Below are 46,389 nucleotides of genomic sequence, written 5' to 3' on the forward strand. Positions count from 1 at the left end.
CAAAGTCATTAAGAGAAATGCCTTTGGTTTCAGGAACTTTGAAAACTTTAAAAAACGGATTTTGATTGCATTGAACATAAAGAAAGAGAGGACGAAGTTCGTCCTCTCTAGGTGTTAGCTTTTCATCTACCCACTACAGTTGACAAAGAGCCTTTATTTACTGGCTAGTTTTTGCCCAGCCTCTAGGTGTTAGCTTTTCATCTACCCACTACAGTTGACAAAGAGCCCATAAGAAAAGCGAGTTTCACTAAGAAACCCGCTCTTTTATTATCCAATTTTTGTAATATTGGTTGCTTGAAGACCACGTTGGCCTTGCTCCACTTCAAAATTCACTTTTTGACCATCTTCCAAAGATTTGAAACCATTAGACTGAATTTCAGAAAAGTGTGCAAATACATCTGGTCCACTTTCTTGTGAAATAAAACCAAATCCTTTTTCTGCATTAAACCATTTGACTGTACCTTGTACCATTTTTGTTACCTCTTTTTATTTATTTGTAAAACGAATCAAGAGAAAAACAAAAGATGAAACTGATACTTAAACTCTAAACTTATTTACATTATCTATTTTAACAGGATAATCATCATTTGTCAACAATAAAGTTTGATCATTTGATAAACTTCATCATTTCACTTCCACGGATTATAAAATCTCCCCTGATTTGCAATAAAGAGGGTAATGGTAATGCCTATGAGGAAGAAAATGATAATTAAGACGATGTAATCCATTTGTTTCAGAGGCTGGTAGGTGTACCAGGTTCTCTTTTTATTTTTTCCAAAGCGCCGTAATTCCATCGCAGTTGATATGGTATCAATTCGTTCCAAAGAACTGAAAATCAATGGGATTACAAGTGATAAATTCCCTTTTATCCGATCCACTAATCTCCCTTTTTTAGACAACTCTAGACCCCGTGCCTCTTGTGACATCCGAATCGTATAAAATTCTTCTTGGATATCTGGAATATACCGCATAGTCAGATTTACTGCATAAGCGACTTTATATGAAACCCCAATTTTATTCAAACTTGATGCAAACTGACTGGGATGAGTGGTCATTAAAAAAATCAAAGCAACAGGAACAGTACAAAAATATTTCAATAACAAATTGAGCAGATAAAATAGTTGCTGGCTCGTAATAGAATAAGTCCCAATCCCCGACCACAAAACGGTCTCTGCTCCATATAAAGTCACGCCATAAGTTGGGGCAAATAGATACACCATCAATGCGTTCAGCAAGGCAAATACTGTTGTAAAGAAGAGAACAAAGGAAACATCCCGATAACGAATGCCCGATAATTTAAACAGGCTGAGGGAAAACACGGCAATGCATAAAATAAGACGAGTATCGTAGGTAACCATCGCAACGACGGAAAATGCTAGAAAGAACAATAATTTACTGACTGCTGAAAGATTGTAGATAAAACCTTGTCCATTACGATAACCAATTAATGACTGGCGATTCATCAGTTCCTCCTCTCTTCTTGCATATAACACATCGTCAACTCTAAAGGATTCACTCTAAGACGTTCTGCCAAATGGAATATAGAGGTTTCTTTCAAACTGGCCTGTTCTATCACAGCAACATCTGATAATATTTCTGCTGGACTAGCATCTTCAATAATCTGCCCATCCACCACTACAACTGCTCTGTCTGAATAATCCAGCATGAGTTGCATATCATGGGTAATCATGACAATGGTATGCCCTTTAGCATTTAATTGGTCCAAAAAATCCATCATTTCTCGATAATGTCGCTGATCCTGCCCAGCTGTCGGCTCGTCCAGGAGAATGATTTCCGGATTGAGAACCAAGATAGAAGCAATCGTCACCCTTTTTTTCTGACCATAGGAAAGTGCCGATATAGGCCATTTACGGAAAGGGTATAAGCCACAAACTTCTAATATATTGAGAACGCGCTGTTCAACTACTTCCTCATCTACTCCTCGCAAACGGAGGCCAAGTGCCACCTCATCAAAAATCATATTTTGACTTATCATCTGATTAGGATTTTGAAGAACATATCCAATACGCTCCGCACGCTCTTTAATAGAATCATCCTGAATAGATTGACCTTTCCAAAGAAGTTCTCCCTCTGGCCGAATAAAGCCACAAAGTGCCTTAGCTAAGGTAGATTTGCCAGCACCATTCTTTCCGACAATTGCCAACCGCTCACCCTTATGAATGGTAAGGTTAATATCTTTTAACACCTGCTTCTCTGGATAGGAAAAATGTAGATGGTTTGTTTCTAATAATACTTCCTCTGACTCACTTTCAAAATGCAAAGCTGGTAGTTGACCAACAGTCAAGGATGCTACATCAACCTCCCATACTGAAGCAAGATGCTCTGCGTCTTCAATTGGATAACCCAACGCTCGAAGAGTAGAAATATAGAGAGGTTCACGTATCCCATTTTCTTGTAACAAGGAAGTCTTCAATAATTGATCTGGGTTTCCGTTAAATAAAATTTGACCATCATTTATCAATACCACCCGATCCACATGACAGTACAAGACATCTTCTAAACGATGTTCAATAATAATCGTTGTGGTGCCTTCTTGTCGATGCAGTCGGTCAATCAAATCAATCGTATCCTGACCTGATTTAGGATCTAAATTAGCAAGTGGTTCATCAAACAATAAAATAGGGCTCTCATCTATTAACACTCCAGCTAAACTGACACATTGCTTTTGACCTCCAGATAAATCTTGTGGCCGATGGGCCAATAAGTCTGTAAGTGACAATTTTTCTGCCCAATCCCCTATTTTTTGATGCATGATCTGTTGACTTTCCATATCATTTTCTAGGGCAAAAGCAAGATCTTCTGCAACCGACAAACCAACAAACTGTCCATCTGTATCTTGAAGTACTGTTGATACTAGTAAAGATTTATCATAAACTGATAAATCAAAAGCCTCCTGACCATCCAAAATCAGGCTCCCACTGTGTTCTCCCTTATAAATGTTGGGAATAATGCCATTGAGACACTGCCCTAACGTTGACTTTCCGGAGCCAGAAGGTCCAATGATTAAGACTTTCTCCCCTTGATAAATGGATAGTTGAATATCCTTTAAAGTTGGCTCCTGCTGTGCCTGATATTTAAATGTAAAATCTTTAAATTCAATGATTTTTTTCATAGAACCATTATAACGTAAATTGGCTTTGAAAAAAAGGAAGAATCACTAGATTCCACCTTTGTGAAGATGTTCTGTCAATATTTCTCAATCAGAAATGTCATTTATAATAAAAATTGCACTGATTTCTCAATGCAATTTATTTTTTAAGCATTTACAGGCGCCAAACTCTCCCCGATTGCTTCCAATCGTTCTGCCCATTCCTGTCGTGTCAAACCATTTTCAACAATGTAGCGGTTACGCTCATGAGCACGACATTCAGCTGAACAGCCACGAACATACTTGTGCTCATTTTCTTCCGATGTCAAAATACGACGGTTACAGAATGGATTGCCACAGTTGACATAGCGCTCACATGGTGTGCCATCGAACCAGTCCTTACCAACGACAACTGGGTTAACATGGTTAACATCAACCATAATACGCTCGTCAAAGACGTACATCTTACCATCCCACAATTCGCCACGAACTTCTGGGTCTTTACCATAGGTTGCGATACCACCGTGAAGCTGACCGACATCCTTGTAACCTTCACGAACCATCCAGCCCGAGAATTTCTCACAGCGAACACCACCAGTACAGTATACAACTACGCGCTTATCCATGAATTTCTCTTTGTTATCACGGACCCATTGTGGCAATTCACGGAAGTTGCGGATGTCTGGGCGGATCGCACCACGGAAATGCCCAAGGTCGTACTCGTAGTCATTACGCGTATCCAAAACAACTGTATCTTCATCCAAGAGAGCTTCTTTGAACTCTTTTGGTGACAAGTAGGCACCTGTTGTTACAAGTGGATCTATATCGTTGTCAAAGCCGTTGTCTTCCAAACCAAGGTGAACAATTTCTTTTTTATAACGAACAAACATTTTCTTGAAAGCTTGCTCATTTTCTTCGTCAATCTTAAACCACAAATCGCTGAACAATGGGTTTGCATGAACGTAGTCCATGTATTTTTGTGTTGTTTCATAATCACCAGAAACAGCACCGTTGATTCCCTCATCGGCAATCAAGATACGTCCTTTGAGTCCGATAGACTTACAGAAAGCTAGATGCTCAGCAGCATAGGCTTCCGCATTTTCAATTGGGACATATTTATAATAAAGTAATACACGAATGTCTTTTGACATAATTTCTCCTTCTCAATCTTTGCAATAGATGATAAAACTCTGTCATTTCTAATAAATGACTCTCTAAGATTATATCGTGTACCAGTCAATATTACAAAAATCTGAACTGAAACCTGTTTTGATACAACAAAAAACTATATTGATATTTCACAACGAAAAAATGAACTGTTTTGTAACAGCTCATCCTATTTTATTAGTCTTTTGATAGGCTACCAGATTTTACTTGTGTTCTCGCATACACAATCAATAAAATCGTACCTGCAATAGCAACAGTAACACTATTTGCAATGCCCGCAACTAAACCTTGTACAAAAACTTTATTAGCAGGTTCGCTATAAATAACGATGTCTAGTACTGGAGCAATGATACCCCAAGAAACAATGTTTGCCACAATCTGGAAGACATTGAACACAAGGATGTCTTTGCCTTCAAAAATTCCTTCTTGGATACGAAGACGACTTTTTGCTACACCCACAACAAGCCCAAATACACCTGAAGCTAAAATCCAAGACCACCATGGACCGTACTGAATAGAGTCTTTAAGAGCATGACCAATAAATCCAACAAAGAATCCAACAACAGGACCAAAAAGAATGGATAGAAGAGCCTGAACAGCATATTGAAGCTGGATGCTCGTATTTGGTACAAAGGTTGGAATATTGATTACCAAGCCAATTACAACAAAAAGAGCAGCACCAATACCAGTTGCAACAACAGTTTTAATCGAATTATTTTTCATTATAAGTCTCCTTGTAAAATAAAGTAATTAATTGACAAGACGTCTAATTTCAATATGCCAGTTCTGACCGACACCGACATTATAAGCTTTGGCGAACGATCCTTGATTAATTGCAAGTCCAACACGATAAAGTGAGTTGATATAGAGCAAGGGTTGACCTATGCGCACATCCGCAAATGATTTTCCATATGTTACCTGATTCTGGTAGACAAGCATATCATTATTGTAAATCGTTACCTCGAAGCGATCTCCAAATTCTGGTAAAAGAGTATAAAACTCTTCACGAGTGACTGATGTCCAAAGAGATCCAAATCTAACATCAAGAATATCAATAGCACCTTTGACAAAATCAGAGCCGACTTCTGTTTCTACAGTTGGGATCTCGACAATATGTTCCACACTAAGTTCTGGTCCAACTTCTTCAAAACTAATATGCCCTGACGCTAATTTCGCACCCGTATAAGCATAAACATCTCGTCCATGGAACGTATAAGAATGCTCGGTATTCGCACGACGATTAGCGACTTCTGAGATTTCCCTAACAGCTTTTATCCCAACATGTTTCTTAATAAAAGATAGGGTTCCATTATCTGGTGTGACAATATACTGATTTTTATTAGTTAGGGCAACAACGCTTTTTCTCTTGGAGCCCACACCTGGATCAACAACCGAAACAAAAGTTGTTCCCTCCGGCCAGTATTCCACTGTCTGGAAGAGACGATATGAGCCCTCAAAAATATTGTAGGGGGTAATATAGTGCGTCAGATTGTGAACAACAAGATCTCTTGATTCTTGAAGTGCTACACCAATCATAGCTGATACCGCACCATCAACTAATCCAAAATCTGATTGTAAAACAAGTAAGTTATTTGACATTTTTCCTCCTTATATTACTACCGTTCTATCATAACAGAAAACCCATAACCGTTCAAATAGATATTTTTAAAGACCTGTTATAGTCTATCTTTATATCAAATACCTAATTCTATCAATTTTTCTCAAATTCACAAAGAATACTGCCTACCGTCAGTTCCAATCTACAACCTTCTAATAAAGGGCTCTATAATTTCTGTAGTGGGTAACTCCACTGTGGAAATTATGGAGCCTTTTTGAGTATATACAAAAAGTCCCATATGACCTATAATGAAAAGCGACGAAACCATCATTAGAAAGACTCATATGGAACAATTTGATTTTATCACAAACTTACTAGGAATTAAAGACCCTAATATCACTATCTTGGATTATGTAGACGCTGGAACACATAAAGAAGTCTTCGCTAAACTGGATTATCCAGCTCCTAAATGCCACAGCTGTCATGGTCAGATGGCTAAATATGACCTCCAGAAAGAATCTAAAATCCCTTATCTAGAATGTGCTGGATATAAGACATTGATTCGGTTAAGGAAACGTCGTTTCCGCTGTCAGAATTGCAGGAAAATAGCTGTCACAGAAACTTCCCTAGTCAAGAAGAATCATCAAATACCAGCTATTGTCAACCACAAAATTGCCCAAAAACTGTTTGAGAAGCTATCTAAGACAACCATTGCGGAAAGCTTAGCAGTATCCACCTCTACGGTCATTCGTAAACTAAAAGAATTTCAGTTCAAGACAGACCTGAACTGTCTTTCAACCAATATGAGCTGGGATGAATATAGCTTCAAGAAGGGGAAAATGAGCTTCATCGCTCAAGATTTCGACTCCCTAAATGTCATCGCCATTCTCGACGGAAGAACCCAAGCAACCATCCGAAACCACTTTCTACGCTATCCTAGAAAGGTTAGAAATCGGGTCAAAGTGATTACCATGGATATGTTTAGTCCCTATTATCAACTTGCTAACCCCTTCGCTCTTCTATTTCTGAGCTCAGGCTGAAACAGTCTATTCCCAGACTGTTTCACTCCCCAATGCAAAAATTGTACTCGATCGCTTTCATATCGTGCAACACCTTAGTCGTGCTATGAACCGTGTCCGTATTCAAATTATGAATCAATTCGACAGAAAATCGCAGGAATACCGAGCCTTGAAACGTTACTGGAAATTGATACAACAAGATAGCCGTAAACTCAGCGATAAACGATTTTATCGCCCTATGTTTCGAATGCATTTGACTAACAAGGAAATCCTAGAAAAACTCCTATCCTACTCAGATGAACTCAGACAGCACTATGAACTCTATCAGCTTCTCTTATTTCATTTCCAAGAGAAGAACTCAGACCATTTCTTTGACCTCATCGAACAGGAAATAGCCATCGTTAATCCTATTTTCCAGACGGTATTGAAGACATTTTTAAAGGATAAAGACAAGGTTGTAAACGCCATGGAATTGCCTTATTCCAACGCCAAACTGGAAGCTACCAATAATCTCATCAAAGTCATTAAGAGAAATGCCTTTGGTTTCAGGAACTTTGAAAACTTTAAAAAACGGATTTTGATTGCATTGAACAGTGAAAAGGGCTGGGGAGAGCCCTTTTCAGCTTATCTCCTAAAAACAAGAAAGAGATAAAGAAAGAGAGGACGAAGTTCGTCCTCTCTAGGTGTTAGCTTTTCATCTACCCACTACAGTTGACAAAGAGCCTAAAAATGACTGTCCCCCGGACAGTCATTTTTATTAGAAGCCATCCACATTCGTGTAGATTTTTTGTACATCTTCGTCGTCTTCGAGGGCGCCGTAGAGTTTTTCAAATGTTGCGAGATCATCACCTTCAAGTGATACCTCTGATTGTGGGATCATTTCAAGTTCAGTCACGTTAAACTCTTGGATTCCAGATTCTTTAAGTGCAACGATGGCCTTGTGCAAATCAGTTGGTGCTGTATAGACAGTGATTGCTCCGTCTTCTGCTTCTACATCATCGACTTCAACATCTGCTTCAAGAAGCAATTCGAAGATGGCATCTGCATCTTCACCAGCAAAAACTACAACACCTTTTTTATCAAACATGAATGATACTGAACCAGATGCACCCATGTTCCCACCGTTTTTACCAAAGGCAGAGCGAACATTAGCAGCTGTACGGTTTACATTTGAAGTAAGTGTATCAACAATTAACATTGAACCATTTGGTCCAAAACCTTCGTAACGCCCTTCCACGAAGGTTTCGTCAGTATTCCCTTTTGCCTTGTCGATGGCTTTATCAATAATATGTTTTGGAACCTGCGCTTGCTTAGCACGGTCGATAACGAATTTCAGCTCTGAGTTTGTTTCTGGATCTGGGTCACCCTTTTTCGCTGCTACATAGATTTCAACACCAAATTTGGCGTAAACTTTTGAGTTAGCACCGTCTTTTGCGGTTTTCTTGGCTACAATATTGGCCCATTTACGTCCCATGGGGAACCTCCTACATTTTATAAAATCGCTTTATTATACCACAAATAACAAGGATTGAGAAGATTTTTAAAATTGAAAGACAAGCTCAAAATGAACTTGTCTCTCAATTCTTATAATTCTACAATTGCAACTTGACTATCTTTACTTACTTGTCCAAGGTTTACAAGACTGACAGATTTAATTTCTGCAGAATTTGTAAAGGCTACTACAATTGTTGTTTCACGGTCAGCTGAACGGATAGCATCCAAATCTGCTACAAGGAGTAAGTCACCAGCTTGAACATGTTGTCCATCTGCCACCTTTGTTGAGAATGGTGCCCCATTAAGTGCAACAGTGTCTAATCCAACGTGTACCAAAACTTCTACACCCTGGTCTGACAAAATGCCGACAGCATGTTTTGTAGGGAAAACACTGGTTACAGTACCAGAAACTGGTGCGTAGACATTGCCATTTACAGGCTCAACTGCATACCCATCACCCATCATTTTTTGTGCAAAAACAGGGTCTTTCACTTCAGTAATAGATACAGCTTGTCCATCTGCTACTGAGTAAACAGCTTCAGTGATTCCTTTGAACTTAGTTTCAGATGTCACTGTATTAGTAGAAACCACTTCTGTACGAGGAATTGCAACACCAGATTCTAATAAATCCTGAATGTCTGATTTGAGAACATCTGCTTTTGGTCCATAGACAGCTTGAACACCTGAATCTTTGATAATTAAGCCCATAGCACCAGCCTGTTTCCAAGCATTCTCATCTCCGACTTGTGCAACATCCTTCACAGTAACACGAAGACGAGTCATACAAGCATCAACATCTTCAATATTATCACGGCCACCAAGTAGGTTGATAATTTGCACCACTTGTGAATTTGCATCCGCAGTATCTACATTTGAGTTAGAAACTACATCTGTTGTCTCAGTATCATAGTTACCATTACGTCCTGCTGTTGCTAGATTAAATTTCTTAATCATAAAGTTAGCAATGAAGTACATAAGAACAGCAAAGAGTACTGATACCCAGATAAAGTTTACAAGGTCCATACCGAGGCCGGCTTTAATAGCCATTGGTGTACGAGTAAGGAATTCAATATTACCAAAAGAATGCACACGTAAATTAACAACATCGGCCATCGCAAAAGCAGCACCTTGTACGACTGCATAGACTAGATAAAGAGGCATAGCCGCAAACATGAACATGAATTCAATTGGTTCTGTTACACCTGTCAAGAATACAGCTAAAGCAGATGAAATAAACATCCCTTTATACTTATGTTTCTTGTCTTCGTCAACATTACGATACATCGCGTAAGTTAAGCCCATCAAAATCCCTGAAGAACCAATCATTTGACCAACTTTGAAACGAGCTGGTGTGATGCTTGCAAGAAGATCATTGTATTTAGTCATATCGCCAGCATCTTTTAGATTAATCAAGTCTGTAACCCAAGCCAACCAAAGTGGATCTTGTCCAAATACTTGTGTACCCGCTTGTGCACCTGTCAAGATGTCATAAGTACCACCTAGTGATGTATAGTTCATCGGAATAGTCAACATATGGTGAAGACCAAATGGAAGAAGCAAACGTTCCAAGGTACCATAAACGAATGGTGCTAAGATTGGTGCTGTATCCTGTGAACTTGCAATCCATTTACCGAAGCTGTTGATTCCTGTTTGAACAACTGGCCAGAAAATCGCTAAACAGAGTGCCACCAAAATTGAACGATAAATAACAACAAATGGTACAAAACGTTTTCCATTAAAGAATGTTAATGCATCTGGTAATTTACGATAGTTGTAGTATTTATTATATGCTGTAGCACCCACAAAACCAGCAATAATACCAACGAAAACACCCATATTAAGAGCTGGTTGTCCTAAGATGTTTACAAAGTAACCTGAAACAGGAATCTCAGTACCAAAAACAGTTGTTACTGTTGCAGCAGCATCAGCGAGCATATCCGTTTTCACACCGAAAAAGTGACCTGTAATCAAGTTAATTAATATGAAGGCTAGACCTGCCGAGAATGCACCGCCAGCTTTTTCTTTAGCCCAGCTACCACCGATTGCTAAAGCAAAAAGCAAGTGTAAATTCCCAATAATACCCCAACCAATTTGGGCAATAATATTCCCAATACGAATCAATATTTCTGACTCAGGACTGATCAATGGGATAGAGTTCCCAATAGAAACCATGAGGCCTGCTGCAGGCATAACTGCAATCACGACCATCAAACACTTACCGAATTTTTGCCAAAATTCGAAACTAAGAAATTTTTTCATTTTTTCTCCTTTATTTTTCGGCCTTACGCCATTTATACACTAAATTCAACTTCCACACCAAAATGGTCTGAAATGATAGGACGGTTATGTCCGTTAAAGATAACCTTATTTGTAAAAACTGTTTTTTCTTGGTTGAAAAAAACATAGTCTAACCGTTTCTCTTGGCTATGACCTGCCCAACCATCAATTGCTTTTTCAGCAGTTATTCCTTTATCCTTTTCTAGCGCTAACTCGTAGGTATCATGGAGCCCAAGATTCTTGATTGCATCGTAGGCATCCCGGTCTGAGATTGCATCAGTATTAAAATCTCCCATCAGAATTTTAAACCGCTGATGACCCGTACGTTCGACAATTGTTCGAATATTGTCCAGCTGATCTTCTTCTTCACTACCTGGTAAATTAATATGACACGAATAGATATCAATTAACTGGTCTTGATAGAAAATTGTCAACCCCACAATTTTTCGAGATAAGATAGAATGAATACTTTTATTTTGACTGCAATAAAATGAATCAACCTCATAGACAGGGAGCTTCGTCAAAAAGGCAATCCCTTCCTCATAACGATCATAGCCAATGTGAGAATGACTCCAATGATAGGAATAATCAAACTGCCCAAGATTTCTTAATTTTTCTAATAAAATCAAGCCATAATTATCCATCTTCAATTCTCTTGTGACGAATTTAGAAGCTATAAGCTGATTAACCTCCTGAAGAGCAATGACATCATAAGCCTTTTCGGCAATTGTTTGAGCTAAAATATCTAGTTTTTCATCCTGATTTTCTTCTAACCAAGCATGGACATTTACTGTCAGTAATTTCATGACTCTCCTTTCCTAGATAACACGTAACCGTTTTCTTTATATCCATAGTATAGCGTAAACGTTTGCATTAGTCAATAACTTTTCCGTAATATTTTAAACTTTTACGTAAAATTTAATAAAGGTAGTAAAAATACAGCTGTATTTCCCTATTCTAAGCCTTTTATGGTACACTAATGAATAGAAAGATGGAAATACAATGAGTAAATATAAGAAAGTTTATCAAGATATCAAGAAAAAGATAGAGGATCAAGTCTGGTCAACAGGACAAGCATTACCAACTGAGAATGAATTGATGGAGATCTACTCTTACTCTAAAGACACCATTCGAAAGGCTCTGTCCCTTCTTGAAATGGATGGCTACATTCAAAAAAAACAAGGGAAATCTTCAATTGTAATCGAACACGGGTTAATGAAGGAACAGTATCTTTCTGAAATTAAGACCGCTGGAGAATTGAACAAACGTTCTAAATACCAGATTCAAACAGAACTTACCTCACTATATATCGTTCAAGGGCAAGATGATTTAATGTCTACCTTTGAAGTTGATGATAAAGTAGATTTTTATAGAGTGAGTCGGGTAAGAACGATAGATGGTGAGCGTTTGGAATATGAAATTTCCTATTTTGATCGTAGAGTCGTCCCTTATCTCAGTAAAGAAATTGCTGAAAGCTCTATCTATCGCTATTTAGAGCAAGAATTAAAGTTAACAATCTCTCATTCTCGGCGGGAAATTTCTTTCCGCTTTGCGAATGAAGAAGAAAAGCAATTAATGGACCTAGCCGACTATGAGATGGTGGTCGTGGTTACCAGCGTTACCTATCTCTCAAACGGTCAAGCCTTTCAATATGGAACAATTAGCTACCGTCCAGACAAAGTCAGCTTTGTCTCAATGGCAAAACGGTAAAAGGAACTAGCATTCTAGCTCCTTTTTTTGTGCAATTATTAAAAACTAGTCAGTACTTTCTTTTCATTAATATAATATAAGGAGGGCTCAGAAGTAGTTTTGAAAATCAAAGCTGTCAGGTCCAAACCAGTTTGATTTTCATATCAAGGAATAGGTTGATCTGATAAATAGTTGGAGTGGTTCAATCAACTTTCCTTTTTGCTAATTTAAATTAGTAGCTGTGCCAAATTTCTTCGTTGTACTGTGCAATCGTACGGTCTGAAGAGAAAAATCCAGCTTTAGCAATGTTATGAACAACTTTCTTGTTCCATGAATCTTGATCTTCGTAATCTGCAAAGACTTGTTCTTTTACTTCGATGTACTCAGCCAAGTCAATCAAGGTCATGAACCAGTCTTTCGAAATCAATTCATGGTGCAAGCGTGCAAGACGTTCCTCGTTACCAAGCGCCTTCACTTCATCGCTAACGATAAAGTCAACTGCACGTTTAATATTTTCATCGCCATTGTAGTAGTCAGCTGAAACATAGCCTCCTTTGTCATAAAGATCAATAATTGTATCAGAGTCTTTACCAAATATGTAAATATTTTCACTACCTACAAGTTCTGCGATTTCAACGTTTGCACCGTCCATGGTACCAAGTGTCAATGCACCATTCAACATGAATTTCATGTTACCAGTACCTGACGCTTCTTTAGAAGCCAATGAGATTTGTTCTGAAATATCAGTTGCAGGGATCAATTTTTCAGCTACAGTTACATTGTAGTTTTCAACCAAATGAACATTGAGGTATTTATTTACTTCTGGATCATTATTGATCAACTCTGACAAGCAAAGAATCAAATGAATGATGTCTTGAGCGATAATATAAGCTGGAGCTGCTTTACCACCAAAGATAACAGTGATTTTACGTTTTGGAAGGTTACCATTCTTGATTTCAAGGTATTTATGGATAACATACAAGGCATTCATTTGTTGGCGTTTGTACTCGTGGAAACGTTTGATTTGTGTATCAATAATAGAATTTTCATCCAGTTCGATACCTTTGTTGTCTTTAAGGTAACGTTTCAGAGCCAATTTATTATTGAATTTGATTTCAGCCAACTTAGCATGAACTTCCTTGTCATCAGCAAATGCAAGCAATTTTTCAAGTTTAGTAGCATCTGTTAAGTACTCATCACCAATCAATTCTTTGATGTAATCAGCCAGATCCTGGTTCGCAAATTCCAACCAACGACGGAAAGTGATACCGTTTGTTTTATTGTTGAATTTTTCTGGGTAAAGCTCGTAGAAAGCTTTCAATTCAGAGTTTTTAAGAATTTCTGTATGGAGCGCAGCTACACCATTCACTGAGTTAGAGAAGTGGATATCCATGTGAGCCATGTGTACACGACCTGATTCATCAATGATTTGGACTGCTGGGTCTTTGATTTCTGCACGAATAAGGGCATCCAATTCTTTGATGATACCAACCAAGTGTGGCACCACTTCTTCAAGGAACTCAAGTGGCCATTTTTCAAGTGCTTCCGCCAAGATAGTGTGGTTTGTGTAACCAGTCATATTCTTAACAATCGCAACAGCTTCCGCAAATTCAATACCATGTTTTTCAGTCAAAAGACGAATCAACTCAGGAATCACCATTGAAGGGTGAGTGTCATTGATTTGAACATACGCGTATTCAGCCAAATCATGCAAGTTTGAACCACGTTCAATAGCTTCATCAATCAAAAGCTGAGCCGCATTTGATACCATAAAGTATTGTTGGTAGATACGGAGTAATTCACCGTTCTTATCAGAATCATCTGGATACAAGAAGAGTGTCAAGTTTTCTTTAATATTAGTCTTGTCAAATGAAATACCATCTGTAATCAAGTTGTAATTCACTGACTCAATATCAAATAAGTTAAGGTAATTCTTAGTTTCTTTTTTATAGCCAAGAACGTCAAGACGGTCCAATTTTGATTTCAAAGTGAAGTTTTTGAATGGAACATCATAGCTGATAGTTGTTGGAATCAACCAAGAATCATTTTCAATCCAGAAGTTTGGTTCTGCTTCTTGCTCATTTTTCTTAAATACTTGACGGAAAAGACCACAGTGATAGTTAAGACCCACACCTTCACCGTTGATAGCAAGTGTTGACATAGAGTCAATAAAACATGCAGCCAAACGACCAAGTCCACCGTTACCTAGTGATGGTTCTGGTTCAATGTCTTCAACTTGAGCCAATGACTTACCAGCCGCTGCCAATTCTGCTTGAATGTCTTTGTACACACCCAAGTTAATCAAGTTGTTTGACAAGAGTTTACCGATAAGGAACTCAGCTGAGATATAGTAAACCTTACGTTTTCCTGTATTTTTTGGTTTTGTAGCTGCAGCTTCTTTTACGTAGTTTAACAATTGAAGATAGATTTCTTCATATGTTAAATCAGCTAATTTTTTCGAAGTATTTGTTTCTGCAAATGTTGTAAATTTAGTCATGTTGTTCATTTCCTCTTTGATATAGTAATGTCATTTTTGTCAAGAAGTCTTTACGTTCTTGCGTTAAATCTTCTGCTTTCATACGCCATTTCCAGTTTCCACCGATAGTAGATGGCGTATTCATTCGACTTTCTTCACCCAAATCTAGGATATCTTGCATGGTTGCAATAGCAGTGTCACTTACTGTTGCAAATAACATGCGGAGCATTGCTTGACTAACTTTTTCAATCGGTTTACGATTGCTGTAAGCATCTACATATTCTTGTTGCTCCGGTTCAAGATTATTGTACCAACCATTGACAACCTCATTATCATGAGTTCCAGTGTAGGCAACCGAATTAGGAATGCAACGATGCGGTGCATCAATACTCTTACCTGTTACGTCATAGAAACCAAATTGTAAGATTTTCATCCCTGGATAGCCACAATCTGCAAGCAATTTGCGAGCTTTGGCGTCAATATTTCCAAGGTCTTCCGCGATAATTGGAAGGTCTCCAAGTGTCTCTTTAACAGCTTTGAATAAACTGTAGCCAGGACCTGGTTCCCAAGTACCTACTTTTGCCACCTCAGCCTTACCATCGACTTGCCAGAAGTCTGAGAAACCTTTGAAGTGGTCAATTCGAAGGACATCATACAGCTTAAAGCTTTCATGAATTCTATAAATCCACCAGTTATAGCCAGTTTTTTCATGTTCTGGCCAATCGTAAATAGGATTTCCCCATAATTGACCATCCGCTGAGAAGTTATCAGCAGGTACACCAGCTACATAAAGTGGCTTGCGTTCACTATCCAATTTGAATAGTTGAGGTTTTGTCCACACTTCAACGCTATCCGCGGAAACATAGATAGGCATATCTCCGATGATTTTGATGTGGTGTTTGTTCGCATATTCTTTCAACTGTTTCCATTGGCTGAAGAAGAAATACTGTGTGACTTTGTAGTAGTCAATTTGATTGGCTAACTCTAAGCGATATTTATCAAGTGCTTCTTCATTTCGAGCGACCACCTTTTTATCTTCCCATTCTTGGAGCGCTTTATTGCCAAAGTATTCTTTGATAGCCATAAATTCAGCATAATCTGTTAACCAAGATGAGTTGGCTTTTTCAAACTCTAGAAAAGCAGCTTTTTTCTTATCATCTTGTAAAAATGCTTGAACAGCTTTTTCCAAAATTGGACGACGTGCTTGATAAATTAGTGCATAATCTACTTTTTCAGGATTGTCCCCGAAATTGACATCTTGGAAATCTTCTGGTGCCAACAACCCCTCTTCTACCAAAAGGTCGAAGTCTATCAAGTGTGTATTTCCTGCAATTGCAGAGAAAGACTGGTACGGAGAATCTCCGTAGCTTGTGGTTGTTAGTGGTAAAATCTGCCAATAAGTTTGCTTTGTTTCTACCAAGAAATCAACAAAATCATAGGCTGATTGTCCAAAAGTACCAATACCAAACTTACCTGGAAGTGAGGTAATATGCATTAATATTCCACTGGTACGATTTGTCATAAAAACGTTTTCCTTTCTGTCGGTTACGTATATTAGTTTAACGCAAACGTTTGCATCTGTCAAGTATTTTATAAGAAAAGTTTCTAATCATCAAAAAAGTGCCTGTTTTATCGCATTTGTTAGCGAGTAACAAAAAAAGAAAATTGGAATTTTTAATGCCAATTTTCTCTGTTTTTTATATTTTTTAAGCTAAGCTTTGCTCTTTCTCTTTGATTTGGATGGTTCCATTTACCACATCAGCTTCTAAATTTTTAGCATCAAGGTTATCCAAGTGGAAGTCTGTGACTTTGTCACGGATTTGTTGTTCAACCACACGACGGAGTGGACGAGCACCCATAACTTCATCATAGCCTTCTTCTGTCATATAGGCTTTAGCAGCTTCGCTAACTGACAACTCAATGCCTTTCTTAGAAAGAGTCTTGTTAACTTCATTCAACATAAGATCGACAATCTTAGAAAGGTCTTCCTTATCTAAGTGTGAGAACTCAATAACTGCGTCGAAACGATTAAGGAATTCCGGACGGAAGTAAGGTTTCAAACGATCCATGAGTTCTGGTTTATCATCATCTTCTGTCCAGTTAGATTCGTAACCGAAGCCAGCGTTTGAAGTTGCGATAATGACTGTGTTCTTGAAGTTTATAGTATTACCTTGACCATCAGTCAAACGGCCATCATCCAAAACTTGGAGGAGAAGGGTGATAACTTGAGGGTCTGCCTTTTCAATTTCATCAAGAAGGATGATTGAATAAGGGTTACGACGAACACGTTCTGTCAAGGTATTGCTATTATCATCATAACCAACATAACCAGCTGTTGTACCGATCAATTTAGAAACGGCTGTGCGGTCGCTGTATTCTGACATGTCCAAACGGATGATAGCATCTTTGGTACCGAACAAATCAAGGGCCAATTGTTTAGCCAACTCAGTTTTACCAACACCAGTAGGTCCTACAAAGAGGAAGCTACCGATTGGACGGTTACCATCGTCAAATCCTGCACGATTACGACGGATGGAACGTGCCACTGCTTCAACGGCCTTATCTTGACCGATAACCTTAGCTTGCAAACGGTTACCCATATCTTTCAAACGTTCGATATCCGTTGCACCCATTTGAGATACTGGAATACCAGTCATACGTTCTACGGATTCAGCCACATCGTTTACAGTCGCAGTCACCTTGCGATCTTTTGCATGGTTAGCAATTTTCTTTTCAAGTTTTTCAATACGAATCTTAGAATTTAGAGCTGCTTCGAAATCTTCTTTAGCAACTGCAGCTTCTTGTTTAGCTTTTTCTTCTTCGATTTCACGTTCAACAGCATTGACATCAGTTACTGGATGTTGTGCTGCCAAGTGAGCTGCTGTCACGTCCAAAAGGTCAATAGCCTTATCTGGCAAGCTACGTTGTGGAATGTATTGTACTGAAAAATCAACCGCTGCTTTCAAGACTTCATCTGGCAAGATAACATTGTGGTGTTTTTCATAAAGATCACGAATACCTTGAAGAATCTTGAAGGTATCTTCAGGAGAGGGAGCATTGACCTTAACTTCGTTGAAACGACGAGCAAGGGCAGCATTCTTCAAGATAGTGTTACGGTATTCATCTTGAGTTGTTGCACCAATCACTGTTATTTCACCACGTGAAAGAGCAGGTTTCAAGATATCAGCCAGACCTTTAGAACCTTGACCATCGCCAGTGCTTCCGGCACCAAGAATTTGATGAATTTCATCGAAGAAGAGGATAATGTTTCCAGCTTCTTTGACTTCATTTACCAAGTTTTGAATGTTTTCTTCAAAGCTACCACGGTATTGAGTACCAGCTTCCAAGCCCGAAATGTCAATGGAGATGATTTCTTTGTCCTTGATAGCAGCTGGGACATCACCATTAACGATGGCTTGTGCCAAACCTTCAACTACAGCTGTTTTACCAACCCCAGCATCACCGACAAGGACTGGGTTATTCTTAGTACGACGAGCCAAGATTTCGGCAGTTTCTTGAATTTCTTTGTTACGTCCGATAACAGGATCCAATTTACCTTCGCGAGCCTCTTGAGTCAAATTGCGACCTAATTTTGCTAGTATCCCATCTGATTTTATCTGACCTTTAGATGGTGCTTGTGCCACTTCTTCGGTCTGTGGCAGGCGACCGGTCTGACGGTACATAGCAAATTCCTCCGGTGTCACTTCACGCCCATTGATAGAATAACGGCGGCGCTCTGAACTGTAACCACCCATGTTGGCCATGAGTTGATTGAAAATATCGTCCATATTGTTAAAGTTATTGAAATTGTTGTTCATAGTAGTTACCTCGTTTCTGTTTTATTTATTTTTGACTCTTACTGACCTTTGTTTTAGAAAGATTGACTTAGTCTTTCAGTTTGCTTTTAGTACTAGCTCTAAAGGTTTGGGGAACCTTTGGAGGTGGGAAATAGTGCGAACAAAGTTCGAATCAAAAGCTACAGGCAGCTTCAATAGTCCAGTGAACTATTGAAGGTTGGAATTCGCACTTACGATAGTAAGTAACATTCGTAAAGTACGGCAAAGCGAGTTCAAACAATCCAGTGGAGTGTTTGAAGCTGGAAATAGGGAAATGGAGTTTCCTCGTACGTCAAAGTAATAAAAGATAAACTAAATGACGCTAATAGGGTGTTATCCTGTCTTTCATAACAACCTCCTTATAGGTTTGCTCTTTACTGACCAATGATTCAAAATATAAATCATTACTTTTTGACTTTTTGATCTTTACTGACCTTTTGATTAAATATTCCGCAAGGCATTTACCTTACGAATCTTATTATACACAATTAGTCAGCAAAGGTCAATAGATTTGTTAACATTTTTCAAACTTTTTAAAAAGTTAGATAACAATCCCTTCCAAATGATCTAGTTCATGCTGAACAATCTGGGCTTGGAAGTCGGTTAGTTTTAGTCTCCGCTTTTTCCAAGAAGCATCAAAAAACTCTACTTCAATTTCCTGATAGCGAGTGGTCGTGCGAGTACCTACTAGCGACAGGCAGCCTTCCTCTGTCTGATAGGGCTTGGCCTTGCTGATGAGGACGGGATTGTACATGACCAGATTGGCGAAGCCCATGTTGACGATGATTATCCGCTTTTTGACGCCAATCATGTTGGCCGCCATACCCACGCAGGCATGAGCGTTGGCTACCAAAGTATCCTGTAAATCTTGACCTACCTGCACATCTAGCTGAGTCGCAGGCTCAGACTTCTTCTGCAGGAAGAAAATATCTTTCATAATAGGTTGAATCATGGGGTGCCTCCTTACACTCTAGGTACATCTAGTATACCAAAAAAGCCTAGTTCTCACTAGACTTTCCTTATTTATTCTTGGCAATAAATCGCAATGGCTTGACTGACAAAGGCTACTGTGCCTGGTCCACCTGCTCGGTCGATATTGGCTGAAAATCGCTCATCTTCAACATACATGAAACCCAGATTTTGCAAAATTTCCTTTGTGCAGGTGTAGAAATGTTCCGTGATATAGGCCCGCAAATTCGCTACCTGAGCCTGCACCTCAGGGTGACTGACTTCTAAGAACCTGTATTTTCCAAAAGCTTCAAAAATAGCATGCATCTCTTGGGCAAACACCCGATCCTTACTGGCATCGTAACCTTCTTCAAACTCAGCATGGGCCGCGGTCTGTCCCCAACGTTCCTTGGCCTCCACCTTATAAGCTTTTAGTTGACTGCTGTCAAATGCATGAAAGTCCATGACTTCTCCTCCTTTTTCTGTGAGCAATCTGGCGTGATTGATGATGCGGTCCAGACGTTCCCTTTTGAGCTCTAAAAGGGTGATATGATCCCGCAAGACCTGCTGACGATTGATTTCCGTCACGTCCAGAAGCTGCTGAATGTTTTTGAGAGGAAATTCCAACTCACGAAATAATAAAATTTCTTGCAGACGAGCCAAATTTTCTTGATTATAGTAGCGATAACCATTTTCAGCCACAAATGCTGGTTTGAGCAAACCAATCTGGTCATAGTGGTGCAAGGTCCTCACCGTCAATCCTGTCAACTGACTGACCTGCTTAACTGTCCAATTTTCGTTCATAGAAATCTCCTCTCTATACCCAGTATAAGGGATAACGTAAGGTGAGAGTCAAGGGAAAAATGAATTTTTTATCCCTTCTTTGTAATTTCATTCATATAGCCAGCCGTAATAATTCCTGCAGGTAGAGCAACAATCGCAATTCCAATTATCAAAGAAAACATTGTAATGATTTTTCCTAGCATTGTTGTTGCAAATACATCACCATAGCCAACAGTAGTTAATGATATGGTCGCCCAATAAATTGCATCAAAAAATGTTTCAAAAGTATCAGGCTCCACCGAAAAAATCAATAAAGCAGTAAAGAAAATATAACCAACAGCTAGGCTTGCTACTAGCAATAATGACTCTTTTTGATTTTGCAAAACGTTCGTCAAAATCTGAATGTTTTTTGAATAGCGGATAACTTTGAAAACTCGAAGTACTCGCCCCATTCGTACTATTTTCAATAATCGAAGACTGTTATTAAAGTATAAAAAAATCGGTAAAATGGACAATAAGTCCACTATGGCTAATAGGCTAAATGGGTAGAACAGAAATGATAGTTTTCCTTTTTGCAATTTGAAATCAGCTGTTAGTATTCTAAAAAGATAATCCAAGCAAAAAATAGCAGTCGAAATATAATCCATTAACAAATGAAAAGAATTCGTATGCTTAGACATCAAAGGAGTCAAACTAACCACTATTGCAAATAACATTATTAAGTTATAGCAACGTGACAATAAACTATCGTTATCATTTTCTAGAATACAAAATAATTTTTCCCTCATCTCACTCCACCTTCACCGGCACGCGCCCGTAGGTTTGCTCTGCTATTGCGTCAGCTCCCAGTTGATAGACCGCATCCGCCTGCTGGGTCAGGATGTCCCAGGGCTCTTTGCCGATCCGCGTCACCAGTTCCACCCGCTCCTTGACGGTCTTGAGATAGGCCTGGCCTCGAGCCGAGAAGCCAAGGACATGGACCGCATCTGGCAAAGGAGTTTCCACCGCATTGACCAGGATGTAGGTCAGCACCCGCCGCACCCTCGCCTTGGTGTAGCGCTTGGTCGCAACGGCATCCACTAACTCCTCCACGGTCGCTACACTCCCAATGGCAGAGCGGATACGACTGGCTAGTTCTTCGTTGACCTGAAAGACCTGACTGAGATCTCGGTGGGTCACAATCTGGTAGCGGAGCAGCGGAAAATAATTTCTCCAGCTTACCTTGGTCGCCTCTTCAAAGAGACTGGCAGATGGCAAAAAGGCTCGCACTAAGTCCAGCTGGTCAGCACCCTTGCGAATAGCCGTCGCCGATGCGTAAGTCGTTTCCGTCTCTTCCGAGTGAAAACCAGCCCCCTGCCGCTGAACCGGATCAAGCTGAATACCTGTTCCCACCACTGCCTTAGCGTAAGCCAAACCCAGAATATGGTTGGGCGTATCACCTGTGAAGGTAAGATCTGCAAATTCCTGCCACATGGCCTGGGTCTTCTGTGGATAAGAGAGATTGTCTGGCAAGTTTTTCACAAAATTTTCCATTTCTTCGGACTTATCCACATAAATGTCTGCGATTTTCTGATAATCCAGCATTTCTTCCGTACCGAAAACCAGTTTTTCCACACCTAGCCTGTGTAAAATGCTGATTGCTCCCTTTGCAAAATAGTCAGCCGACTGAACCGACACCAAAAAGGGCATCTCGACAACAAGATCTGCCCCGTGTTCCAAAGCCATCTGAGCCCGTGTCCACTTATCCACAATGGCTGGCTCACCCCGTTGCATAAAATTGCCAGACATAACCACAATTTTCAATCCTTCCGCTTGTTCCAACAGGTATTTATGTCCCGTGTGAAAAGGATTGTATTCTGCAATAATCCCTGAAATCATGCCTTAACCGCCTTGAAAAACCACCGCTGGCTAGTTTCTGTCGGAGCTTCATCTTCAAAGTCCGCAAAGACTTCCACAGATGCAAAACCAGCTTGTTTCAATAATTCCACATAGGTTTCAATCGGATAGGTCCGCTCTTCATGAACTTCATCCCGACGGATAAACCGGTCTTCATGACTGTCCTCATCTTTGACAAAGAAAGTCAATTCATGAACAATGGAATGCTCATGCTCCCCTTCATAGGTGTCCCAGACAAAGGCAAAATCCTCATAATTTTCATGGTAGCTATAGCCTGCAAACACTTCCTCCATTTGATAAATGGAGTGAACGTCAAAAAGGAAAGTACCACCTTGATTGAGAACTGAGTGAACTCCTTCAAAGACCCGCAAAACAGCTTCTTGATCAGCCATGTAGCAAAGACTATCTGAGTAACAAGTCACCGCATCGAAATCTCCAATACCTTCCAGAGCCATCATATCTGCTTGAGCCAGTTCCATCATGACACCAGCAGCTTCTGCTTTTTTCTGGGCCAACTCCAGCATTTCATAGGACAAGTCCAGACCAGTCACTTCATAACCCTTTTGAGCAAAACGAACAGCCTGAATCCCTGTCCCACAGGCCAATTCTAAAATTGTCTTGGTCTCTTGAGGCAGGTGTCGCAAGCTAAAATCTGTCCATTTATCATACAAGCTGTCATCCATGATTTCATCATAGACCGCCGCAAATGTTTCATAAGTTGCCATATTTTCCTTTCATAAAAAGCAGCCAATCGACTGCTTCATTAACTCACACTGTGTTCAAAAAGTCTGTCACTTCTAATTACATAATAGTGAACTCATTTTGGTCACTTTCGAGTTGTTTGGTAACCAGCTGAAACAGTTCCCCAAACTGTTTCACTCCCACCCCCGCACGGCTCCAACAGTCAGAGTAGTGACTGTTGGAGGTTGGAAATGAAGTGAACTCGTTCGCATCAGCCGTATAGGTCAGATTTGGAGTGGGAAGCACGAACAAAGCTGCCAATCAACCACTGCGCTGAGATGTTGACTAAAGTTTAAAATAGTACACCCAAATCAAAATCTATCTTCACACTTTTTCCAGAAGTCCATCACTTCTACTCAAATAAACTTAAACTCTCTATGGTCACTTTCGAGTTTCAATGTGACCAGCTGGAGCGCTTCCTTACTTTATTATAAGTCAGGTACGGATAGCCCACCGGACTTTTCGTATCCACCGAACTGTTTCACTATTCCTCGTCTAAAAAGTCTGCGACTTCCAAGAAGCTACCTTCGTGCCATAATTTTTCAAGGTTGTAGAGGTCTCGCATTTCTTCAGAAAAAATATGCATCACAACGCTACCGAGATCCAAAAGGACCCAGCCACCAGTGCTATCACCTTCGACACGGCCACCTTTAACACCAGCTTCTGCAACCTTTTCACGGATATTTTCCGCAATAGCATCCAACTGGCGACTATTCATTGAACTGGCAATTACAAAATAATCTGTCAAGCTAGTCACACCCTGAACATCAACCACAACAAGGTCTTCAGCTCGCTTGTCATCAGCAGCCTGAACCACAACTTTTACTAAATCTAGTTCTTTCATTTTATCCTCTAATAATATTTTCTAATGTATCTACCTGGGCAAAATTCCATGACCAGATGTTTTGGTAGTGGCCAATCAAGTCTTTGGCATCCAATTTCCCTGTATAACCTGTCGTCGTTCCGTCCTGAATCACAGCTACCTTGTAGCCTAGTTCAAAGACTACTTTAATCGTCGTATCAACACAAAAATTGGTCGCCATCCTCATAATGATGAGCTTGTTTATCTTTTGTTTATGGAAGTAAGAATGAAGCTCTGTCTCATTGAAAGCACTATTGAATGTTTTATCGAAAATCATTTCATTTTCTAAGGGTGCAACCAAAGGATGAATTTCCCAATCATGCGTACCTTTGACCAATTCTTGATCGTGATGGCGAATATAAATCACCTCAACACCTGACTGTCGAACCTGTGCAAGACTATCTTGCCAAAGCTGGAGCCTTTCTTCAATAGCATATGGCTACCCTCCACTACCAAATTCTGAACATCAATGACGAAAAGTGCTGACTGCATCTTGCCTTCCTAACTCTCCGACATAAGCATTATACGTTTCCAAAGTCTGGGGATAGATGGGAATCCCCTTCTTAGCTAAGTAAGAAATAGTTTGGGCAGTTTCAAAAGCTACTGCCTTGTCCAAAGACTCTTTTGCAATCCGTCGTGCCTCGTCCACTCCAGGAAAATCCCGATTGGGTTCGATGTAGTCCGCTACATAGAGCACCTTATCCAGCAAGGACATTTCTCGCGCACCAACTGTATGCCGTTGAATGGCTTGTAAAATCTCCTCATCTTCCAAACCAAAATCTTCTGCGATTTTATAGACTCCTACTACACCGTGCCAGATATTATTATCCCAGTTGAGCAAGTCCTTATCCAATTCATACTTAGCAATCAAGTCCAGAAAGACTTTGTCTTCCACTTCCTTGGCATAGTCATGCAAGAGTGCTGCCAGACTAGCTTTTTTCGGGTCACAGCCATATTGGTCAGCCAATTCAAGAGCCGCCTCTTCCACACCCAAAACATGTTGAAATCGTTTTGGTTTCATAGCGGCACTTATTTTTTCTAACAAGGCTTCACGATTGAAGTCTAAATCTGAATTGATCATTGATAAAGCCCCTTTTCCTCAATATAATCTAACACCTCGTGTGGGACCATAAAGTTTGGTACTCGACCCTGTTTAATAAAATCACGCACCATGCTTGAAGAAATATCCATGAGCGGGACATCTACCCAGATAACCGGGTAGGAAGTCCCAGCTTTATAGCGTGGACGTTGTACGCCAACAAACTGAACCATAGTAGCGAGTTCATCAATCTTATGCCATTTTGGAAGATAATCCACCATATCCGCACCAATGATAAAATAATAATCTGTGTCTGGATTTTTTTCCCTCAACAATTTCATAGTGTCATAGGTATAGCTGACACCTCGGCGCTCCAATTCAATGGTTTCAATACCCAAGCCCTCAATACCTGCAATAGCCATCTTGAGCATGGAATAGCGATGATACTCATCAATTGTTTCTTTTTTATCTACATGTGGTGGAATAAATTCAGGCATCAGCAACACTTCATCCAGTTGCAATTGCTGGCGCACCTGATCAGCTACAATCAAATGAGCATTGTGGACAGGGTTGAAATTCCCACCTAGAATTCCAACTTGTTTACGATTGGTTTCTTTCTTTTCAACCTCTAATTCAACCTTGGTAAAGGGTGTTAAGAGTTCAATAGCCATAGGCTCTCCTTCTTAGATTTCTTTAACCTTTTTAGAAATTTTTCTGTTCTCTTTCTTGCTAGATTGTTTAAATAAAATTAAGATACGACCAATTTTTTGAACTGTATCGACCCCAATTTCATCTTCCAGTATCTCTGCGACCTCGTGAATATTTTCGTCTGTATTTTGTAATAAGGTAACCTTTATCAACTCACGTGCATCAAGCGCTTGACGAACACTGGTTTTAATTTGGTCATTGAGACCATTTTTCCCAATCTGAATAATGGGTTTGAGACTGTGTGCCTGACTGTTCAAATAGGCACGTTGTTTTGAAGTTAATGACATAATTTCTCTTTTCTTTATTAAACTAAGCAGAACTAGTCTACTAGCACTTTCTGAATCACTTGGGGAGACTCTTTCAACTTGTAGATACCAGTGTAGGGAAACTCCAGATAGCTTCTTAGTATTCCCACATAGGCAAATACTGTGGTTTCACCTTCTGCCATGACAAAAGCAGTCCGCACATGGGGTGAGCATCTTGAACACTATCTTGATGGGTCTTTTTTGCATTTCCTAGTTCTGCCAAAAAGACTGCTATTTCTTCTGACTAATCGATTTTGACTACTTCTTGACCTTGGACCAAACGAATTTCCCGGACCTCACTGACTTTGGGAAGATTTGGTTCTTACCCTGACCAAAACCAATAGGCCCGTACGTACAAACCGACAACGGCCAGCATACCAAATACTTTTTTCATTAGAGAATCTTTTTTAAGCGCTCATTAAATAATCGCCTTACGGATGACCACATCCACACCCATGGGTGCCCAAGCGGCAATCTTGGCTTTTTCATTGACCCGAATCCAACCAAGACCTGAGAAGACCACATCCGTCTTTTCATTAATGGTAAATTCATGGCGGACCAACTCTGGAAACTCTTTTAGTTCCTTACTAGTTGGCGGAACTAACAAAGTTCCCGCATGTTTCTGGTAAAAATCACTAGCACCCTGTAACTTGGTCCGATGGAGTTGAAGTTCATTGTCAAAAAACGCTGTGAAACCTTGGCGTTCGCCAGACACAAAGTCAAATCGTCCAAGACCTGCCAAGAACAAGGTTTGTTCTGGATTGAGCTGGTAGGTCTTTGGCTTGATTTCCTTCCGAGGGCTGATATATTTGAGATTTTTAGCCGTCAGGTAATGTGCCATCTGATGACGATGAATAATTCCTGGCGTATCGTAAATGAAAGAACCATCATCCAGAGGAATCTCAATCTTATCTAAAGTTGTCCCTGGGAATCGTGAAGTTGTGATAACATCCTTGTCCCCTGTGATTTCTTGGATAATAGCATTGATCAAGGTTGATTTGCCGACGTTGGTCACGCCGACTACATAGACATCCCGACCTTTGCGGTATTGTTCTATCTTTTCAATCAAATCCTTGATAGCCTGCTTGTTTTGGGCAGAAGTCAGGACCACATCGACTGGTCGCATCCCGATTTCATGCGCCCGTTCGGTCAACCATTGAGTGACCTTGCCTGTCTTGACTGACTTGGGTAAAATGTCCTGCTTATTGCCGACCAAAAGCACATCATTTCCTGAAATAAAGCGAGGCAAACCAGGAATGATTGAACCATTAAAATCAAATATATCAATGACATTGACCACCAAGGCATCACTTTCTCCCACACTATGGAGAAGTTTCAAGAAATCATCATCGGAGATATTGACATCGGAGATTTCATTGTAATGACGCAAACGGAAACAACGTTGGCAGTATAATTGACCAGTTTCTAAACCTTTTTCTAGGGCTGATTGAGGAGTAAATCCTGCAACATCTTTATCTGTCGTTTGAATTTGAGCACCACAACCAATACAAAATAATTCTTCCACTTACATCTCCCTCCTATAGTCTATCGCTCCGTAAGTAGCGATGATTTTTTTCATTGTCCGTCGTTCACGCCAACGGTTAATCTGTGTATTAATAGAATCTGTCTGAATCAAGGGCTTGACTAATACCGACTTAAGTCCAACTCGCTTAGCCGCACGAATGTCTGTCATCAGCTGATCGCCAATCATGACCACTTCATGTGGCTGGACATTAAAGCGTTTCAGTGCACGGTTAATCCCAAAGGTGAACGGTTTGAGAGCGAAGGCTTCAAATTCAATCCCAAATTTTTCAACTGCCCGTTTGACACGCTCATATTTATTGTTGGAAACAACTACTACAGGAATTCCCGCATCACGTAAGTCATGTAACCATTGACGCATTTCTGGCGTTCCATCAGGATTATTCCAGGCAATTAAAGTATTATCCAAGTCAACAAGCACAACCTTAATTCCATGTTTTTTCAAGCTATCAACTGTCACATCATAAGCCTTTTCCAAGGCAAAATCTGGCATATAATTCTCTAAACTCACTATCGTCTCCAAAGGTTTTTATCAGACAATTATACCATTTTTTTTAGAAAAATGCGAACCGATAATAGAAAACACTCGGATAAACCGAGTGCTCTCTGAATGGAATCATCTTGGTATCTCAATTAAATCTGACCTTTTTCCAAAATCCAATCCTTTGGAATAAAAATCATATTGGCATATGGGTCAGTAACCAGTCAATGTCAAAAGTAAATTCTGAAAAAGCAAAACCAATCTGCTCTATTCCTGACTCATCCTCATCTAACCCTAAAATAGTCAATGCATGTCCGTAATCCGCATGGCTATCATCAAACAATCGCCATATGAGAGCACGATAGATTAATTTTTTAGCATCATAGAGACTGTATTGTTCTCGGTATTCCGAAAATGACTGACAATCTTTCCCTTTCGGCTCCACACCTGTCGTTTTTGCAATTACAATTAGACTGTCATAATTATGATATCGCAAAGTACTATTCAATGATTGAGCTAAGCGAACGGCATAATCCAATGCTAAATCACTCACTTCAATAGCCACAGTTCCTAATTCTTTACGCAGGGGATTCAAGAGAGACGCAGCATATTGAGCCAATTCTTCACTAGTGTCCTTATCTACATTTCCAATATTTGGCAAGATAATATTTCGATCTTCTTCATTTCCTTTATAAATATTAAGCGTAATCCTTGTTCACCAAGCCTTTCCAATTCAGCATCGAAACCGGATTTTCTCTCTTCGGCATATTCTAAAAGTTTTTCATAATACCCTTCTGGCAATACTATCTTGTCCAATATTTCTTGAAGTCTAGCTGTTCCCATGATATCCTCCTGCTACTTTATACTGCTATTCTAGGAAGTTTACTTTTTTTGTAAACATTTCCAACTCGGAAATCTACCTGGTTATTTTCACATAAAAAAACTATTGTCAAGCGCTATCAATAAAAGATATGTTCGTTTGATAAATATGTATTCTCGTAGAAAAGTTCTCGAGTCCCTTCATTACCAGTTTCTAGGCTAAATACAGGACTTTAACAACCAAAAATGAAAACAGCCGACTGTGTCGACTGCTTTCATGGAGATTATATGAAAAAGAATAAAAATATTGTATCTTCCAATGCTTAAACAAACCTTAACTTAAAATACTTCTAAAAGACGCACGATTATTATCCTATAATTTTTATTAGGTTCAATGCACCTTACCAAAATAATCTCGTTCCATGTATTTGATTGATTGGTAATGCTTCTAATAAAGTTGGAACATTTTCTGTAGTTAATCCACCGCCAACAAGAATTTCAATTTTTCCATCCGCATAGGCTTGAATGTCTCGTAACCAATCGATATTCTGCAATGCTGAACCTGTCAGACTTCCACGCGTCAAAATCCGTGTTACTTCGTGACTTGCCAACCAGTCAATTGCTTCAAATTGACGACTACGAGGAATCTGATCAAATGCCATATGAAAGACAACTTGGTGACCCATTGAAACAGCCAGCAATTGTTCTAAAGCTACCTCATCCAACCAATTTTCCTCAGTTAAAACACCATATACCAAACCATCTGACCCCAGCTCTATGGCGATTCTGCAATCCTCAACCATCATCTCAATTTCAGTGTGGTCATAACAAAAATTCCCTCCACGTGGACGAATCATGGTCATGACTGTGGCTTTCTGTTCATGAGCTAGTTGACAAACATATTTGATTACTGCATAACTAGGGGTCGTTCCTCCAACCGCTAAATTATCACACAGTTCAACTCTTTGAGCACCCAGAGAAAGTGCTTTCACCACAGCTACATGATTTTCGGAACAAAATTCTTTAATCATCTTTATTCCTTTCAAGTCTTTTTCCTTTAGTATAACAAGAAAGAGTATATTAACCAATACTCTTTCTACTAATCATTAAATCTTTCATGGAAATCAAAAGTACTGCGAGTAAAATCAACAACATCCCAACAAAGTCAATAGTATAAAATTGTTCATTGACCAACCATACCGCAAAAAAGACTGATGCAATCGGCTCAATCGAAGCCAAAAGACTCCCGTTTACCGGACCAACTAAACTGACCCCCTTCAAAAAGGCTGTATAGGCGAAAATAGTTCCCACACCAACAATCCCTAGCAAACCAAATGTAGTTCCAGTATCCAAAGGTAGACTCTGTTTCCACGTTTGTACTCCAAGTGTTACTACTATACCACCCATCAACATCCCTAGGCCAATAACCACCATACTACCGTAAAGGCGGATTAACTTTCCGGGTAAAATAATATACAAGGCGTAGGTAAAGGCAGAAAAAATTCCCCAAAAAAGTCCAATAGGTGTAATCGATAGCTCATTCAGCTGACCATGTGTCGCAATTAAAAATGTTCCCACAATCGCTAAAAGAATAGAAATGATTTCTGTACCCGTTGGCACTTGTCTATCCTTCAAACAGGTGTATGCCAAAACCAAAATAGGACAGAGATATTGTAGAACAGTAGCCGTTCCCGCGTTGGTATGATAGATGGCTTGTAAATAGGCTGTCTGATTAAGAACTAAGCCAAGCATGGCAAAGATAGAAATTCCTAGCAAAGCATTTTTATCTTTCAAAACTGCCAACAGCTGTTCTTTCGCTGTAGCATAAGCCAGGCCAACGAGAAAGAATCCCGATACTAACAAACGCAGGGAGGTAATCATATCCACTGAAACACCACGAGACATCAAGTACTGTCCACTCACTCCAGACAAGCCCCAGGCTATACCTGCTATTAATGTAATCAGTGTCCCCAATCTCTTTTCCGCCATCATATCTCCTTCTCACACTGTGAATACTTCCATTATACCAAAAGAGCAGGACACCGTCCCACTCTTTCTTACATTTATGTTGCTAAACCTACAAATTCTACGAATCGTAGAAAGGCTGCCTGTCCTTCTGGAGTACGTTTGTAGACCCCTGCATCTTCCAATACACGCGCAAAAATTTGCCCCACTGACTCACGTACGACTTGTTCGACAGTTTCCTCTGTCACATCAGGATGATTGTTTTTTAAGTTTTCTGCCCATAGCTGATGGTAAGTAGCAACATGACTTTCTTGACCCAACAAGTATTTTTCAACTTCAGCCAACTCAGCTTTCAAGCGTGGAGGTAAAATCGCCAAGCCCATGACCTCAATCAGGCCGATATTTTCTTTCTTGATATGTTGCACATCTGGATGTGGATGATAAATGCCATCTGGAAACTCTTCTGAAGTTTGATTATCGCGGAGAACCAAATCCAGCTCGTACAAATCGCCTCGTTTCCGAGCAATTGGGGTGATGGTATGATGTGGAGTTCCATCTGTCTCAGCCTTAATCTGAACGCTATCATCTGAGTAGCTCCGCCATTTTTCTAAAATCTTAGCCGCTAGGCTCAAAAGCGCTGGCTTGTCATCGGAGTTCAATCTGATAACTGACATGGGCCACTTGACAATGCCTGCCGAGACGGACTCAAAGCCGTCGAAGACCAGCTGGCGTTCTACCGGCGCCTGATCCATGGCAAAACTATGCCGCCCACCTTGATAGTGGTTGTGGGTCAGGATAGAGCCACCCGAGATGGGAAGGTCTGAGTTAGAGCCGACAAAATAATTTGGAAAGATGTCAAGCAAGTCCAATAGCTGTTCAAATGTTTGCGGACTAATGACCATGGGCACATGCTCTTGGTTCAAGAAGATGGCATGTTCATTGTAGTAAGCATAAGGCGAATATTGGAAGCCCCACTGTTCCTTGCCAAGATCCAAGCGAATAATGCGGTGATTGGCGCGTGCGGGATGATTAATCCGTCCCTGATAGCCTTCATTTTCCATACAAAGCAGACATTTCGGATAATTGCTAGTTTCTACCTTCGTCGCAGCTGCAATAGATTTTGGATCTTTCTCGGGTTTTGACAGATTGATTGTGATTTCTAAATCTCCATACTCCGTTTGAACCTGATAATAGATATTTTTAGCAATCGCAGCCATCTTGATATAGTCATTACGTTTGCTCAATTCATAAAAGTCACTAATCGCTTTATCTGGACTGTTCTGATAGGTCTGCCAAAAATTACGATTGACCCGACTTGGACTTGGTGTCATCAAATCCATCAAACAAGCCCCAACCATATCCTGTTCTTCCAGCAATTCTCCTACAAAACCAGATTGAACTCCATGAACCAAAAGTTCATCTTTTAATTCAATCAATTCTTCTAGCTCTGTCTCAACCTCCAATACCTGATCCCCAACTAAGGCTAGAACCCGATTGCGCAGGTAAAGAGCATCCATTTCCTCAAAGCCACTATTGGCAATGACCTGCTCAACAAAACGATCCACCAATCCTGTCATCATTTCTCCAATCTATTTGCGAGATAAGACGCGAGAGCCTCCAGCAATCTCCGCTACATAAAAGCTTGGTTCATATCCAACCACTTCAGTATAGGTCTTACCAACATTTTCAGTAAATGCTTCAACCTTATCCTTATGGACAATGGCAATACCACAGCCACCGAAGCCTGCACCTGTCATCCGAGCACCAAGAACGCCTTCTTGCTCCCAAGCTGTGTGAGCCAATGTATCCAATTCCAAACCCGTCACTTCATAATCATGTTCCAAGGAAACATGAGAAGCATTGACCAAACGACCAAAGGTTGCCAAATCTCCTTCTTCCAAGGCCTTACGAGCCTGCAAGGTCCGTTGATTTTCTAAGACAGCATGGCGGGCACGCTTGATACGATTTTCATCCTTAATCAAATAACTATATTGATCAAAAGTCCACTCATCCAATTCTCCCAGCGTTTGAATATTCAAGACTGCATTCAATTCTTCGACTGCTTTTTCACATTCCGCACGACGCTCATTGTACTTAGAATCTGCCAATTCACGACGTTTATTGGTGTTCATAATGACAATCACATGGTCACCTAAGTCAAGTGGCACCAATTCATACTCCAAGCTATTGGTATCCAAATAAATGGCACGTTGATCCGCTCCCATACCGATAGCAAACTGGTCCATGATACCAGAATTGACACCGATAAAGTGATTTTCCGTTTGTTTCCCAATTTTCACCAAATCAAGGCGAGTCAGTTCTAGACCATACAATTCTTCTGCGATGATTCCAATCAAGAGTTCTAGAGAAGCTGATGATGACAATCCTGAACCATTTGGAATGTTACCATAGACAAAGACTTCCATACCTGTGTCAATGCTGTGCCCTGCTTCTTGCAAGAACTTAAGAACACCTTTGGCATAATTGGTCCAGTTATCCGCCTTATCAAAGATCAGATTGTTCAAATCCACTTCGATAATTCCAAGTTCTTCAAAGTTTGCGGAATAAAAGCGCAAAACTTGGTCATCTCGTTTGCGAGCAGCCCCGTAGGTCCCCAAGGTAATAGCCGCAGGAAAAACATGTCCACCATTGTAATCCGTGTGCTCACCAATCAAATTAATCCGACCTGGTGAGAAGAAAGTCGCATCTGCCTCTTGACCAAACACATTGAGAAAGGCCTGCTTGAGTTGTTCTTTATTCATAAGAACCTCCTAGATTTTGTAATCGTTTTCTATCATTGTACAACTCTCTAAATAAAAAGTCAATATATTTACTAAAAATTTACTAATTTTAATTTTTATGCTATACTAGAGACAAATAAACAGGAGAAAAATATGGTTACAATCAAAGACATAGCAAAACAAGCCCACCTTTCCTCTGCCACCGTTTCCCGCGTACTCAAGGGAGACCTGACCCTATCCGTCAGCCAAGAAACCCGCGACCGCATTTTCCACACGGCACAGGAATTGGGCTACACCAAGCACATTAAAAAGCAAGCACCTCAACAAAAAGGCACCATCGGTATTGTCCAATGGTACACTGAGAGCGAAGAGCTGGCTGACCTCTACTACTATTCCATCCGGGCTAGCATCGAGCAGACCGCCAGTCTTCTCGGCTATCAAATCATCCGCTCCTTCAACGACTTGACCAATCCCCTCCTTCAAGGATTGGACGGCATCATCGCAGTTGGTAAATTTTCTTCTGGGCAAATAGCAGAGCTATCTAACCTATCTTCCAAGCTCATTTTTGTGGACTCTGATACACTGACCGAGGGATTCTCCTGCGTCACGACTGACTTTGAACACTCTGTTCAGACAGTTATTGACCACTTCCATTCGCAAGGTTTGACAGACATTGGCCTATTGGTCGGACAGGAAGAAACCACAGACGGACACCAACTGCCAACAGATCCCCGCCTGACTGCCTTTCGGACCTATCTAGTCTCCTTGGGCATGCTCCAAGAAGACTACATCTACCAAGGGAAATTCTCCACCCAGTCAGGCTATGAGCTGATGAGCCAGGCTATTTCCGATCTGGGCGATCAACTGCCCCCAGCCTTCTTCATGGCAAACGACACTCTAGCTGTCGGTGCCCTTCGAGCCCTTCAAGAGCGTCAAATCGCAGTGCCAGAACGGGTCCAGCTCATCACCTTTAATGATACAGCCATCACGCGCCAGGTCTATCCAGCCCTATCTTCTATCAGTGTCTTTACTGACGAAATGGGGCAGGAGGCCATGCAGCTGCTGGACCGTATCATAACAAGTCCAACGCCCCACCATCCCCGTAAGATTAAACTAGGTACCCGGCTGGTTATACGGGACAGTTCATACTAAAAGTGCAGAAGAAAACCGAGAATTCAACACGAACTCTCGGTTTTCTTCTATTCAATTTTAATCCAACAACTTAGCCAATTCCTGAGCCAAGAGTTGTTGAGCAACTTGTGGGTTGGCTTGTCCCTTGGTTGCCTTCATCAAGAAGCCTGTAAAGGCCTTATCGGCATTACGTTTGCCAGACTTGAAGTCAGCTACGGCTGCTTCGTTATCCGCAAAGACTTGGTGGATAATCGGAATGAGGACTGCTGGGTCTGAAATCTGTACCAAACCAGCCTTCTCAACATAAGCCTTAGCAGAACCACCTTCCTTAGCCAAGTGAACAAAGACTTTCTTGGCGATTTTAGATGAAATGGTTCCATCCGAAATCAAGGCAATCATTTCTACCAAGTTTTCTGGTGTTAAGGCGATTTGCTCAATGGTCTTGCTTTCTGCATTGAGGAATTGAGCCACTTCGCCCTGCAACCAGTTAGACACTTGTTTAGCATCACCACCGGCTGCCACTGCTGCTTCAAAGAAGTCAGACAGTGCCTTTGTAGACGTCAACTGACCTGCATCGTAGGCGGTCAAGCCCAAGTTTTCCATATAGTGAGCACGGCGAGCCTTTGGAAAGACTGGCAATTCTGCACGCACTTCCTCAATCCAGCTATCATCAATCTCATAGAGTGGCAGGTCTGGCTCAGGGAAGTAACGGTAGTCAGCTGAACCTTCTTTGACACGCATGAGAATGGTTTCACCAGTAGATTCATCGTAACGGCGAGTTTCCTGCTGGATTTGACCACCTGAACGCAAGATTTTCGTCTGACGTTCTACTTCGTGTTGCAAGCCCTTGCGAACATAGTTGAAGGAGTTGAGGTTTTTCAACTCAGTCTTGGTACCAAATTTTTCTTGACCATAGGGACGAAGGGAAATGTTAGCATCCACGCGCATAGAACCCTCTTCCATCTTCACATCTGAAATACCAGTGTACTGAATAATTTCTTTAAGGGCTGTCAAGTAGGCATAGGCCTCTTCAGGCGAGCGCATATCGGCTTCTGATACAATCTCAATCAATGGCACGCCCTGACGGTTGAGGTCCACATAAGAATAACCGTCTGTTCCGTGGGTATTCTTACCAGCATCCTCTTCCAAGTGGGCACGCTCGATACGAATTTTCTTAGTCGTACCGTCTTCTAGCTCAATCTCAATCCAACCATTGTAGCCAATCGGCTCGTCAAACTGGGAAATCTGATAGGCTTTAGGATTATCAGGATAGAAATAGTTCTTACGGTCAAAGTGCATATCCTTGTGAATATCCATGTTCAAGGCCAAGGCAGCCTTGATACCAGCATCCACAACACCCTTGTTAAGAACTGGAAGGACGCCTGGGAAAGACCAGTCAATCACGTTGGTATTGGCATTTGGATCCTCACAAAAATGAGCAGATGAAGGCGAGAAAATTTTCGAGTTGGTATTCAACTCCACATGGACTTCTAGACCAATAATCGTTTCAAAGTTCATTAGTTAGCACCTCCAAAAATCACTGGTTGTTGCTTGTGATAGTCTGTTGTCGCTTCAAAGGCAGCAGCTACTTGGTAAATGGTCTCTTCTGAGTATTTTGGACCAATCAACTGCAAACCAACTGGCAAGCCTTCTACAAAACCAGCAGGAATAGAGAGCCCTGGTAAACCTGCCAAGTTTACAGGAATTGTTAACAAGTCCGCCAAGTACATGGCCACAGGGTCATGGTTAAGCGTGTCCAAACCAAAGGCAACTGTCGGAGCTGTCGGACCCAAAATCAAGTCATAGTCCGCAAAGACTTTTTCAAAATCCTGGATAATCAAAGTCCGCACCTGGCCAGCCTTCTTGAAGTAGGCATCGTAGTAACCAGATGACAAGCTAAATGTACCTAACATAATACGACGTTTGACTTCCTCACCAAAACCTTGGCTACGGGTTTTCACGTAAATCTCATCCAAGTTTGTCGCATCTTCTGCACGGAAACCATAACGGATACCATCAAAACGTTGCAAGTTAGAAGATGCCTCTGATGATGCGATAATGTAGTAAACAGCAACCCCATACTTAGAATGTGGCAGGCTGACTTCCTCGATAATCGCCCCCAAACTTTCCAAGTGCTTAGCAGCCTTAAGAATAGTTTCCTTGACCTGTGGATCAATCCCTTCGCCCATGTATTCTTTTGGCAAAGCAATTTTCATGCCTTTAATGTCTTGACCAATCTTGCTAGTAAAGTCTGCAATCTCATTAATAGTAGATGTAGCATCCTTAACATCATGACCAGAAACAACATTCAATAATTGGGCATTTTCCTTAACAGTCTGTGCAAATGGACCTATTTGATCAAGTGATGAGCCAAAGGCAATCAAGCCAAAACGTGACACTGTACCATAAGTAGGCTTCATCCCGACAATCCCATTAAAGGATGCTGGCTGACGAATCGAACCACCAGTGTCGGAACCCAATGACAAACGGACTTGACCGGACGCAACTGCAGCGGCTGAACCACCTGAAGAACCACCAGGAACTTTTGTTTGATCCCAAGCATTTTTCGTTGGTTTGAAGGCAGAGTTCTCATTCGAACCACCCATTGCAAATTCGTCCATATTGGTCTTACCGACAATAATCATATCCTTTGCGTATGCCTGAGCAACCGATGTCGCATCGAAAATCGGCTCGTAGTTATAGAGCATTTTTGAAGCTGCCGTGGTCAAAATCCCCTTAGTAGAGATATTATCCTTGACTGCCAAAGGAATCCCTGCCATAACATTGTCCGCATCAATCCCCTTTTCGTCCAAGGCGGCAGCTTGAGCCAAAGCCTTGTCTTCCGTAATAGTCAAGAAAGCATCCACTGCTCCCTCACGGCTTTTAATGTCTTCCAAGGTTGCCTTGGTCAACTCAAGAGCAGAAATCTCCTTTTTGACAAGGAGGTCATGCAATTCATCAATGGTTTTATTGTTAAAAGTCATTAGGCATCTCCTCCCCCATCTAAAATTGCTGGTACCTTGATATAATGATCTTGAGATTCAGGTACATTTTTAAAGAGTTCTTCACGACTCTCACCCTGTAGAGCAACATCTGCTCGCAACACATTCTTACGATCAGCCATGGTTGTTGTTACTGCAACACCAGTTGTATCTACTTCATTGAGCAATTCAACCATATCAACAATTTTACTCAAAGTAGTCGCGAATTCCGCAGTTTCTTGATCCGAAAACTCTAGCTTAGACAGCTTGGCAACATGACGGACTTCAGCTTCAGAAATCTTCATTCTAACTTTCCTCCTAATGGAAATCTATCTTCTCATTATATCATATTTCTAACCCACCACAAAGGTTGAAATAACTGAGTATGTAAGAATATTCAACAAAAAAACCAGTCCACAGACTGGTTCCTAAACATTATTCAATAACCGTCGCACCGAGTACATGACGTAGGTGATTCAGTGCAAATTGATGACTCTCCACCGTCAATGCAGCAATTGCTGACGCAACTACTTCAATCCGATAACCCTTATTATAGGCATCGATAGCCGTATGGAGGACACAGATATCAGACAATACACCTGTTAAAACAACCGTATCCACACCACGTTCTCGCAAACGAATATCTAAATCTGTTCCAGAAAAGGCCGAATAATGCCGTTTGTCCATCCAACGGACACGCTCATGATCCTTATTTTCCAGATAAAAGTCTGCTAATGGACCATACAAATCCCGACCTGACGTACCGATGATATTATGAGGTGGAAAGAGCTTACTTTCAGGGTGAAACTCATCCCCTGTTTCATGCCCATCAATCGCAAAGAAAATATAATCTCCATTTTCAAATGCTTCAGATGTAACCTGAGCAATCCGTTCTGAGATGGCTTGTGCAGGCTTACCTGCAGTTAAGTTTCCCTCATCTGCGACAAAATCTATCGTATAATCTATTGAAATCAGTGCTTTTGTCATCTTAGTAATCACGTTTCTTTATTTCATCAAAAATTGCTGGAATCAGTACTTTCAAATAAGTACCTTTCATTCCTAAGGAACGACTTTCAATAATCCCTGCACTCTCTAATTTACGTAGCGCATTCACAATAACAGAGCGTGTAATACCGATACGATCTGCAATAACAGATGCTGTCAACTGACCCTCATTGCCATTTAACTCACCCAAGATAGCTGCAACAGCTTTCATCTCTGAATATGAAAGTGTATTAACTGCCATATTCACAGCGGCGCGTCGACGAATATTTTTTTCATCTTCTTCTCTTTGGAAGTTCAACAATTGAATTCCCACCACAGTCGCAGCAATCTCAACCAAGATTAAATCATCATCAAGAAACTGACGATCATTCCGCCAAATAATAAGTGATCCAAAACGAATCCCTGTCACATGAATAGGGGCAATCGTAGTCAGACCATTTGGATACGTCGAACGTGACTCAACAGGGATAGCCGTCAATTCACTTTCTACTGGCAAATTCACTTGTGTATCATAAACCTGCGCAACTGCTTTAACATAACTTTCTGGAAATTGTTTGTTTTGGAAAAATTCTTCCACACGATCATTATTTGTCTCATAATTCATGTGGTAACCCAATACTTCACCTTCGCTGTTAATGATACAAGAGTTACAATCGATGATAGCAGACAAATGATCCGCTATTGCATTGTAAGGCAATTCTTCTGCCAATTTCTCCTCGGAACGTTTCAAAATCGATGTAATGTTCCGTGTTTTTTCTAATAATGTTGTCATAAATTCCTCTTTACACTGTAATTGCTTTCAGTATAGCAAAAATTGAGTGAAATTTCAACAATTATCAGAAAATTTACTATTGTTGGTAAAATATTGACAATTTCTCACTCTGACATCAAAAAAGTCGGAGAACCCCCGACTTTCCTTCACTCCTAACGTCGATATTGCGCTAAGAATCGTGTCATTTTTTCTTGGATTTCTGCTAGTTCGTCAACACGTGGTAAATAGACAATACGGAAATGATCTGGCTCTTTCCAGTTGAAACCTCGTCCATGAACCAACAATACTTTTTCTTGCTTCAAAAAATCAAGAACAAACTGCTCGTCATCATCAATTCGATACATTTCTCGATCAATTTTAGGGAAAATATACAGACCTGCTTTGGGTTTAACAGCAGACAGTCCAGGTATATCTTGAATCGCCCTTGTAATGAACTCACGTTGTTCATAAAGTCGCCCACCTGGAGTCAACAATTTATCAACAGATTGTACGCCACCTAATGATGTCTGCACCACCTGCTGGGCTAATACGTTGGAACATAGACGCATATTGGACAGCATATTTAAGCCTTCTATATACCCTTTCACATGATGTTTAGGGCCTGATAACACCATCCAACCAACACGGAAACCACAGATACGATGTGATTTTGATAGACCATTCATCGTTACAACAAATAAATCCGGTGCCAAGGTCGCAATTGGAATATGAACCGCTCCATCAAATACCATACGGTCATAAATCTCATCAGAAAAAATAATGAGCTCATGTTTCCGTGCAATCTCAACGATTCCTTCCAACACTTCTTTTGGATATAAAGCACCCGTTGGATTATTAGGATTGATAAGAACAATAGCCTTTGTCCGTGATGTCACCTTGGATTCCATATCCGCTAAGTCAGGATACCAGTCTGCAGACTCATCACAAACATAGTGAACTGCATGTCCACCAGCTAAGCTTACCGCTGCTGTCCACAAAGGATAGTCAGGCATCGGTACTAACACCTCATCACCATTGTCCAACAAGCCCTGCATAGACATGGCAATCAACTCACTTACACCATTACCAAGATAAATATCATCAATATCAACATTTGGAAATTTCTTGAGTTGACAGTATTGCATAATCGCCTTACGAGCTGAGAAAATCCCCCGACTGTCCGAATAACCTTCTGATTTACGAGCGTTATGGATTAAATCACGAATGACCTCGTCTGGCGCAGTAAAACCAAATTCAGCAGGATTTCCGGTATTCAACCTTAAAATCTGCTCACCATTAGCACGCATCCGCATAGCCTCTTCCAAGACAGGACCACGAATATCGTACGCAACGTCATCTAATTTCATTGACTTCTCAAATTTTCTCATAAGTCACCTCGACTTTCTTATGGTTTATATTGTACTGTAAAAGCAAAAAAATCACAAGAATACTTTACATTTTTTCAAAAAAGACTTATAATAAAAATGTAAGTAAGTACACTGCTCATTTGTGTTCTCCACTTGAAAGGAGTGATTGGTATGTCTCAATCTTATAAAACAATTCTAGTCGCTGTTGATGGTTCAGCCGGTGCTGAACTAGCACTACACAAGGCTATCCACGTCGCAAAACGAAATCAAGCACGACTGATAATTGCCCATGTCATTGATACACGAGCGTTACATAACGTTGTTGCTTTTGATGCAACAGTCTATGAGTCTTTAGAACGTGAAGCTGAACTATTACTAGAAGATTATAAGCAGGAAGCACTGAATGCCGGTATAGAAGATGTTCAAATCCGTATAGAATTTGGTAACCCAAAAACACTCTTGGCGGTAGATATTCCAAAGGAAACCGGTGCTGACCTAATGCTACTTGGTGCAACTGGGTTAAATGCTTTTGAAAGATTGCTCATTGGTTCCTCTTCAGAGTATATCATGCGTCATGCAACGATTGACTTACTGATTGTACGAGAAGGCGAGAAAACTTTATAAAATCATAAAGGACTTGATTTTAGTGATCAAGTCCTTTCATCTGTCTCTTTAGCTCTACTTCAATTTTTCTTTCGGGAGCAAAACGTTCCTCCCAATCATTTGGCTTTAAAATTTTATGAGTGACTGGGTCAAAATGAGCACGTCCATCCGGAAATCTTTTGCCCATATTAGCTTCATGGACTAGCTGAAATATCGGTTCTGGATCCACTCCCATTAATACAAAAGAACCATAGGTAAAATACAAAAGGTCCAATAAAGCATCCACTTGGTCATGCAAAGAAACCTTTGCCTCTTTTTTACCTTCTACCTTGGCGGCAGCCTTATCTAATTCAGAGTGCAGCCGCTCAATCCCTTCTCTAAAACCACTCTCATTCTGTGAGGAAGCATGAACAAATTCAACAATTTCTTCAATCTTAAACCCTGCCCTGAAAACGGCTGTCTCAGAATCATACTCCTTTGGAAATTCTTGAGTTTGACCATCCATCAGGTGGTGAAACTCTTTTACACGATTAAAATGTTGATCCTTACTTTTAAACATTTTGTTCCTCTACTAAATTAAAATGACGTAAGCCTTTATAGATACCATCCTTATTGTTCGTATCAGTTATATAAGAAGCCACTTGTTTTGCTTGCTTTGTCCCATTTTTCATGGCAACAGAATACCGAACCTCCCCCAACATCTCAATATCATTATTTGAGTCTCCAAAAACCATCACTTCATCGGTCGAAAAATGATAAAAATCTCCTAACCGTTTGATACCAATCAGTTTTGAATTCCCCTTACAAATAATATCCGTCGCATAAGGACTTGAACGAGTAAAAGTTAATTGTGGAAAATGTTCCGCTAATCGCTGCGCCTCTTTTTCCATAGTTAATAGCATCATTTGGTAAATGGGTTGAGTAATCAAATGATTGAAGCTCCCCTTATTTTGCGGTCTCACAATACGGATAATATGGTTAAAAATAAAGTTTACAAAGCCCGCACAAACTTCAGGGACCATACGTGAAAATCGATAAGCAAAATTCCCAGTCCCCATACTCATAATGCCACTACCAACTACCCCTAATGCAGTACCAAATGAAAGATCACGTTGGAATTTTTCGGCATACGCAATCATTTTATCGATGTCCTCTTTTTCAATTGGCTGGCTGAAAACCACTTCATCTCTTGTAAAAACATATTGTCCATTGTAAGCAACTGCCATATCAAGTCCCAGACTAGCCATATATTGTAAGATAAAGCGCGGATCTCGACCAGTTGCCAAACCAACCAAGATTCCTCTTGCTTTCAACTGGTTAATGGCAAGAATAGTTGACTTACTCACAGTTCGGTGGTCCGTCAATAAGGTTCCGTCGATATCAAAAAAAACTGCCTTCACTGTCAACCATCTCACCTACTTTCATTAGAATTGTGTTACAATTAAGTATAGCATATTTTGAAAGAATCAGGAAAATTTATGAAAAAAATTCTCGTTCTCCATACTGGGGGAACAATTTCCATGCAAGCAGATCAAAACGGCGCTGTCGAATCAAGTCCCATTAATCCAATGACCCAAGTCACTTCACCATTAGAGAACATTGAAGTAGTGTCCGTTGATTTTTTGAATCTTCCAAGTCCTCATATTCAAATTGACCACATGATGATGATTTATAAAAAAATTAGAGAAGAAGCCTCCCATTTTGACGGGTTTGTCATCACACATGGAACTGATACCCTAGAAGAAACAGCATATTTTTTGGACACAATGTCTATTCCACAAAAGCCAATAGTCATGACAGGTGCTATGCGCTCTTCTAACGAATTAGGAAGCGATGGAATCTATAATTATAGAACTGCACTTCGTGTTGCTGCTGATGAAAAATCTGCTGACAAAGGTGTTCTTGTGGTCATGAACGATGAAATTCATGCTGCGAAGTATGTAACAAAAACACATACAACAAATGTTTCAACCTTTCAAACACCAACTCATGGACCCTTGGGTCTTGTAACAAAACGAGAAATACTCTTTTTCAAGGCAGCCGACAAACGTGTCCGCTTTGATTTACAGGCCATCAATGGTGTTGTCCCAATCATCAAATCATACGCAGATATGGATACTATCTTACTGGATGCACTTGTAGAGGCCCCCATTTCTGGCTTAGTAATTGAAGCCTTAGGAGCTGGAAACCTACCACCAGCAAGTATTTCAGCCATTAAAAAACTTATCAATAAGCAACTTCCTATCGTGCTCGTGTCACGTTGCTTCAATGGTATTGCAGAACCAGTATATGCCTACGATGGTGGCGGAATACAATTGGAAGAATTAGGTGTCTTATTTGTAAAAGAACTGAATCCCCAAAAAGCACGTATCAAATTACTGATTGCCGTAAATGCTGGCTTGAACGGGCAGGATTTAGCTGATTATATTCAAGGATAAAACAATAGGTGCACGTTTTTTCATGCACCTATTGTTTTTTTGTTAAAAATAGATATTCTTAAAAATCAACCCTTTTCATGGTAAGCCTCATGAAAAAGGTACGGCTCCAACAAACTACTTTCAGTCAATGGCTATATAACAAAAGACTAATAAGGTTTTACCTTCAGATTGAGAAAGAGAACATATTTGCACTACATATAACCCCTAAGGTTCCTCAAACATTTAATCCAATATCGATTGATGTTCTAAATTTTCCAGTAAACAGAACCACATTGGATTGTTCCGCCAATTTTCTTCCGTGACAATCCGCTGAGCCACACGCCTAGCCTCTTCTAAAATAGGATGATCCTCAATAATATTAGCAACTTGAAATTCCGGTAAGCCCGATTGTCGTGTTCCGAAAATTTCACCTGAACCCCGCATTTTTAAATCAACTTCTGCCAGAACAAAACCATCCGTTGTCTCAGTCATTGTGGCCATACGCTCTTTACCAGATTCTGTTTTAGGATCCGCGACCAAGATGGCGTAAGATTGCTTCACTCCACGACCAACACGACCCCGCAACTGGTGTAATTGACTCAGCCCGAAACGATCCGCATCCATAATGATCATTATCGTAGCATTCGGTACATTGACACCAACTTCTATAACTGTAGTTGAAACCAATATGTCCACATTCCCATGCTTAAACTCCTGCATGATTGCTTCTTTTTCATCATTTTTCATTTTTCCATGCAATAATTCAATCGATGCTTTTGAGCCAAAATGGTGTTCCAACTCCACTTTTAGATCAATGGCATTTTTTAAATCGAGCATCTCGGATTCTTCAATCAAAGGTGAAATAAAGTAAATCTGAGCCCCTTTTTTCAATTCCTTCTCAAGCCATGACAATAAAACTGGCAATTGAGCATGTTTCACCCATCTTGTTACAATTGGTTTCCTTCCTGCTGGTAATTGATCAATAATGGAAACTTCCATATCTCCAAAAGCAGTGATTGCCAATGTTCGAGGAATTGGAGTAGCCGTCATCATTAGCACATCAGGGTTTTCACCCTTTTCACGAAACAACTTCCGTTGTTTGACCCCAAAACGATGTTGTTCATCCGTAATAACTAATCCCAATTTGTGATAAGTAACACCTTCTTGAATTAAAGCATGTGTCCCAACAATCATATGGGCCTCCCCACTAGCAATATGCTCTAACGCCTCTCTTTTCTCTCCAACTTTCATACTACCAGTTAATAATGAAATTTTACATTCAGGAAATAAAGAACTAAGAGTTTCATAATGCTGCTCTGCCAAAATTTCTGTCGGAACCATTATTGCAGCCTGCATACCGGCAGTTACCGTAGCGTACATGGCTAAACCAGCAACAACCGTCTTACCAGAACCAACATCACCTTGTAATAAACGATTCATATGACCTGGATGCTTCATATCTTGTAAAATTTCATTTAAAGCATTCTCTTGCGCATCTGTCAGTGAAAAAGGCAAGGTTTCTATTTTTCTTTGAAGAGAGTCCTCAACATACTGAATTTCTAATCCATTTGAAATATTCCGATTTTCATGCTTTAACAGTTGTAGCTGCAATTGGAAATATAATAATTCCTCGAATTTAACTCTTCTGAGGGCTTGGCGATATTCTTCCAAATCATTCGGAAAATGCATAGCATAAATAGCTCGTTTTCTATCCATTAATTGATAATGGCATAATAGAATCTCTGGAATATTTTCAGGAACCAAATCCAAATACCCCGTATCTACAGCAGAACGAATTAATTTCACAATACTGGCCTGAGAAATACCTTGTGAGACATGATAAACTGGCTGTAAGTCCTCGCTTTGATGTGATAAAATCTTAAGCCCAGTCAAACTAGCCTTCGCCTTATCCCATTTTCCCCAAACGACCAGTTCTTGTCCAGGAACAACCTTATCTGCCAAATATGATTGATTAAAAAAAGAGACAGAAACAACAATTTCTCCCTGCTTAATAGAAAATCTTAACCGATTTCGCTTCCCATAATATTGGAGCGTCGCCGGACTTACAACCTGACCCTTTAAAACAGCTTTTTCCCCATCCTGCAAATCAAATACAGATTTAACTTCAAAATCTTCGTAACGAAAAGGGAAATAAAGTAAGGCATCCTCAACTGAATCAATCCCAAGCTTACTAAACTTTTCAGCTGATTTTGGACCTATGCCAGGTAATACAGATATGTTATTCGATAATTTCTTCATAGAACTATTATATCAAAAGAAAAGCAAATACGAGTTTAAAAACAAAAAAAGGAGCATTAGCTCCTCAAAAATATAGTCCGTACGGGATTCGAACCCGTGTTACCGCCGTGAAAAGGCGGTGTCTTAACCCCTTGACCAACGGACCATATAAAATGGGCACGAGTGGAATCGAACCACCGACCTCACGCTTATCAGGCGTGCGCTCTAACCATCTGAGCTACGCGCCCAAACCCTTATAAAAGTTTGGTAAAAAGAACGAAATGTTCAAAGCGGGTGACGAGAATCGAACTCGCGACAACAGCTTGGAAGGCTGTAGTTTTACCACTAAACTACACCCGCTTAAATGGGAGTTAACGGGATCGAACCGCTGACCCTCTGCTTGTAAGGCAGATGCTCTCCCAGCTGAGCTAAACTCCCATA

At 40.4% G+C, this 46,389-nt stretch carries 41 protein-coding genes, 4 tRNA genes and 3 pseudogenes; 5 read left to right on the forward strand and 43 right to left on the reverse strand.

Annotation, left to right across the window (positions count from 1 at the left end; genetic code table 11):
- Positions 1 to 267 precede the first annotated feature (267 nt).
- The 6 genes from ACPC58_RS06500 to ACPC58_RS06525 form a co-directional block, all read right to left on the reverse strand.
- On the reverse strand, positions 268 to 471 hold the full coding sequence (locus ACPC58_RS06500; protein ID WP_006531071.1) for a cold-shock protein: 204 nt from the start codon (positions 469 to 471) through the stop codon (positions 268 to 270).
- Positions 472 to 629: 158 nt separating this feature from the next.
- Positions 630 to 1,463 (reverse strand): energy-coupling factor transporter transmembrane component T family protein, encoded by an 834-nt coding sequence (locus tag ACPC58_RS06505; RefSeq protein WP_217374619.1) that lies wholly within the window; start codon positions 1,461 to 1,463, stop codon positions 630 to 632.
- The gene (locus tag ACPC58_RS06510; protein WP_277837715.1) at positions 1,463 to 3,133 is read right to left on the reverse strand and encodes an ABC transporter ATP-binding protein; all 1,671 of its coding nucleotides are present in this window, start codon (positions 3,131 to 3,133) and stop codon (positions 1,463 to 1,465) included. Before ACPC58_RS06510 ends, ACPC58_RS06505 begins: the two co-directional genes overlap by 1 nt.
- A gap of 143 nt (positions 3,134 to 3,276) precedes the next feature.
- Positions 3,277 to 4,260: a rhodanese-related sulfurtransferase gene (locus tag ACPC58_RS06515; RefSeq protein ID WP_434065575.1), complete on the reverse strand. Its 984-nt coding sequence runs from the start codon at positions 4,258 to 4,260 to the stop codon at positions 3,277 to 3,279.
- A 193-nt stretch (positions 4,261 to 4,453) separates the two neighbouring features.
- Complete coding sequence (locus ACPC58_RS06520; RefSeq protein WP_093528309.1) at positions 4,454 to 4,999, reverse strand: ECF-type riboflavin transporter substrate-binding protein; 546 nt, start codon at positions 4,997 to 4,999, stop codon at positions 4,454 to 4,456.
- 27 nt (positions 5,000 to 5,026) lie between these two features.
- Positions 5,027 to 5,875, reverse strand: a complete 849-nt coding sequence (locus ACPC58_RS06525; RefSeq protein WP_014294456.1) for an SAM hydrolase/SAM-dependent halogenase family protein — start codon at positions 5,873 to 5,875, stop codon at positions 5,027 to 5,029.
- 303 nt (positions 5,876 to 6,178) lie between these two features.
- Between ACPC58_RS06525 and ACPC58_RS06530 the strand changes: the two are divergent.
- Positions 6,179 to 7,543, forward strand: a pseudogene (locus ACPC58_RS06530) (transposase).
- A 67-nt stretch (positions 7,544 to 7,610) separates the two neighbouring features.
- On the opposite strand, the gene ACPC58_RS06535 reads toward ACPC58_RS06530, so the two are convergent.
- From ACPC58_RS06535 to ACPC58_RS06545, 3 genes are all read right to left on the reverse strand, one after another.
- Positions 7,611 to 8,327 carry a YebC/PmpR family DNA-binding transcriptional regulator gene (locus ACPC58_RS06535; protein ID WP_434065576.1) on the reverse strand — a complete coding sequence of 239 codons (717 nt, stop codon included), beginning with the start codon at positions 8,325 to 8,327 and terminating at the stop codon, positions 7,611 to 7,613.
- A gap of 110 nt (positions 8,328 to 8,437) precedes the next feature.
- On the reverse strand, positions 8,438 to 10,606 hold the full coding sequence (locus ACPC58_RS06540) for a PTS transporter subunit IIBC (protein ID WP_434065577.1): 2,169 nt from the start codon (positions 10,604 to 10,606) through the stop codon (positions 8,438 to 8,440).
- Positions 10,607 to 10,638: 32 nt separating this feature from the next.
- Entirely contained in the window at positions 10,639 to 11,430 is a 792-nt protein-coding gene (locus ACPC58_RS06545) for an endonuclease/exonuclease/phosphatase family protein (protein WP_434065578.1), read from the reverse strand.
- Between the two features lie 196 nt (positions 11,431 to 11,626).
- Between ACPC58_RS06545 and ACPC58_RS06550 the strand changes: the two genes are divergently transcribed.
- On the forward strand, positions 11,627 to 12,334 hold the full coding sequence (locus ACPC58_RS06550; RefSeq protein ID WP_274504520.1) for a UTRA domain-containing protein: 708 nt from the start codon (positions 11,627 to 11,629) through the stop codon (positions 12,332 to 12,334).
- A gap of 211 nt (positions 12,335 to 12,545) precedes the next feature.
- Here ACPC58_RS06550 and glgP read toward each other — a convergent pair whose 3' ends face one another.
- The 22 genes and pseudogenes from glgP to ACPC58_RS06660 all read right to left on the reverse strand — a co-directional run bounded on the left by glgP (position 12,546) and on the right by ACPC58_RS06660 (position 33,476).
- A complete protein-coding gene (gene glgP, locus ACPC58_RS06555) occupies positions 12,546 to 14,810 on the reverse strand; it encodes a glycogen/starch/alpha-glucan family phosphorylase (protein ID WP_434065579.1) in 2,265 nt (754 codons plus the stop codon).
- Positions 14,803 to 16,311 carry a 4-alpha-glucanotransferase gene (gene malQ, locus ACPC58_RS06560; RefSeq protein WP_434065580.1) on the reverse strand — a complete coding sequence of 503 codons (1,509 nt, stop codon included), beginning with the start codon at positions 16,309 to 16,311 and terminating at the stop codon, positions 14,803 to 14,805. Before malQ ends, glgP begins: the two co-directional genes overlap by 8 nt.
- Positions 16,312 to 16,495: 184 nt before the next feature.
- Positions 16,496 to 18,607 carry an ATP-dependent Clp protease ATP-binding subunit gene (locus ACPC58_RS06565; protein ID WP_434065581.1) on the reverse strand — a complete coding sequence of 704 codons (2,112 nt, stop codon included), beginning with the start codon at positions 18,605 to 18,607 and terminating at the stop codon, positions 16,496 to 16,498.
- 559 nt (positions 18,608 to 19,166) lie between these two features.
- Positions 19,167 to 19,577, reverse strand: coding sequence for a peptide deformylase (locus ACPC58_RS06570; protein ID WP_217374609.1), 411 nt, complete (start codon positions 19,575 to 19,577; stop codon positions 19,167 to 19,169).
- A 71-nt stretch (positions 19,578 to 19,648) separates the two neighbouring features.
- On the reverse strand, positions 19,649 to 20,377 hold the full coding sequence (locus tag ACPC58_RS06575; RefSeq protein WP_277837717.1) for a MerR family transcriptional regulator: 729 nt from the start codon (positions 20,375 to 20,377) through the stop codon (positions 19,649 to 19,651).
- A gap of 68 nt (positions 20,378 to 20,445) precedes the next feature.
- Complete coding sequence (locus tag ACPC58_RS06580) at positions 20,446 to 21,144, reverse strand: ion transporter (RefSeq protein ID WP_217374607.1); 699 nt, start codon at positions 21,142 to 21,144, stop codon at positions 20,446 to 20,448.
- 1 nt (position 21,145) lies between these two features.
- Positions 21,146 to 22,234 (reverse strand): nucleotidyltransferase, encoded by a 1,089-nt coding sequence (locus tag ACPC58_RS06585; protein ID WP_217374606.1) that lies wholly within the window; start codon positions 22,232 to 22,234, stop codon positions 21,146 to 21,148.
- The gene (locus ACPC58_RS06590) at positions 22,231 to 22,977 is read right to left on the reverse strand and encodes a class I SAM-dependent DNA methyltransferase (RefSeq protein ID WP_217374605.1); all 747 of its coding nucleotides are present in this window, start codon (positions 22,975 to 22,977) and stop codon (positions 22,231 to 22,233) included. Before ACPC58_RS06590 ends, ACPC58_RS06585 begins: the two co-directional genes overlap by 4 nt.
- A 500-nt stretch (positions 22,978 to 23,477) precedes the next feature.
- Positions 23,478 to 23,837, reverse strand: a complete 360-nt coding sequence (gene rsfS, locus ACPC58_RS06595) for a ribosome silencing factor (protein WP_434065582.1) — start codon at positions 23,835 to 23,837, stop codon at positions 23,478 to 23,480.
- A gap of 1 nt (position 23,838) precedes the next feature.
- Positions 23,839 to 24,347 (reverse strand): annotated as a pseudogene (locus ACPC58_RS06600) (isochorismatase family protein).
- Positions 24,322 to 24,936 carry a bis(5'-nucleosyl)-tetraphosphatase (symmetrical) YqeK gene (yqeK, locus tag ACPC58_RS06605; protein WP_312251727.1) on the reverse strand — a complete coding sequence of 205 codons (615 nt, stop codon included), beginning with the start codon at positions 24,934 to 24,936 and terminating at the stop codon, positions 24,322 to 24,324. Before yqeK ends, ACPC58_RS06600 begins: the two are co-directional and overlap by 26 nt.
- Positions 24,933 to 25,565: a nicotinate-nucleotide adenylyltransferase gene (locus ACPC58_RS06610; RefSeq protein WP_274504515.1), complete on the reverse strand. Its 633-nt coding sequence runs from the start codon at positions 25,563 to 25,565 to the stop codon at positions 24,933 to 24,935. Before ACPC58_RS06610 ends, yqeK begins: the two co-directional genes overlap by 4 nt.
- A gap of 12 nt (positions 25,566 to 25,577) precedes the next feature.
- A complete protein-coding gene (gene yhbY / locus ACPC58_RS06615) occupies positions 25,578 to 25,889 on the reverse strand; it encodes a ribosome assembly RNA-binding protein YhbY (RefSeq protein ID WP_105126805.1) in 312 nt (103 codons plus the stop codon).
- A gap of 32 nt (positions 25,890 to 25,921) precedes the next feature.
- Complete coding sequence (locus tag ACPC58_RS06620; RefSeq protein WP_318150739.1) at positions 25,922 to 26,050, reverse strand: hypothetical protein; 129 nt, start codon at positions 26,048 to 26,050, stop codon at positions 25,922 to 25,924.
- 275 nt (positions 26,051 to 26,325) lie between these two features.
- Entirely contained in the window at positions 26,326 to 27,432 is a 1,107-nt protein-coding gene (yqeH, locus tag ACPC58_RS06625) for a ribosome biogenesis GTPase YqeH (protein ID WP_217374602.1), read from the reverse strand.
- Positions 27,433 to 27,960: a YqeG family HAD IIIA-type phosphatase gene (locus tag ACPC58_RS06630; protein ID WP_130554862.1), complete on the reverse strand. Its 528-nt coding sequence runs from the start codon at positions 27,958 to 27,960 to the stop codon at positions 27,433 to 27,435.
- A 166-nt stretch (positions 27,961 to 28,126) separates the two neighbouring features.
- A complete protein-coding gene (locus ACPC58_RS06635) occupies positions 28,127 to 28,591 on the reverse strand; it encodes an SEC10/PgrA surface exclusion domain-containing protein (protein ID WP_434065583.1) in 465 nt (154 codons plus the stop codon).
- Positions 28,570 to 28,773 carry a hypothetical protein gene (locus ACPC58_RS06640; RefSeq protein ID WP_434065584.1) on the reverse strand — a complete coding sequence of 68 codons (204 nt, stop codon included), beginning with the start codon at positions 28,771 to 28,773 and terminating at the stop codon, positions 28,570 to 28,572. Before ACPC58_RS06640 ends, ACPC58_RS06635 begins: the two co-directional genes overlap by 22 nt.
- Before the next feature lie 377 nt (positions 28,774 to 29,150).
- Positions 29,151 to 29,780: a copper homeostasis protein CutC gene (locus ACPC58_RS06645; RefSeq protein WP_217374600.1), complete on the reverse strand. Its 630-nt coding sequence runs from the start codon at positions 29,778 to 29,780 to the stop codon at positions 29,151 to 29,153.
- 49 nt (positions 29,781 to 29,829) lie between these two features.
- A complete protein-coding gene (locus ACPC58_RS06650) occupies positions 29,830 to 30,738 on the reverse strand; it encodes a DMT family transporter (RefSeq protein WP_217375134.1) in 909 nt (302 codons plus the stop codon).
- A gap of 74 nt (positions 30,739 to 30,812) precedes the next feature.
- Positions 30,813 to 32,294: a UDP-glucose--hexose-1-phosphate uridylyltransferase gene (gene galT / locus ACPC58_RS06655; protein WP_277845198.1), complete on the reverse strand. Its 1,482-nt coding sequence runs from the start codon at positions 32,292 to 32,294 to the stop codon at positions 30,813 to 30,815.
- Between the two features lie 9 nt (positions 32,295 to 32,303).
- Positions 32,304 to 33,476 (reverse strand): galactokinase, encoded by a 1,173-nt coding sequence (locus tag ACPC58_RS06660; RefSeq protein ID WP_434065585.1) that lies wholly within the window; start codon positions 33,474 to 33,476, stop codon positions 32,304 to 32,306.
- A gap of 132 nt (positions 33,477 to 33,608) precedes the next feature.
- Here ACPC58_RS06660 and ACPC58_RS06665 point away from each other — a divergent pair, with 132 nt between their 5' ends.
- A complete protein-coding gene (locus ACPC58_RS06665; protein WP_434065586.1) occupies positions 33,609 to 34,607 on the forward strand; it encodes a LacI family DNA-binding transcriptional regulator in 999 nt (332 codons plus the stop codon).
- A gap of 57 nt (positions 34,608 to 34,664) precedes the next feature.
- On the opposite strand, the gene gatB is transcribed toward ACPC58_RS06665, so the two are convergent.
- The 6 genes from gatB to ACPC58_RS06695 all read right to left on the reverse strand — a co-directional run bounded on the left by gatB (position 34,665) and on the right by ACPC58_RS06695 (position 40,711).
- A complete protein-coding gene (gene gatB / locus ACPC58_RS06670; protein ID WP_434065587.1) occupies positions 34,665 to 36,104 on the reverse strand; it encodes an Asp-tRNA(Asn)/Glu-tRNA(Gln) amidotransferase subunit GatB in 1,440 nt (479 codons plus the stop codon).
- A complete protein-coding gene (gene gatA / locus ACPC58_RS06675; RefSeq protein WP_172037046.1) occupies positions 36,104 to 37,570 on the reverse strand; it encodes an Asp-tRNA(Asn)/Glu-tRNA(Gln) amidotransferase subunit GatA in 1,467 nt (488 codons plus the stop codon). The genes gatB and gatA overlap by 1 nt, the downstream gene beginning before the upstream one ends.
- Positions 37,570 to 37,872, reverse strand: coding sequence for an Asp-tRNA(Asn)/Glu-tRNA(Gln) amidotransferase subunit GatC (gene gatC / locus ACPC58_RS06680; protein ID WP_171989510.1), 303 nt, complete (start codon positions 37,870 to 37,872; stop codon positions 37,570 to 37,572). Before gatC ends, gatA begins: the two co-directional genes overlap by 1 nt.
- Before the next feature lie 130 nt (positions 37,873 to 38,002).
- On the reverse strand, positions 38,003 to 38,554 hold the full coding sequence (locus ACPC58_RS06685; RefSeq protein ID WP_130554853.1) for a cysteine hydrolase family protein: 552 nt from the start codon (positions 38,552 to 38,554) through the stop codon (positions 38,003 to 38,005).
- Between the two features lies 1 nt (position 38,555).
- Positions 38,556 to 39,344 (reverse strand): GTP-sensing pleiotropic transcriptional regulator CodY, encoded by a 789-nt coding sequence (gene codY / locus ACPC58_RS06690; protein WP_024404269.1) that lies wholly within the window; start codon positions 39,342 to 39,344, stop codon positions 38,556 to 38,558.
- Between the two features lie 152 nt (positions 39,345 to 39,496).
- Positions 39,497 to 40,711 (reverse strand): pyridoxal phosphate-dependent aminotransferase, encoded by a 1,215-nt coding sequence (locus tag ACPC58_RS06695; protein ID WP_216807237.1) that lies wholly within the window; start codon positions 40,709 to 40,711, stop codon positions 39,497 to 39,499.
- Between the two features lie 150 nt (positions 40,712 to 40,861).
- On the opposite strand from ACPC58_RS06695, the gene ACPC58_RS06700 reads away from it, so the two are divergent.
- On the forward strand, positions 40,862 to 41,314 hold the full coding sequence (locus tag ACPC58_RS06700) for a universal stress protein (RefSeq protein WP_217374594.1): 453 nt from the start codon (positions 40,862 to 40,864) through the stop codon (positions 41,312 to 41,314).
- A gap of 19 nt (positions 41,315 to 41,333) precedes the next feature.
- On the opposite strand, the pseudogene ACPC58_RS06705 reads toward ACPC58_RS06700, so the two are convergent.
- Positions 41,334 to 42,699 (reverse strand): annotated as a pseudogene (locus ACPC58_RS06705) (HAD-IIB family hydrolase).
- A 72-nt stretch (positions 42,700 to 42,771) separates the two neighbouring features.
- Between ACPC58_RS06705 and ACPC58_RS06710 the strand changes: the two are divergent.
- Entirely contained in the window at positions 42,772 to 43,731 is a 960-nt protein-coding gene (locus tag ACPC58_RS06710) for an asparaginase (RefSeq protein ID WP_217374591.1), read from the forward strand.
- Positions 43,732 to 43,953: 222 nt separating this feature from the next.
- Here the strand turns inward: ACPC58_RS06710 and recG are convergent, their stop codons facing one another.
- The 5 genes from recG to ACPC58_RS06735 all read right to left on the reverse strand — a co-directional run bounded on the left by recG (position 43,954) and on the right by ACPC58_RS06735 (position 46,386).
- Positions 43,954 to 45,969: an ATP-dependent DNA helicase RecG gene (gene recG / locus ACPC58_RS06715; RefSeq protein ID WP_434065588.1), complete on the reverse strand. Its 2,016-nt coding sequence runs from the start codon at positions 45,967 to 45,969 to the stop codon at positions 43,954 to 43,956.
- A 73-nt stretch (positions 45,970 to 46,042) separates the two neighbouring features.
- Positions 46,043 to 46,114: transfer RNA gene (locus tag ACPC58_RS06720), tRNA-Glu, on the reverse strand.
- Between the two features lie 8 nt (positions 46,115 to 46,122).
- Positions 46,123 to 46,196, reverse strand: a tRNA-Ile gene (locus ACPC58_RS06725).
- 41 nt (positions 46,197 to 46,237) lie between these two features.
- Positions 46,238 to 46,308, reverse strand: a tRNA-Gly gene (locus ACPC58_RS06730).
- 5 nt (positions 46,309 to 46,313) lie between these two features.
- A tRNA-Val gene (locus tag ACPC58_RS06735) sits at positions 46,314 to 46,386 on the reverse strand.
- Between the last annotated feature and the right edge of the window lie 3 nt (positions 46,387 to 46,389).

The organism is Streptococcus sp. VTCC 12905 (assembly GCF_049893385.1).
GTDB classification, from domain to species: Bacteria; Bacillota; Bacilli; order Lactobacillales; family Streptococcaceae; genus Streptococcus; species Streptococcus suis_AA.

Coding starts and splice junctions, on each gene's coding strand:
- ACPC58_RS06505 (WP_217374619.1), bottom strand. CDS start 1,463: ATGAATCGCCAGTCATTAATTGGTTATCGTAATGGACAAGGTTTTATC.
- ACPC58_RS06700 (WP_217374594.1), top strand. CDS start 40,862: ATGTCTCAATCTTATAAAACAATTCTAGTCGCTGTTGATGGTTCAGCC.
- yhbY (WP_105126805.1), bottom strand. CDS start 25,889: ATGTCATTAACTTCAAAACAACGTGCCTATTTGAACAGTCAGGCACAC.
- ACPC58_RS06710 (WP_217374591.1), top strand. CDS start 42,772: ATGAAAAAAATTCTCGTTCTCCATACTGGGGGAACAATTTCCATGCAA.
- yqeK (WP_312251727.1), bottom strand. CDS start 24,936: ATGATCAATTCAGATTTAGACTTCAATCGTGAAGCCTTGTTAGAAAAA.
- ACPC58_RS06565 (WP_434065581.1), bottom strand. CDS start 18,607: ATGAACAACAATTTCAATAACTTTAACAATATGGACGATATTTTCAAT.
- ACPC58_RS06575 (WP_277837717.1), bottom strand. CDS start 20,377: ATGAACGAAAATTGGACAGTTAAGCAGGTCAGTCAGTTGACAGGATTG.
- ACPC58_RS06550 (WP_274504520.1), top strand. CDS start 11,627: ATGAGTAAATATAAGAAAGTTTATCAAGATATCAAGAAAAAGATAGAG.
- ACPC58_RS06515 (WP_434065575.1), bottom strand. CDS start 4,260: ATGTCAAAAGACATTCGTGTATTACTTTATTATAAATATGTCCCAATT.
- ACPC58_RS06645 (WP_217374600.1), bottom strand. CDS start 29,780: ATGATTAAAGAATTTTGTTCCGAAAATCATGTAGCTGTGGTGAAAGCA.
- ACPC58_RS06650 (WP_217375134.1), bottom strand. CDS start 30,738: ATGGCGGAAAAGAGATTGGGGACACTGATTACATTAATAGCAGGTATA.
- glgP (WP_434065579.1), bottom strand. CDS start 14,810: ATGACTAAATTTACAACATTTGCAGAAACAAATACTTCGAAAAAATTA.
- ACPC58_RS06580 (WP_217374607.1), bottom strand. CDS start 21,144: ATGAGGGAAAAATTATTTTGTATTCTAGAAAATGATAACGATAGTTTA.
- ACPC58_RS06590 (WP_217374605.1), bottom strand. CDS start 22,977: ATGGCAACTTATGAAACATTTGCGGCGGTCTATGATGAAATCATGGAT.
- malQ (WP_434065580.1), bottom strand. CDS start 16,311: ATGACAAATCGTACCAGTGGAATATTAATGCATATTACCTCACTTCCA.
- ACPC58_RS06685 (WP_130554853.1), bottom strand. CDS start 38,554: ATGACAAAAGCACTGATTTCAATAGATTATACGATAGATTTTGTCGCA.
- gatC (WP_171989510.1), bottom strand. CDS start 37,872: ATGAAGATTTCTGAAGCTGAAGTCCGTCATGTTGCCAAGCTGTCTAAG.
- ACPC58_RS06620 (WP_318150739.1), bottom strand. CDS start 26,050: ATGGCAGAAGGTGAAACCACAGTATTTGCCTATGTGGGAATACTAAGA.
- ACPC58_RS06570 (WP_217374609.1), bottom strand. CDS start 19,577: ATGATTCAACCTATTATGAAAGATATTTTCTTCCTGCAGAAGAAGTCT.
- codY (WP_024404269.1), bottom strand. CDS start 39,344: ATGACAACATTATTAGAAAAAACACGGAACATTACATCGATTTTGAAA.
- gatA (WP_172037046.1), bottom strand. CDS start 37,570: ATGACTTTTAACAATAAAACCATTGATGAATTGCATGACCTCCTTGTC.
- ACPC58_RS06660 (WP_434065585.1), bottom strand. CDS start 33,476: ATGAATAAAGAACAACTCAAGCAGGCCTTTCTCAATGTGTTTGGTCAA.
- ACPC58_RS06610 (WP_274504515.1), bottom strand. CDS start 25,565: ATGGCTATTGAACTCTTAACACCCTTTACCAAGGTTGAATTAGAGGTT.
- ACPC58_RS06510 (WP_277837715.1), bottom strand. CDS start 3,133: ATGAAAAAAATCATTGAATTTAAAGATTTTACATTTAAATATCAGGCA.
- ACPC58_RS06640 (WP_434065584.1), bottom strand. CDS start 28,773: ATGGGAACAGCTAGACTTCAAGAAATATTGGACAAGATAGTATTGCCA.
- galT (WP_277845198.1), bottom strand. CDS start 32,294: ATGATGACAGGATTGGTGGATCGTTTTGTTGAGCAGGTCATTGCCAAT.
- rsfS (WP_434065582.1), bottom strand. CDS start 23,837: ATGAAAGAACTAGATTTAGTAAAAGTTGTGGTTCAGGCTGCTGATGAC.
- ACPC58_RS06695 (WP_216807237.1), bottom strand. CDS start 40,711: ATGAGAAAATTTGAGAAGTCAATGAAATTAGATGACGTTGCGTACGAT.
- ACPC58_RS06545 (WP_434065578.1), bottom strand. CDS start 11,430: ATGAAATTACTGACAGTAAATGTCCATGCTTGGTTAGAAGAAAATCAG.
- ACPC58_RS06500 (WP_006531071.1), bottom strand. CDS start 471: ATGGTACAAGGTACAGTCAAATGGTTTAATGCAGAAAAAGGATTTGGT.
- gatB (WP_434065587.1), bottom strand. CDS start 36,104: ATGAACTTTGAAACGATTATTGGTCTAGAAGTCCATGTGGAGTTGAAT.
- ACPC58_RS06540 (WP_434065577.1), bottom strand. CDS start 10,606: ATGAAAAAATTTCTTAGTTTCGAATTTTGGCAAAAATTCGGTAAGTGT.
- ACPC58_RS06585 (WP_217374606.1), bottom strand. CDS start 22,234: ATGATTTCAGGGATTATTGCAGAATACAATCCTTTTCACACGGGACAT.
- recG (WP_434065588.1), bottom strand. CDS start 45,969: ATGAAGAAATTATCGAATAACATATCTGTATTACCTGGCATAGGTCCA.
- ACPC58_RS06520 (WP_093528309.1), bottom strand. CDS start 4,999: ATGAAAAATAATTCGATTAAAACTGTTGTTGCAACTGGTATTGGTGCT.
- ACPC58_RS06525 (WP_014294456.1), bottom strand. CDS start 5,875: ATGTCAAATAACTTACTTGTTTTACAATCAGATTTTGGATTAGTTGAT.
- ACPC58_RS06665 (WP_434065586.1), top strand. CDS start 33,609: ATGGTTACAATCAAAGACATAGCAAAACAAGCCCACCTTTCCTCTGCC.
- ACPC58_RS06535 (WP_434065576.1), bottom strand. CDS start 8,327: ATGGGACGTAAATGGGCCAATATTGTAGCCAAGAAAACCGCAAAAGAC.